60 protein-coding genes and 1 other annotated feature (2 of these 61 cut by a window edge) are annotated in these 54,387 nt (G+C 57.8%); of the genes, 26 read left to right on the plus strand and 34 right to left on the minus strand.

The features are described from left to right. The 8 genes from ppsR to ACMWKK_RS12915 form a co-directional block, all read left to right on the plus strand. Positions 1–24, plus strand: the end of a protein-coding gene (gene ppsR / locus ACMWKK_RS12880) for a posphoenolpyruvate synthetase regulatory kinase/phosphorylase PpsR (RefSeq protein WP_112780725.1). 810 nt of this gene lie to the left of the window's left edge; only the last 24 of its 834 coding nucleotides appear in the window; its start codon lies off the left edge, out of view; its stop codon occupies positions 22–24. A 151-nt stretch (positions 25–175) separates the two neighbouring features. After that, positions 176–1,222, plus strand: coding sequence for a 3-deoxy-7-phosphoheptulonate synthase AroH (gene aroH, locus ACMWKK_RS12885; RefSeq protein WP_112780726.1), 1,047 nt, complete (start codon positions 176–178; stop codon positions 1,220–1,222). A 195-nt stretch (positions 1,223–1,417) separates the two neighbouring features. Then, positions 1,418–1,600, plus strand: a complete 183-nt coding sequence (hemP, locus tag ACMWKK_RS12890) for a hemin uptake protein HemP (RefSeq protein WP_045327066.1) — start codon at positions 1,418–1,420, stop codon at positions 1,598–1,600. A gap of 72 nt (positions 1,601–1,672) precedes the next feature. Further along, positions 1,673–3,655 (plus strand): TonB-dependent hemoglobin/transferrin/lactoferrin family receptor, encoded by a 1,983-nt coding sequence (locus tag ACMWKK_RS12895; protein WP_112780727.1) that lies wholly within the window; start codon positions 1,673–1,675, stop codon positions 3,653–3,655. Between the two features lie 34 nt (positions 3,656–3,689). Continuing rightward, on the plus strand, positions 3,690–4,718 hold the full coding sequence (locus ACMWKK_RS12900) for a hemin-degrading factor (protein ID WP_112780728.1): 1,029 nt from the start codon (positions 3,690–3,692) through the stop codon (positions 4,716–4,718). Further along, positions 4,715–5,536 carry a heme/hemin ABC transporter substrate-binding protein gene (locus tag ACMWKK_RS12905; RefSeq protein WP_112780729.1) on the plus strand — a complete coding sequence of 274 codons (822 nt, stop codon included), beginning with the start codon at positions 4,715–4,717 and terminating at the stop codon, positions 5,534–5,536. The genes ACMWKK_RS12900 and ACMWKK_RS12905 overlap by 4 nt, the downstream gene beginning before the upstream one ends. Then, the gene (locus tag ACMWKK_RS12910) at positions 5,536–6,528 is read left to right on the plus strand and encodes a FecCD family ABC transporter permease (RefSeq protein WP_112780730.1); all 993 of its coding nucleotides are present in this window, start codon (positions 5,536–5,538) and stop codon (positions 6,526–6,528) included. The genes ACMWKK_RS12905 and ACMWKK_RS12910 overlap by 1 nt, the downstream gene beginning before the upstream one ends. Then, the gene (locus tag ACMWKK_RS12915; RefSeq protein WP_112780731.1) at positions 6,521–7,300 is read left to right on the plus strand and encodes a heme ABC transporter ATP-binding protein; all 780 of its coding nucleotides are present in this window, start codon (positions 6,521–6,523) and stop codon (positions 7,298–7,300) included. Before ACMWKK_RS12910 ends, ACMWKK_RS12915 begins: the two co-directional genes overlap by 8 nt. Here the strand turns inward: ACMWKK_RS12915 and selO are convergent. From selO to thrS, 14 genes are all read right to left on the minus strand, one after another. Then, positions 7,297–8,739 (minus strand): protein adenylyltransferase SelO, encoded by a 1,443-nt coding sequence (selO, locus tag ACMWKK_RS12920; protein ID WP_112780732.1) that lies wholly within the window; start codon positions 8,737–8,739, stop codon positions 7,297–7,299. The two genes, ACMWKK_RS12915 and selO, sit on opposite strands and share 4 nt — an antisense overlap. A gap of 61 nt (positions 8,740–8,800) precedes the next feature. Then, positions 8,801–9,517 (minus strand): EAL domain-containing protein, encoded by a 717-nt coding sequence (locus ACMWKK_RS12925; RefSeq protein WP_112780733.1) that lies wholly within the window; start codon positions 9,515–9,517, stop codon positions 8,801–8,803. 292 nt (positions 9,518–9,809) lie between these two features. Beyond that, positions 9,810–10,274, minus strand: coding sequence for an NlpC/P60 family protein (locus ACMWKK_RS12930; protein ID WP_028017229.1), 465 nt, complete (start codon positions 10,272–10,274; stop codon positions 9,810–9,812). Positions 10,275–10,348: 74 nt separating this feature from the next. Beyond that, complete coding sequence (btuD, locus tag ACMWKK_RS12935) at positions 10,349–11,104, minus strand: vitamin B12 ABC transporter ATP-binding protein BtuD (protein ID WP_112780734.1); 756 nt, start codon at positions 11,102–11,104, stop codon at positions 10,349–10,351. Further along, positions 11,104–11,655 (minus strand): glutathione peroxidase, encoded by a 552-nt coding sequence (locus ACMWKK_RS12940; protein WP_112780735.1) that lies wholly within the window; start codon positions 11,653–11,655, stop codon positions 11,104–11,106. The genes btuD and ACMWKK_RS12940 overlap by 1 nt, the downstream gene beginning before the upstream one ends. A 33-nt stretch (positions 11,656–11,688) precedes the next feature. Then, positions 11,689–12,669: a vitamin B12 ABC transporter permease BtuC gene (gene btuC / locus ACMWKK_RS12945; RefSeq protein WP_112780736.1), complete on the minus strand. Its 981-nt coding sequence runs from the start codon at positions 12,667–12,669 to the stop codon at positions 11,689–11,691. 103 nt (positions 12,670–12,772) lie between these two features. Continuing rightward, the gene (gene ihfA, locus ACMWKK_RS12950; RefSeq protein WP_003857805.1) at positions 12,773–13,072 is read right to left on the minus strand and encodes an integration host factor subunit alpha; all 300 of its coding nucleotides are present in this window, start codon (positions 13,070–13,072) and stop codon (positions 12,773–12,775) included. A 4-nt stretch (positions 13,073–13,076) separates the two neighbouring features. After that, positions 13,077–15,464, minus strand: a complete 2,388-nt coding sequence (gene pheT / locus ACMWKK_RS12955) for a phenylalanine--tRNA ligase subunit beta (protein ID WP_112780737.1) — start codon at positions 15,462–15,464, stop codon at positions 13,077–13,079. A 15-nt stretch (positions 15,465–15,479) separates the two neighbouring features. Further along, complete coding sequence (pheS, locus tag ACMWKK_RS12960) at positions 15,480–16,463, minus strand: phenylalanine--tRNA ligase subunit alpha (RefSeq protein ID WP_010426091.1); 984 nt, start codon at positions 16,461–16,463, stop codon at positions 15,480–15,482. Between the two features lie 62 nt (positions 16,464–16,525). Beyond that, positions 16,526–16,650: a sequence feature (Phe leader region), on the minus strand. Then, positions 16,601–16,645, minus strand: a complete 45-nt coding sequence (gene pheM, locus ACMWKK_RS12965; protein ID WP_001386830.1) for a pheST operon leader peptide PheM — start codon at positions 16,643–16,645, stop codon at positions 16,601–16,603. (Overlaps the previous feature by 45 nt.) Positions 16,651–16,767: 117 nt before the next feature. Continuing rightward, complete coding sequence (rplT, locus tag ACMWKK_RS12970) at positions 16,768–17,124, minus strand: 50S ribosomal protein L20 (RefSeq protein ID WP_000124850.1); 357 nt, start codon at positions 17,122–17,124, stop codon at positions 16,768–16,770. A 50-nt stretch (positions 17,125–17,174) separates the two neighbouring features. Further along, a complete protein-coding gene (gene rpmI / locus ACMWKK_RS12975) occupies positions 17,175–17,372 on the minus strand; it encodes a 50S ribosomal protein L35 (protein ID WP_003030583.1) in 198 nt (65 codons plus the stop codon). 97 nt (positions 17,373–17,469) lie between these two features. Beyond that, positions 17,470–18,012: a translation initiation factor IF-3 gene (gene infC, locus ACMWKK_RS12980; protein ID WP_014069901.1), complete on the minus strand. Its 543-nt coding sequence runs from the start codon at positions 18,010–18,012 to the stop codon at positions 17,470–17,472. A 3-nt stretch (positions 18,013–18,015) separates the two neighbouring features. Then, positions 18,016–19,944, minus strand: coding sequence for a threonine--tRNA ligase (thrS, locus tag ACMWKK_RS12985; protein WP_112780738.1), 1,929 nt, complete (start codon positions 19,942–19,944; stop codon positions 18,016–18,018). Between the two features lie 324 nt (positions 19,945–20,268). On the opposite strand from thrS, the gene yncL reads away from it, so the two are divergent. Both yncL and yniD read left to right on the plus strand, forming a co-directional pair. After that, a complete protein-coding gene (gene yncL / locus ACMWKK_RS12990) occupies positions 20,269–20,361 on the plus strand; it encodes a stress response membrane protein YncL (RefSeq protein WP_071886547.1) in 93 nt (30 codons plus the stop codon). Positions 20,362–20,459: 98 nt separating this feature from the next. Further along, positions 20,460–20,567, plus strand: a complete 108-nt coding sequence (gene yniD, locus ACMWKK_RS12995; RefSeq protein WP_008500658.1) for a small membrane protein YniD — start codon at positions 20,460–20,462, stop codon at positions 20,565–20,567. Between the two features lie 80 nt (positions 20,568–20,647). On the opposite strand, the gene ACMWKK_RS13000 is transcribed toward yniD, so the two are convergent. After that, positions 20,648–21,406 carry a YdiY family protein gene (locus tag ACMWKK_RS13000; protein ID WP_032639869.1) on the minus strand — a complete coding sequence of 253 codons (759 nt, stop codon included), beginning with the start codon at positions 21,404–21,406 and terminating at the stop codon, positions 20,648–20,650. Positions 21,407–21,701: 295 nt separating this feature from the next. Between ACMWKK_RS13000 and pfkB the strand changes: the two genes are divergently transcribed. From pfkB to ACMWKK_RS13015, 3 genes are all read left to right on the plus strand, one after another. Next, complete coding sequence (pfkB, locus tag ACMWKK_RS13005; RefSeq protein WP_045327049.1) at positions 21,702–22,634, plus strand: 6-phosphofructokinase II; 933 nt, start codon at positions 21,702–21,704, stop codon at positions 22,632–22,634. A 106-nt stretch (positions 22,635–22,740) separates the two neighbouring features. After that, positions 22,741–23,031: a type V toxin-antitoxin system endoribonuclease antitoxin GhoS gene (gene ghoS, locus ACMWKK_RS13010; protein WP_112780739.1), complete on the plus strand. Its 291-nt coding sequence runs from the start codon at positions 22,741–22,743 to the stop codon at positions 23,029–23,031. Between the two features lie 105 nt (positions 23,032–23,136). Beyond that, the gene (locus ACMWKK_RS13015) at positions 23,137–23,997 is read left to right on the plus strand and encodes a fructosamine kinase family protein (protein ID WP_112780740.1); all 861 of its coding nucleotides are present in this window, start codon (positions 23,137–23,139) and stop codon (positions 23,995–23,997) included. Between the two features lie 36 nt (positions 23,998–24,033). Here the strand turns inward: ACMWKK_RS13015 and ACMWKK_RS13020 are convergent, their stop codons facing one another. Beyond that, positions 24,034–24,570, minus strand: a complete 537-nt coding sequence (locus ACMWKK_RS13020) for a YniB family protein (protein WP_112780741.1) — start codon at positions 24,568–24,570, stop codon at positions 24,034–24,036. A 148-nt stretch (positions 24,571–24,718) separates the two neighbouring features. Here ACMWKK_RS13020 and hxpB point away from each other — a divergent pair, with 148 nt between their 5' ends. From hxpB to ACMWKK_RS13035, 3 genes are all read left to right on the plus strand, one after another. Then, entirely contained in the window at positions 24,719–25,390 is a 672-nt protein-coding gene (gene hxpB / locus ACMWKK_RS13025) for a hexitol phosphatase HxpB (RefSeq protein WP_045327046.1), read from the plus strand. A gap of 101 nt (positions 25,391–25,491) precedes the next feature. Then, the gene (locus tag ACMWKK_RS13030; RefSeq protein ID WP_112780742.1) at positions 25,492–26,082 is read left to right on the plus strand and encodes a metal-dependent hydrolase; all 591 of its coding nucleotides are present in this window, start codon (positions 25,492–25,494) and stop codon (positions 26,080–26,082) included. Positions 26,083–26,209: 127 nt separating this feature from the next. Continuing rightward, positions 26,210–27,601: an L-cystine transporter gene (locus tag ACMWKK_RS13035; RefSeq protein ID WP_045327045.1), complete on the plus strand. Its 1,392-nt coding sequence runs from the start codon at positions 26,210–26,212 to the stop codon at positions 27,599–27,601. 51 nt (positions 27,602–27,652) lie between these two features. Here ACMWKK_RS13035 and cedA read toward each other — a convergent pair whose 3' ends face one another. Next, the gene (cedA, locus tag ACMWKK_RS13040; RefSeq protein ID WP_112780743.1) at positions 27,653–27,907 is read right to left on the minus strand and encodes a cell division activator CedA; all 255 of its coding nucleotides are present in this window, start codon (positions 27,905–27,907) and stop codon (positions 27,653–27,655) included. 188 nt (positions 27,908–28,095) lie between these two features. Here cedA and katE point away from each other — a divergent pair, with 188 nt between their 5' ends. Continuing rightward, the gene (gene katE, locus ACMWKK_RS13045) at positions 28,096–30,345 is read left to right on the plus strand and encodes a catalase HPII (protein ID WP_112780744.1); all 2,250 of its coding nucleotides are present in this window, start codon (positions 28,096–28,098) and stop codon (positions 30,343–30,345) included. 88 nt (positions 30,346–30,433) lie between these two features. On the opposite strand, the gene chbG is transcribed toward katE, so the two are convergent. The 7 genes from chbG to osmE all read right to left on the minus strand — a co-directional run bounded on the left by chbG (position 30,434) and on the right by osmE (position 36,284). Continuing rightward, entirely contained in the window at positions 30,434–31,183 is a 750-nt protein-coding gene (chbG, locus tag ACMWKK_RS13050; protein WP_112780745.1) for a chitin disaccharide deacetylase, read from the minus strand. A gap of 11 nt (positions 31,184–31,194) precedes the next feature. After that, the gene (locus ACMWKK_RS13055; RefSeq protein WP_112780746.1) at positions 31,195–32,550 is read right to left on the minus strand and encodes a 6-phospho-beta-glucosidase; all 1,356 of its coding nucleotides are present in this window, start codon (positions 32,548–32,550) and stop codon (positions 31,195–31,197) included. A gap of 109 nt (positions 32,551–32,659) precedes the next feature. Beyond that, positions 32,660–33,478, minus strand: coding sequence for a transcriptional regulator ChbR (gene chbR / locus ACMWKK_RS13060; protein WP_045327041.1), 819 nt, complete (start codon positions 33,476–33,478; stop codon positions 32,660–32,662). Positions 33,479–33,507: 29 nt separating this feature from the next. Beyond that, a complete protein-coding gene (gene chbA, locus ACMWKK_RS13065) occupies positions 33,508–33,855 on the minus strand; it encodes a PTS N,N'-diacetylchitobiose transporter subunit IIA (RefSeq protein ID WP_023335359.1) in 348 nt (115 codons plus the stop codon). Between the two features lie 47 nt (positions 33,856–33,902). Then, on the minus strand, positions 33,903–35,261 hold the full coding sequence (chbC, locus tag ACMWKK_RS13070) for a PTS N,N'-diacetylchitobiose transporter subunit IIC (RefSeq protein ID WP_008500675.1): 1,359 nt from the start codon (positions 35,259–35,261) through the stop codon (positions 33,903–33,905). A 79-nt stretch (positions 35,262–35,340) separates the two neighbouring features. Then, positions 35,341–35,658 (minus strand): PTS N,N'-diacetylchitobiose transporter subunit IIB, encoded by a 318-nt coding sequence (gene chbB, locus ACMWKK_RS13075; RefSeq protein ID WP_112780747.1) that lies wholly within the window; start codon positions 35,656–35,658, stop codon positions 35,341–35,343. Positions 35,659–35,939: 281 nt separating this feature from the next. Next, the gene (osmE, locus tag ACMWKK_RS13080; protein WP_032639844.1) at positions 35,940–36,284 is read right to left on the minus strand and encodes an osmotically-inducible lipoprotein OsmE; all 345 of its coding nucleotides are present in this window, start codon (positions 36,282–36,284) and stop codon (positions 35,940–35,942) included. A 232-nt stretch (positions 36,285–36,516) separates the two neighbouring features. Between osmE and nadE the strand changes: the two genes are divergently transcribed. Both nadE and cho read left to right on the plus strand, forming a co-directional pair. Next, positions 36,517–37,341 carry an ammonia-dependent NAD(+) synthetase gene (nadE, locus tag ACMWKK_RS13085; protein ID WP_047716216.1) on the plus strand — a complete coding sequence of 275 codons (825 nt, stop codon included), beginning with the start codon at positions 36,517–36,519 and terminating at the stop codon, positions 37,339–37,341. Positions 37,342–37,521: 180 nt separating this feature from the next. Then, positions 37,522–38,400, plus strand: coding sequence for an excinuclease Cho (gene cho / locus ACMWKK_RS13090; RefSeq protein WP_045327039.1), 879 nt, complete (start codon positions 37,522–37,524; stop codon positions 38,398–38,400). Here cho and ves read toward each other — a convergent pair. The 7 genes from ves to ACMWKK_RS13125 all read right to left on the minus strand — a co-directional run bounded on the left by ves (position 38,378) and on the right by ACMWKK_RS13125 (position 46,085). After that, entirely contained in the window at positions 38,378–38,935 is a 558-nt protein-coding gene (gene ves / locus ACMWKK_RS13095; RefSeq protein ID WP_045327038.1) for an environmental stress-induced protein Ves, read from the minus strand. The genes cho and ves overlap by 23 nt on opposite strands. A 297-nt stretch (positions 38,936–39,232) precedes the next feature. Beyond that, positions 39,233–39,724: an ATP-independent periplasmic protein-refolding chaperone Spy gene (spy, locus tag ACMWKK_RS13100; RefSeq protein ID WP_045327037.1), complete on the minus strand. Its 492-nt coding sequence runs from the start codon at positions 39,722–39,724 to the stop codon at positions 39,233–39,235. 337 nt (positions 39,725–40,061) lie between these two features. Continuing rightward, on the minus strand, positions 40,062–41,027 hold the full coding sequence (gene astE, locus ACMWKK_RS13105) for a succinylglutamate desuccinylase (protein WP_112780748.1): 966 nt from the start codon (positions 41,025–41,027) through the stop codon (positions 40,062–40,064). A 10-nt stretch (positions 41,028–41,037) separates the two neighbouring features. Beyond that, positions 41,038–42,363: an N-succinylarginine dihydrolase gene (gene astB, locus ACMWKK_RS13110; protein ID WP_112780749.1), complete on the minus strand. Its 1,326-nt coding sequence runs from the start codon at positions 42,361–42,363 to the stop codon at positions 41,038–41,040. Continuing rightward, positions 42,350–43,837, minus strand: a complete 1,488-nt coding sequence (gene astD / locus ACMWKK_RS13115) for a succinylglutamate-semialdehyde dehydrogenase (RefSeq protein WP_112780750.1) — start codon at positions 43,835–43,837, stop codon at positions 42,350–42,352. The genes astB and astD overlap by 14 nt, the downstream gene beginning before the upstream one ends. Then, positions 43,834–44,868, minus strand: coding sequence for an arginine N-succinyltransferase (gene astA, locus ACMWKK_RS13120; RefSeq protein WP_023311275.1), 1,035 nt, complete (start codon positions 44,866–44,868; stop codon positions 43,834–43,836). Before astA ends, astD begins: the two co-directional genes overlap by 4 nt. Then, positions 44,865–46,085, minus strand: a complete 1,221-nt coding sequence (locus ACMWKK_RS13125) for an aspartate aminotransferase family protein (RefSeq protein ID WP_112780751.1) — start codon at positions 46,083–46,085, stop codon at positions 44,865–44,867. Before ACMWKK_RS13125 ends, astA begins: the two co-directional genes overlap by 4 nt. Positions 46,086–46,518: 433 nt before the next feature. Here ACMWKK_RS13125 and xthA point away from each other — a divergent pair, with 433 nt between their 5' ends. The 6 genes from xthA (at position 46,519) to ACMWKK_RS13155 (ending at position 52,694) form a co-directional block, all read left to right on the plus strand. Then, positions 46,519–47,325, plus strand: coding sequence for an exodeoxyribonuclease III (gene xthA, locus ACMWKK_RS13130; protein WP_045327032.1), 807 nt, complete (start codon positions 46,519–46,521; stop codon positions 47,323–47,325). Positions 47,326–47,331: 6 nt separating this feature from the next. Next, on the plus strand, positions 47,332–48,015 hold the full coding sequence (locus tag ACMWKK_RS13135; RefSeq protein ID WP_112780752.1) for a TVP38/TMEM64 family protein: 684 nt from the start codon (positions 47,332–47,334) through the stop codon (positions 48,013–48,015). Positions 48,016–48,030: 15 nt separating this feature from the next. Beyond that, entirely contained in the window at positions 48,031–49,191 is a 1,161-nt protein-coding gene (locus ACMWKK_RS13140; protein WP_404851914.1) for an ABC transporter substrate-binding protein, read from the plus strand. Further along, on the plus strand, positions 49,164–50,693 hold the full coding sequence (locus ACMWKK_RS13145; RefSeq protein WP_112780754.1) for a thiamine ABC transporter permease: 1,530 nt from the start codon (positions 49,164–49,166) through the stop codon (positions 50,691–50,693). The genes ACMWKK_RS13140 and ACMWKK_RS13145 overlap by 28 nt, the downstream gene beginning before the upstream one ends. Continuing rightward, positions 50,693–51,313: an ATP-binding cassette domain-containing protein gene (locus ACMWKK_RS13150; RefSeq protein ID WP_112780755.1), complete on the plus strand. Its 621-nt coding sequence runs from the start codon at positions 50,693–50,695 to the stop codon at positions 51,311–51,313. The genes ACMWKK_RS13145 and ACMWKK_RS13150 overlap by 1 nt, the downstream gene beginning before the upstream one ends. 73 nt (positions 51,314–51,386) lie before the next feature. Beyond that, a complete protein-coding gene (locus ACMWKK_RS13155) occupies positions 51,387–52,694 on the plus strand; it encodes a sulfurtransferase (protein WP_112780756.1) in 1,308 nt (435 codons plus the stop codon). Here the strand turns inward: ACMWKK_RS13155 and ACMWKK_RS13160 are convergent. Then, positions 52,691–53,308, minus strand: a complete 618-nt coding sequence (locus ACMWKK_RS13160; RefSeq protein ID WP_045327028.1) for a CDP-alcohol phosphatidyltransferase family protein — start codon at positions 53,306–53,308, stop codon at positions 52,691–52,693. The two genes, ACMWKK_RS13155 and ACMWKK_RS13160, sit on opposite strands and share 4 nt — an antisense overlap. Continuing rightward, positions 53,301–53,870: a carboxymuconolactone decarboxylase family protein gene (locus ACMWKK_RS13165; RefSeq protein WP_112780757.1), complete on the minus strand. Its 570-nt coding sequence runs from the start codon at positions 53,868–53,870 to the stop codon at positions 53,301–53,303. The genes ACMWKK_RS13160 and ACMWKK_RS13165 overlap by 8 nt, the downstream gene beginning before the upstream one ends. Positions 53,871–53,945: 75 nt before the next feature. Here ACMWKK_RS13165 and ACMWKK_RS13170 point away from each other — a divergent pair, with 75 nt between their 5' ends. Further along, on the plus strand, positions 53,946–54,362 hold the full coding sequence (locus ACMWKK_RS13170; RefSeq protein WP_112780758.1) for a pyrimidine (deoxy)nucleoside triphosphate diphosphatase: 417 nt from the start codon (positions 53,946–53,948) through the stop codon (positions 54,360–54,362). Here ACMWKK_RS13170 and ACMWKK_RS13175 read toward each other — a convergent pair. Beyond that, a protein-coding gene (locus tag ACMWKK_RS13175) for a DUF1496 domain-containing protein (protein WP_112780759.1) crosses the window boundary here: on the minus strand, positions 54,322–54,387 show its 3' portion. It continues 213 nt past the right edge of the window; 66 of the gene's 279 nt are visible here — the last part of the coding sequence; the start codon falls outside the window, past its right edge; it ends in the stop codon at positions 54,322–54,324. The two genes, ACMWKK_RS13170 and ACMWKK_RS13175, sit on opposite strands and share 41 nt — an antisense overlap.

Raw genomic sequence — 54,387 nt, forward strand, 5'->3', positions numbered from 1 at the left:
GGGCTTAATCGCCGCATGTACTAATATGCTAGTACATTAACTCAGATTCAGGTATCATCATCGGCAACCACGGGGCGGTGTCGCCCAGACTTGAAATCAGCAGGGATTGGTTTAAGGTGATGCCCATCACTTCCCGGTAGTCTGCCGATGAAGCAAAAATTTTCTGAGACATTCCATGAATAAAACCGATGAACTCCGCACTGCGCGCATTGACAGCCTGGTCACGCCGGCTGAACTGGCCCAGCGGCATCCTGTTTCCGCCGCCGTCGCGGAACACGTGACGGCTTCCCGCCGCCGCATTGAAAAAATCCTCAATGGCGAAGACAAGCGTCTTCTGGTGGTGATTGGTCCCTGCTCCATCCACGATCTGGATGCCGCGATGGATTATGCCAAACGGCTTCAGGGCCTGCGGGATAAGTACCAGCATCGCCTTGAGATTGTGATGCGCACCTACTTTGAAAAACCGCGTACCGTGGTGGGCTGGAAGGGACTGATTTCCGACCCTGACCTGAACGGCAGCTACCGCGTGAACCACGGTATCGAGCTGGCGCGTAAGCTGCTTTTGCAGGTCAACGAGCTGGGCGTACCGACGGCGACCGAGTTTCTCGATATGGTGACCGGGCAGTTTATCGCCGATCTCATCAGCTGGGGCGCGATTGGCGCGCGCACCACCGAAAGCCAGATCCACCGCGAAATGGCCTCCGCCCTCTCCTGTCCGGTCGGCTTTAAAAACGGCACCGACGGCAATACCCGCATCGCGGTGGATGCCATCCGCGCGGCACGCGCCAGCCACATGTTCCTGTCGCCGGATAAAAGCGGCCAGATGACCATCTACCAGACCAGCGGTAACCCGTACGGGCACATCATTATGCGCGGCGGCAAGAAACCCAATTACCATGCGCAAGATATTGCGGCGGCCTGTGAAACGCTGGCCGAGTTCGACCTGCCGGAACATCTGGTGGTGGACTTCAGCCACGGCAACTGCCAGAAGCAGCATCGCCGCCAGCTGGACGTCTGCGATGAGATCTGCCAGCAGATCCGCAGCGGCTCCACCGCAGTTGCCGGGATTATGGCGGAAAGCTTTATCAGAGAAGGCACGCAAAAAATCGTTGCCGGACAGCAGATGGTGTACGGCCAGTCGATCACCGACCCGTGCCTGAGCTGGGAGGACAGCGAGCTGCTGATGGATAAGCTGGCGTCTGCGGTAGATACGCGCTTCTAACCCCCGCCGGGTGGCGCTGCGCTTACCCGGCCTACGATTCGTGCCGTTGTAGGCCCGGTAAGGCGAAGCCGCCACCGGGCTTTTTACTACGCAATATTGATCCCGTCACACAATTTTCACAAAAACGCTTGCCGTGAATTTGCAGTTTATTGATAATGATTATCATTGTTACATTGATTGTTATTTATAAACATTATGTCACGTACAAATAACAGTGCGGCAACGCCAGCAAAAACACACACAGCTCCTCCCTCCACCGATCGTCGCATCGACAGCAAAAGCCTGCTGGGTGATGAGGGCCGGGTAATTATCGAGCATGACGGCCAGCACTACCTGCTGCGCCAGACGAATGCCGGAAAATTGATCCTCACAAAATAAACCAACACATTCGCCAGCCACCCAGGTCATCCCCAGGCAGCCAGCGCTTTCGATTCTTTATGGAGAGTTGCTATGCCACACCTGCCTTCCGCGTCTTTACGCCCGTCACTTCTGGCGCTGGCGATCGTCAGCGCCCTGCCGACCGCGGCAGCTGCCGCCACGGACGATATTACCGTCACCGCCACGGGCAACGCCCGCAGCGCCTTTGAAGCTCCCATGATGGTGAACGTGATTGACGCCAGCGCGCCGGAGAAACAGACCGCCAGCTCGGCGGCCGACCTGCTGCGTAACGTCCCCGGCCTGACGCTGGACGGCACCGGACGCACCAACGGGCAGGACGTTAACCTGCGCGGCTATGACCGTCGCGGCGTGCTGGTGCTGGTTGACGGCGTGCGTCAGGGAACCGATACCGGCCACCTGAACAGCACCTTCCTCGACCCTATGCTAATCAAACGTATCGAAGTGGTGCGCGGTCCCTCCGCGCTTCTCTACGGCAGCGGCGCGCTGGGAGGCGTGATTTCCTATGACACCGTTGACGCCAAGGACCTGCTGGAACCGGGTAAACACAGCGGTTACCGCGTGTTTGGTACGGGTGCGACAGGCGACAGCAGCCTCGGGATGGGCGCCAGCGCCTACGGGCGCACCGAAACGCTGGACGGTCTGGTCTCCTGGTCCAGCCGCGATCGCGGTGATATCCGCCAGAGCGACGGTGCAACCGCGCCGAACGACGAATCCATCAATAACATGCTGGCGAAAGGCAGCTGGAAAATCGACCCGGCCCAGACCCTGAGCGGCTCCCTGCGCTACTACAACAACGCCGCACAGGAACCGAAAAACCCGCAAACTACCGGGGCGGACAGCAGTAACCCGATGACCGACCGCTCCACCATTCAGCGCGATGCGCAGCTGGGTTACCGCATCGCCCCGGCAGGGAACGACTGGCTCAACGCCGACGCGAAGGTCTACTGGTCCGAAGCGCGCATTAATGCCCAGAATATCGACGGGAGCGGTGAGTTCCGCAAGCAGACAACTAAAGGCGGCAAGGTGGAAAACCGCACCCGCCTGTTCAGCGACACCTTTGCAGCACACCTGCTGACCTACGGCGGGGAATACTACCGTCAGGAACAACGCCCTGGCGGTGCGACCACCGGCTTCCCGGAGGCGAAAATCGACTTCAGCTCCGGCTGGCTGCAGGATGAAATCACCCTTCGCGATCTGCCCGTTACCCTGCTGGGCGGCACGCGGTATGACAACTACCGCGGCAGCAGCAATGGCTACGACGACGTGGATGCCGATAAGTGGTCATCCCGCGCCGGGTTAACCGTCAGCCCAACCGACTGGCTGATGCTGTTTGGCTCTTACGCACAGGCCTTCCGCGCGCCGACCATGGGCGAGATGTATAACGACGCCAAACACTTCTCCATTGGCCGGTTCTATACCAACTACTGGGTGCCGAACCCGAACCTGCGTCCGGAAACCAACGAAACGCAGGAGTTTGGTTTTGGCCTGCGCTTTGACGATCTGATGCTTGCCAACGATGCGCTGGAGCTTAAAGCCAGCTACTTCGATACTAAAGCCAAAGACTATATCTCCACCACCGTCGATTTTGCCGCCGCGACCACCATGTCCTATAACGTCCCGAACGCCAAAATCTGGGGCTGGGACATGATGGCAAAATACTCTGCCGACCTCTTCAACCTCGACCTGGCCTATAACCGCACGCGCGGGAAAGATACCGATACGGGCGAGTACATCTCCAGCATTAACCCGGACACCGTCACCAGCAGGCTGGACATTCCGGTGGCGCAGAGCGGTTTTTCCGTCGGCTGGATTGGCACCTTTGTCGATCGCTCAACGCATATCAGCAGCAGCTACAGCAAGCAGCCGGGCTATGCGGTCAACGATTTCTACGTGAGCTACAAAGGGCAGGAGAAGCTGAAAGGCGTGACCACCACGCTGGTACTCGGCAACGCCTTTGACAAAGAATACTGGTCACCTCAGGGCATTCCGCAGGACGGTCGTAACGGCAAGATTTTCGTAAGCTATCAGTGGTAATGCCCGTCGGGCAACTATGCAGAAGGATAAGATAATGAATCACTACACTCGCTGGCTTGAGCTAAAAGAAGCCAATCCCGGTAAGTACGCGCGCGACGTCGCAGGGTTAATGAACATCAGTGAAGCAGAGCTGACCTTTGCCCGCGTGGGCCACGACGCCTGGCGACTGCGCGGTGAGATCCGCGAGATTTTAGGCGCGCTGGAAGCCATGGGCGAAACCAAATGCATCTGCCGCAACGACTACGCCGTGCACGAGCAGGTTGGGCACTTCACCAACCAGCACCTGAACGGCCACGCCGGGCTGGTGCTGAACCCGCGCGCGCTGGATCTGCGCCTGTTCCTCAACCAGTGGGCGAGCGCGTTTCACATCAGTGAAGCCACCGCCCGCGGCGAGCGCCAGAGCATTCAGTTCTTCGACCACCAGGGCGATGCCCTGCTGAAGATCTACGCCACGGACAACACCGACGTTTCCGCCTGGGGCGACGTGCTGACCCGCTTCATCATTGCCGATAATCCACCGCTGGCGCTGAAGGCAGCCGATCTCCCGGCCCACGCAGAAAACGCGCAAGCCGCGCTCGTGGACGCAGAGTGGCGCGCCATGACCGACGTCCACCAGTTCTTCGGCCTGCTGAAGCGTCATAACCTCAGCCGTCAGCAGGCGTTTCGCCTGGTGGGTGACGATCTGGCCTGCCGGGTAGAAAACGCCGCGCTGGCGCAGCTGCTGGAAGCGGCCCACCGTGACGAAAACGAAATCATGATCTTTGTCGGCAACCGCGGCTGCGTGCAGATCTTCACCGGCGTAGTGGAAACGCTGACGCCGATGAAAGGCTGGCTGAACATCTTTAACCCGACCTTTACCCTGCATTTGCTTGAAGGTTCCATTGCGGAAAGCTGGGTCACGCGCAAGCCGACGGCTGACGGGCACGTGACCAGCCTGGAGCTATTTGCTGCCGACGGAACGCAAATCGCCCAGCTGTACGGCCAGCGTACCGAAGGCGAACCGGAGCAGAGCCAGTGGCGCAGCCAGGTTGACGCCTTAACCGCGAAAGGGCTGGCCGCATGACGCGCTGGTTCGCCCTGCTCAGCGCCCTGCCCCTGCTGGCGTTTGCTGCGCCGCAGGAGAGAATCGTGACCCTCGGCGGCGACGTCACCGAGATTGTCTATGCGCTCGGCGCGGCCTCTTCGCTGGTGGCGCGCGACAGCACCAGCCAGTGGCCGCAGGCGGCGACCGCGCTGCCGGACGTGGGCTACCTGCGCCAGCTCAACGCGGAAGGGATCTTATCCATGCGCCCAACGCTGGTGCTGGCAAGCGCTCAGGCGCAGCCCTCTCTGGCGCTTAAGCAGGTTGCGCAAAGCCACGTCAGGGTTATCACGGTGCCTGCCCGTAACGACCTGAGCGTGATTGACGAAAAGGTGCGGATCGTCGCTGAAGCGACGCACCGCGAGGCCGAGGGGGAAGCGCTGCGCAGCGCGCTGCGTCAGTCGCTCTCGGGGCTGCCCGCGTCACCGCTCAATAAACGGGTGCTGTTTATTCTCAACCACGGCGGGATGACCGCCATGGCGGCCGGACAACAGACCGGTGCGGATGCGGCCATTCGTGCGGCGGGGCTGCAGAACGCGATGCAGGGATTCACCCGCTATCAGCCGCTGTCTCAGGAAGGCACGATCGCCAGCCGTCCCGATCTGGTGGTGATTTCTCAGGACGGCCTCAACGCCCTGGGCGGTGAAGCGAATCTGTGGACGCTGCCCGGCCTGGCGCAAACCCCGGCGGGACGGAATAAGCAGGTGCTGGCGATTGACGATATGGCGCTTCTGGGCTTCAGCGTGCGAACGCCGGAAGCCATCCAGCAGCTGCGAACCAACGCGGAGCAGCTGCCCTGATGTCCCGGCGAGCCGCATTGTCACTGTGGATGCTGGCCGCGCTGCTGGTCGTCATGACGCTGACGGCCAGCGGTATTGGTGCACTGCGTCTGCCGGTGAGCCTGCTGTGGAACGGTACCGACGAGGCGCTGCGGCAGATATGGCTGACGATCCGTCTGCCTCGCGTGCTGCTGGCGCTGGCGATTGGCGGTTCGCTGGCGCTGGCGGGCTGCGTGATGCAGGGCCTGTTTCGCAACCCGCTGGCGGATCCGGGCCTGCTCGGCATCAGCAGCGGCGCGGCGCTTGCGGTTGCGCTGTGGGTGGTGCTCCCGCTCTCGCTGCCTGCGCTGGTGATGCTGTATGCCCCGATGCTGGCGGCGTTTCTCGGCGCGCTGGCCGCCACCTTCGTGATTTTTCTGCTCAGCCGGCAGCGTGACGCTTCCCTCTCGCGCCTGCTGCTGGTGGGCATTGCCATCAACGCGCTGTGCGGCGCGGCCGTCGGCGTGCTGTCATGGCTCAGCAATGATGCCCAGCTTCGCCAGCTTTCGCTTTGGGGAATGGGCAGCCTCGGCCAGGCGCAGTGGTCGACGCTGCTGGCCGTCGCGTCGCTGATGGTCCCCACCGCGCTGGTTATCTGGCGTCTGGCAGGTGCGCTCAACCTGCTGCAGCTGGGCGACGAAGAGGCGCACTACCTCGGCGTAGAGGTTGCCGCCGTGCAGCGGATCCTGCTGCTGTGCAGCGCCCTGCTGGTGGCCGCCGCCGTTGCGGTCAGTGGCGTGATAGGCTTTGTCGGCCTGGTGGTACCGCACCTGATGCGCATGTGGCTGGGCGCCGATCACCGGGCGGTGCTACCCGGTTCGGTGCTGGCCGGCGCGCTGCTTCTGCTGGTGGCCAATACGCTGGCGCGCAGCCTGGTCGCCCCGGCGGAAATGCCGGTCGGCTTATTGACCAGCCTTCTCGGCGCGCCGTGGTTCCTGTGGCTTATCTTTCGTCGCGGAGGCGCGCATGGCTGAACGCTATTGTGCAGAAAATCTTGTTTTTCGCGCCGGGCAACGCACGCTGATTAACGACGTGTCGCTGACCTTATCTCAGGGCGAACTGGTGGCGCTGATTGGCCCTAACGGCGCCGGAAAATCAACGCTAATGCGGCTGCTTACCGGCTATCTTAACCCTGCGGGCGGACGGTGCAGCCTGGCGAGCACGCCGCTTGCAGACTGGCAGCCGAACAGACTCGCACGCTACCGGGCGGTGATGCGCCAGAATACGCAGCTCGGATTTGACTGGCCGGTTGAGGCGGTCGTCGGTATGGGGCGCGCGCCCTGGACCCACACGCCTGAAGCGTCGGTGATTGAGGAGGTCATGGCCATCACCGGCTGTTTACCGCTGGCGGGCAGGCAGTTTGCCGCACTCTCCGGCGGCGAGCAGCAGCGTATCCAGCTCGCCCGCGCGCTGGCCCAGCTCTGGTGTGAGGGCGCCCCGCGCGGCTGGCTGTTCCTTGATGAACCCACGTCCGCGCTGGATCTCTACCATCAGCAGCATCTGCTGCGCCTGCTGAAATCCCTGACCCGCCGGGGACATCTGCACGTTTGCGCGGTGCTGCACGACCTGAATCTGGCGGCGCTGTGGGCGGACCGCATCCTGCTGCTGCATGGCGGCAGCATCGTGTCCCAGGGAGAACCGGAAACCGTTTTGCAGGCCGATGAGCTGGCCCGCTGGTACGGCGCGCAGGTCTTCGTCGGCAGGCATCCGGCTCGCGCCGCGCCGCAGGTGTTTCTCGCGCCCTAGCTTGAGCAACTCACCTCCAGCCGCTTGCCCCAGTCGGGCGGGCGGCTGACGTAGTCATCATCCCGATCGGCAAACGGCGTGCGCAACGCCACGTGCAGACGGTGCAGCTCGTCGTACTCGCCCTGTTCTGCCTGCTCAATCGCCCGCTGCGCCAGCCAGTTGCGCAACACCATCGCAGGGTTCGTTGCATTCATCTGCGCCTGGCGGGTGGCGTCATCCACCCGCTCCTGCTGCAGACGCGCGCGGTACTGTGCAAACCAGTCGTCAAACGCCTGCCGGTCAATAAACTCATCGCGCAGCGGCGAGGCGGCGCTGTGCTGTTCCGTCTGGCCCAGCATCCGGAAGGTGCGCGTGTAATCGCTGCCTTCGCGCGCCATCAGGGCAAACAGGCCATTGAGAATGTCGTTATCACCCTTCTCCTGCGTCACCAACCCCAGCTTGTTGCGCATCAGCGTGCCATATTCCCGCAGCAAGATGTCCTGATAGCTGTCGAGCGCATCGTTGAGCGCATCAACGTCGATAAACGGCGACAGGGTTTGCGCAAGCCGCTGCAGATTCCACAGGCCCACCGCGGGCTGATTGTCAAAGCTATACCGTCCCTGATAGTCAGAGTGGTTGCAGATATAGCCAGGCTGATAATCGTCCAGGAAACCAAACGGACCGTAATCGAAGGTCAGCCCGAGAAGCGACATGTTGTCCGTATTCATAACGCCATGGGCAAAGCCGACCGTTTGCCAGCGGGCAAGCAGGGTTGCGGTACGGGCCACCACATCCCTGAACCAGAGAACGTATTTATCCGCCTCGTCCTGCCAGCGCGCCCAGTGGTGACGAATGGCAAAGTCCGCCAGCTGGCGCACCTTTTCCGGCTCGCGGCGGTAGTAAAAGTGTTCGAAATGACCGAAGCGCAGGTGGCTTTGCGCGATACGCATCAGCATTGCGCCCTTTTCCACGGTTTCGCGCGCGACCGGCGTCTCGCTGGTGACGATGGACAGCGCCCGGGTGGTGGGAATACCCAGCGCATGCATCGCTTCACAGCCCAGACACTCGCGAATCGTTGACCGCAGTACCGCACGCCCGTCTCCCATTCGCGAATAGGGCGTCAGGCCCGCCCCCTTCAGGTGCCAGTCAACCGTCTCCCCGTTGGGAAGCTGTTGCTCACCGAGCAGGATCCCCCGGCCGTCGCCCAGCTGTCCCGCCCAGACGCCAAACTGGTGTCCGCTATAGACCTGAGCCAGAGGTTGCATACCGGCGAGAAGCATTTCGCCTCCCCAGACGCCAGCGCTGTCTGAACGCTGAAACAGCTCGGGCGGAATGGCGAGCTCTTCTGCCAGCCGATCGTTATGCCAGATAAGGCGTGAATGGTGTAACGGTGTGGGTTTGAGTGCGGTGTAAAATCCCGGCAACTCGTCGTGCCAGTGAGCAGTAAAAGACAGGGTCATAAGTCCTCCTGCTTTTAGTGTAGAGGGTTTGCCCGAACTTAAACACGGGCGAAAGACAGGGTTATCGCTGCTGAACCAGCGTGGTGACGTGCTCCGCGGCGACCGCTGGCCAAAGCGCGCCCTGCATCGCACCAAAATTGAAGGACAAAACGCGTTGCAGCAGTGCGTGGTCATCAATGCCGGAGACGATCACAGACTGGCAGTGAGGCGTGATTTGCCAGAGGATGGCGCGCATAAAAGGCTCAAAAGAGAGCTCCGGGGCGCGCTGCTGAATGAATCCTTTATCGAGAATGACCCGTTTAAATAATCCATCATACACCGCTTTGAGCGATGCGGCGCCTGCGCCAAAGTTTGCCAGGACCAGCGGAAAATGGATCGCCATTCTCGCCAGCTGCAGATCGTCCTTTCCGTTATTTAAACCTGGATAATTCTCATTAACAGTAAACTCAAGAAACGGATAACGCTCAAGGATTGAAACAGCGTTTCCATTAGTTAATAAAAATTCACCAATTACAGGTGTAATATTGATCCATGCAATTAACTGATGCTGAATAAAAAACAGTTTACAGGTATCAAGCAATTGCAGCTTTTCGTTAAACAGCGCTAACTCTTCAGCCGCTGAAAGCCGAGGGATAACAAGCTCAGTAGGGATCCGCACATCGCTGCCGACGCCAGTAAAGTTAACCAGAATTTCTAAACCTTTCAGCTCACCTGCGCTATTACGGGCGGGCAGGAGCAGCAGTTCAGACTGGTAAGCATTATCTAGCGTAATAATCATTGCACTCGCCCCGCATTAAAGATGAGAGAGGACATCCTGGAGCAATTGCCGACACAATTCCACTGTCTTGATTTTAATAAGATTAATTTCATTAGTTCCGTATTAATTTTCAGATTTATCCCTGAATCTAAAATAATTTTATCCTGGTTGTAGAATAATAGCCAGTTTTAGATAAAACAGACACATACAGGATGCGCTAATTTTGGTAAATTTAACTTTAAGCATCTTATTTGAGAAAAACGGCATGATTTATTACTTACCATGCCGTCATAAGAGAAGTATCCGACAAAGACTAAATACGCCGTGCCTGCCAGAAATTTTTACGCCAGTAAACATTATCAAGAGAAGAGCGCATCACGCCGCGACTGGTCGAGGCATGAATGAACTGATTGTCTGTATCATATATGCCCACGTGGAGACCGCTTTCACCCGAGCCGGTTTTGAAGAAAACCAGGTCTCCGGGCAGCAACTCGTCTTTATCAATTTCAGTGCCAATTTCCGCCTGCTTGCGCGTTTCGCGCGGAAGCTGTAAATCAAACTTATCGCGAAAGGTCATCAGGACGAAGCCGGAGCAGTCCACGCCGCCGCGGCTCATGCCGCCGTAGCGGTACGGCGTGCCGCGCCAGTTGCTCAGCTGATCGTTCAGGCTGGCAATGACGGTGATCGAATCTGAAAGCCGTGGGTTAGGCGGCGGCGCACGATGGCTACTGCATCCCGCAAGAAAAAGTGCTGCCATCAGGAGAAACCAGAATCGCATTTTCAGACGAATCCTCTGCTTTTTTTGTTCTTTTCGTAATTTAGCGTGCAAATGTGCCTACAGGCAAGAAACGGTTACGCCTGCCCGGTAGAAATCAGCATCTTATGTCCCTCTATATCCAGCCTGCGGAACGACATGTTGTACGCGCGGGCAAGATTGGGCGGGGTAAGCACCTGCTCCCGCGGACCGCTGGCGATCATTTTTCCCTGCGTCAGCAGCCACACCCGGTGGGCATGGCGCAGGGTGTGGTTGAGGTCATGACCGCTCATCACCACGGCGATGCCTTTTCGGCTGAGGGCGCTTAGCAGGGTATCCAGCGCCGCCTGCTGCGCCACGTCCAGACCGCTCATAGGTTCATCGAGAAGCAGCATCCGCCCGTGAGGATTACCTGCCGGGTGGATCTGAACGATAGCCGCCGCCAGGCGCACCCGCTGCCACTCTCCGCCGGAAAGCTGGCTGGCATGCCGGGCGAGTTTATCTTCCAGCCCGAGGGCCGCCGCCACGTCCGTCAGCAGCGCCGTCTGCTGTTTGTCGTGCAGATGCAGCATCAGATAGTGCCAGACCGGCATCGCAAAGGGCGGCACCTGCTGTTGTACGAGGTAGCTGCGCCGATGCGCCAGCGAGGCCGGTGACCAGTCGGCAAGCGAATGCTCCAGCAGCGTTATCTGCCCTTCTCCGTCGGTCATGCCTGCCATCCGCGCCAGCAGCGTGCTCTTCCCTGCACCGTTTGGCCCGACAAGATGCAGGATTTCTCCCGCATTGACGGTACCGGTTATTGGCTCCAGACGTCCCCTCTCGGCAACGTCCGTGAGCTGCATCAGCAACGACATTATTTCGCCAGCGCCAGCTTGATCGACTCCATGACGATCGGATCTTCAGGCGTCATATCCGGCGAAAAACGCTGAACGACCTGGCCGTCGCGACCGATCAGGAATTTCTCGAAATTCCACAGGATATCGTCCGGGTAAAGCGGCGCGCGCCCTTTGCTGGCCATACGCTCATAAAATCCGCTGCCTTCCGGCGCAACGGCCTTAGGAGCGGCAGCGATCAGCTTCGCATACAGCGGATGGCGGTCCTCACCGTTGACGTCAATTTTGCTGAACATCGGGAACGTCACGCCATAGGTGGTGCTGCAGAAGGTTTTAATCTCCTCTTCGCTGCCCGGCTCCTGTCCCAGGAACTGGTTGCAGGGGAAGCCCAGCACGGTGAAACCGTCTTTCTCCCAGGCCTTCTGAATATTTTCCAGCTGCTCGTACTGCGGCGTCAGGCCGCATTTGGATGCTACGTTGACGATAAGCAACACGTTGCCTCTGTAGCCTTCCAGCGTGGTTTTCTCGCCGTCAATGGTCGTCACTTCTGTATTCAGGATATCTGACTGCATAGCATTCCCTCAGGTTGTTTTACAGGTCGTTTTTTAACGTCCGGATTTTAATAGTAGCCAGATAAAGACCGGCGCGCCCAGCGTGGCGGTGACCACGCCAATCGGCAGCTCTGCGGCCGTCAGGGCAAGGCGGGCGATGATATCGGCCACCAGCAGCGTGACGGCCCCGGCCACCGCAGAGGCCGGAAGCAGGGTTCGATGGTCCGTGAGGCCACACAGGCGCAGCATGTGCGGTATAACCAGCCCGATAAAACCGATAGCCCCCGCCAGCGCCACGCTGACGCCGACCAGCCAGCCAATGACGATCACCAGCACGTTACGCCAGAACCCAATCGGCATGCCGAGCTGGCGGGCAGAGGTTTCACCCAGCGCGAGCATATTCAGCGGCTGCGCCTGCAGGGCCGCCCACAGGATGACCGGTACCAGCAGCGCCATCAGCCAGCCCTGGTGCCAGTCAACGCCGCCAAAGCCGCCCATCATCCAGTACATCAGCTGACGCAGGTCAAAGGAGGTCGAGAAGTAGACCGCCCAGGTCATCAGCGCGCTGCAGATGATCCCCAGCGCCACGCCGGCAAGCAGCAGGCGGCTGGTCGACAGGTGCCGTCTGGCGAAGCGAAGAAGGATTGCGGTGATCAGCAGTGCGCCAAGTATGGCGCAGAGGCTAATGCTCCATCCTGACAGCTCTCCCCCGCCCAGCATCACCGCCGCAATCAGCCCCACGCCTGCACCGTTCGACACCCCGAGCAGGCCGGGCTCCGCCAGAGGGTTTTCAAACAACGCCTGCATAATGGTGCCGCACAGCGCCAGCGCGGCGCCCACCAGCATCACCGCAACGGTGCGCGGAAGACGAATTTGCCAGACGAAGAGCTGCCCGTCAGGCCCCCACCAGCTTTCGGGCCCAATCCATCTGTCGCCGGCGCACAGGCTCACGCCCGCGGCGGCAATGAGCAACAGCACCAGCCAAAGCAGGCGACGCCGATCGGAACGGAACTGTAGATGGGCAAAATCAAGCATGTGTAAGGTTATAGTAGCGTGAGATATCATTGATTTTACGGCGGGTTTGCCGGAGAGCGCAAAGAAAAAAGGCCGCGTGGGCGGCCTTTTTGGTTAGTTCATATTACTCTGCTTTGGGCGTTGCGTTTTCGACGCGGCTTTTTAACTTCTGGCCGGGTCTGAAGGTCACCACGCGGCGGGCTGTAATGGGAATATCTTCCCCCGTCTTCGGGTTGCGGCCCGGACGTTGGTTTTTGTCTCGCAAATCAAAATTGCCAAAACCGGAGAGTTTTACCTGCTCACCATTTTCCAGAGCACGACGGATCTCTTCGAAAAACAGCTCTACCAGCTCTTTGGCATCCCGTTTGCTAAGCCCAAGCTTATCAAACAGATATTCTGACATTTCAGCTTTTGTAAGCGCCATAGGTTCAATCCCTCAATGATGCCTGGAATCGCTCTTTTAATGCCTCTACACATTTGGCGACGGTAGCGGCAATCTCCTCTTCTTCGAGTGTACGGCTGGTATCCTGAAGGATAAGGCTAATAGCGAGGCTCTTGAAACCTTCTGCTACGCCCTTGCCGCGGTACACGTCAAATAAGTTTACGCCAACTACCTGATTTACGCCAACTTTCTTACATTCGGCCAAAATATCTGCTGCGGGCACATTTTCCGCGACCACAACCGCGATATCACGGCGGTTTGCCGGGAAGCGGGAGACGTCCTGCGCCTGAGGAATCACGCGGTCTGCTACCGGGCTCCATTCCAGCTCGAACACGATGGTGCGGCCGTTCAGGTCCAGCTTACGCTCCAGCTCAGGGTGAACAACCCCAATAAAACCAACGCGTTTGCCGTCTAAGTAGATGGCTGCGCTCTGGCCCGGATGCAGGGCCGGAATGGCTTCTGCGCGGAATTCAATTTCGGATAATTTACCGGTCAGATCCAGAATCGCTTCCAGGTCGCCCTTCATATCGTAGAAATCAACCGTGCCTTTTGCCAGGTCCCAGTGCTCTTCATAGCGGTTTCCGCTGATGGCGCCAGCCAGCATGAGATCCTGACGGATGCCTAAATTTGCCTGATTATCCGGTACAAAGCGCAAACCGCTTTCGAAAATTCGCACGCGGTTTTGCTGACGATTCTGGTTGTAAACGACGGTGCCCAGCAGCCCGGTCCACAGGGACAGACGCATCGCGGACATTTCGCTGGAGATTGGGCTAGGCAGGATCAGCGCCTCCTGGCCCGGGTGGATCAGCTGCTGAAGCTTAGGATCAACAAAGCTGTAGGTGATCACCTCCTGGTAGCCTTTGTCGTTCAGCATGGTTTTCACACGCTTCAGGGACAGGTCGGCTTCACGGTGTTTGCCCATCACCAGACCGGCCTGGACAGGCTCGTCTGGGATGTTGTTGTAGCCGTACACGCGGGCCACTTCTTCCACCAGGTCTTCTTCAATTTCCATGTCGAAACGCCATGATGGCGCAACGGCTTTCCACTCGTCCTGGCCTTCGGTCACTTCGCAGCCCAGACGCGTCAGGATGTCGGTCACCTGGGCATCGGCAACGTGATGGCCAATCAGGCGATCCAGCTTGCTGCGGCGCAGGGTAATGGTCGCACGCTTCGGCAGGGTCGCTTCGTGGGTAACGTCAATAACCGGGCCCGCTTCGCCGCCGCAGATGTCGATCAGCAGGCGAGTTGCACGCTCCATCGCTTTGTACTGCAGCGCCGGGTCAACGCCGCGCTCGTAGCGGTGAGACGCATCGGTGTGCAGGCCGTGACGGCGCGCGCGACCGGTGATGGAGAGCGGGCTGAAGAACGCGCACTCCAGCAGGACGTTTTGCGTCTCGTCGTTAACGCCTGAATGTTCGCCCCCGAAGATACCGCCCATTGCCAGCGCTTTGCTGTGGTCAGCAATCACCAGGGTATCGGCGTTCAGCTTCGCTTCGCTGCCGTCCAGCAGAACCAGGGTTTCGCCCTCTTTCGCCATGCGCACAACGATGCCACCGTCGATACGATCTTTATCGAACGCGTGCATTGGCTGGCCCAGCTCCATCAGTACGTAGTTGGTCACGTCAACCACGGCGTCGATAGAGCGGATGCCGCAGCGGCGCAGCTTCTCTTTCATCCACAGCGGGGTTGGGGCTTTCACGTTGATGCCTTTCACCACGCGGCCGAGGTAGCGCGGGCACGCATCCGGAGCGTCAACCTGAACAGGCAGCACGTCACTGATGGTTGCTTCAACCGGCGCAATGTCCGGCGCGTTCAGCTCGGTCTGGTTCAGCACGGCCACGTCACGCGCCACGCCGATGATGCCTAAGCAGTCAGCACGGTTTGGCGTGACGCTGATTTCGATGGTGTTGTCGTCAAGCTTCAGGTATTCACGGATATCGGTGCCAACGGGCGCATCCAGCGGCAGCTCAATGATGCCGTTGTGATCGTCGGAAATACCCAACTCGGAGAAGGAGCACAGCATGCCTTCAGATGGCTCACCGCGCAGCTTAGCCGCTTTAATTTTGAAATCGCCCGGCAGCACTGCACCGACGGTCGCCACGGCCACCTTGAGGCCCTGACGGCAGTTTGGGGCACCGCAGACGATATCCAGCAGGCGGTCACCGCCCACGTTCACTTTTGTCACGCGCAGTTTGTCAGCGTTAGGATGCTGACCGCACTCAACCACTTCGCCGACGACGACGCCGTTGAAGGCGCCGGAAACCGGCTCAACGCCGTCCACTTCCAGGCCCGCCATGGTGATCTGGTTAGACAGCGCGTCGCTGTCCAGCGTGGTGTTAACCCACTCGCGTAACCACAGTTCACTGAATTTCATTGTTCTGTCCTGCCCTTATTTAAACTGTTTGAGGAAACGCAGATCGTTTTCGAAGAATGCACGTAAGTCGGTCACGCCATAGCGCAGCATGGTCAGACGCTCCATGCCCATGCCGAAGGCAAAGCCGGAGTAGACTTCCGGATCGATACCCACGTTGCGCAGCACGTTTGGATGCACCATGCCGCAGCCCAGCACTTCCAGCCATTTGCCGTTTTTGCCCATCACGTCAACTTCCGCAGACGGTTCGGTGAATGGGAAGTAGGAAGGACGGAAACGAACCTGCAGATCTTCCTCAAAGAAGTTGTTCAGGAAATCGTGCAGCGTGCCCTTCAGGTTGGTGAAGCTGATGTTTTTATCAACAATCAGACCTTCCATCTGGTGGAACATTGGGGTGTGGGTCTGATCGTAGTCGTTACGATAGACGCGGCCCGGCGCGATAATGCGGATAGGTGGCTCCTGATCCTTCATGGTACGGATCTGAACGCCGGAGGTCTGAGTACGCAGCAGACGCGTTGCGTCGAACCAGAAAGTGTCGTGGTCAGCGCGTGCCGGATGATGGCCAGGAATGTTCAGGGCGTCGAAGTTATGGTAATCATCTTCGATTTCCGGGCCAGTCGCCACGGTAAAGCCGAGCTCACCGAAGAAACTTTCAATGCGGTCGATGGTGCGGGTAACCGGATGCAGACCGCCGTTTTCAATACGGCGACCCGGCAGAGAAACGTCGATCGTTTCTGCGGCCAGACGCGCATTCAGCACCGCGCTTTCCAGCTCGGCTTTGCGCGCGTTCAGCGCCTGCTGAACCTGCTCCTTGGCTTCGTTAATCACCGCACCCGCTGCCGGACGCTCTTCTGGCGGCAGCTCACGCAGGGTTGTCATCTGAAGGGTCAGGTGCCCTTTCTTCCCAAGATATTCGACGCGGACATTGTCTAACGCGGCAACATCTGAGGCCTGATTAATGGCGGCTGTTGCACTGGCAACCAGCTCTGCGAGATGTGACATGATTTTCCTCATTATGTCGGTGCAGACACCGATTTGGTGGAGTTATTCTCTCAAATTCAGGCACAAAAAAAGCCTCCATCGGGAGGCTTATCTGGCGCTGTTTTTCGTTTCATCTTTCACGCGCTAGCCTCCTGAAATCAGGTGCTAAAGTAAAAGAAGAAGCGGAAAATAGCAGCATTCATGCTTGCGTTACCTTGTCTGGTAAAAACCGTAAAGACCTTATTGAAAAGCCTGGACGGATAAATGTCAATCTTCTGATGGTGTTAAATGAAAAGAGGGAGCAAGGCTCCCTCTCTCAACTGGCTTATGCCAGTGCTGCTTTCGCTTTTTCGACCAGAGCGGTGAACGCTACTTTGTCGAATACTGCGATGTCAGCCAGGATCTTACGGTCGATTTCAACAGAGGCTTTTTTCAGGCCGTTGATGAATTTGCTGTAAGAAATACCGTTCTGACGTGCTGCTGCGTTGATACGCGCAATCCACAGTTGACGGAACTGACGCTTACGCTGACGACGGTCACGGTAAGCGTACTGACCTGCTTTGATAACAGCCTGGAAGGCAACGCGGTAAACGCGTGAACGCGCACCGTAGTAGCCTTTAGCTTGTTTCAAAATTTTCTTGTGACGTGCACGTGCAATTACACCACGTTTTACGCGAGCCATATGTGCTCTCCTGTATCTATATTCTTAGTAAAAAATTAAACGTTAACGGCTTATGCGTACGGCAGGCACGCGATAACCAGACCCAGATCGCCTTTAGAAACAAGGCCTTTTGGACGCAGGTGACGTTTACGCTTAGTAGATTTTTTGGTCAGAATATGACGCAGGTTTGCGTGCTTACGCTTAAATCCACCACCACCGGTTTTTTTGAAGCGCTTAGCAGCACCGCGTACGGTCTTAATTTTTGGCATCTTAATAACTTCCACTTCGCATTGTTAAATAAACGAAACATAGGCGAACAAAACCTATGAAACCCGAAGGCTCCACAGATTTTGCTGCTTGAAGGCCTTACTGTTTCTTCTTAGGAGCGAGCACCATGATCATCTGGCGGCCTTCGATCTTCGTAGGGAAGGATTCGACTACTGCCAGTTCACTCAGATCGTCACGGACGCGGTTAAGCACTTCCATACCAATCTGTTGGTGGGCCATCTCACGACCGCGGAAACGCAGTGTGATCTTGGCCTTATCGCCATCTTCCAGAAAGCGAATCAGGCTGCGGAGTTTTACCTGATAATCGCCATCGTCGGTACCAGGACGGAATTTGATTTCCTTAACCTGGATAACTTTTTGCTTCTTCTTCTGTTCCTTAGAAGACTTACTCTTTTCATAAAGGAACTTGCCGTAGTCCATGATACGACAAACTGGCGGTTCGGCGTTAGGGCTGATTTCAACTAAATCTACTCCAGCTTCTTCAGCCTTTTCGATTGCTTCTCTCAGACTCACAATCCCCAGTGGTTCACCTTCAAGATCTGTTAAGCGAACTTCCTGGGCGCGAATCTCGCCATTGATACGATTCGGACGTGCCGTTTGAACTCGTTTTCCGCCTTTAATACCTTATTCCTCCAGTTGTTGAAGACTGCGGCTGCGAATCTCTTGTTGCAGCTTCTCAATCACTTCACTTACGTCCAGGCTGCCCAGGTCTTTACCACGGCGGGTGCGAACGGCAACTTTGCCTGCTTCCACCTCTTTATCACCACAGACCAACATATACGGGACACGACGTAAAGTGTGCTCGCGGATTTTAAAGCCAATCTTCTCATTTCTCAAGTCTGCTTTTACGCGAATGCCCGCATTTTGTAGTTTCTGCGTCAATTCTTTAACGTAATCTGCCTGAGAATCGGTAATGTTCATCACCACCACCTGCACTGGCGCAAGCCAGGTTGGGAAGAAGCCGGCGAACTCTTCAGTCAGGATGCCGATGAAGCGCTCCAGGGAACCGAGAATCGCACGGTGAATCATAACCGGGACCTGACGCTCGTTGTCTTCGCCAACATAAGAGGCGCTAAGACGCTGAGGCAGGGAGAAGTCCAGCTGTACAGTGCCGCACTGCCATGCGCGATCGAGGCAGTCATACAGGGTAAATTCAATTTTCGGACCGTAGAATGCGCCCTCGCCCAGCTGGTATTCGAACGGAATGCCGTTCTCTTCCAGCGCTACGGCGAGATCCGCTTCCGCGCGATCCCATGTCTCATCGCTACCGATACGTTTTTCCGGACGCGTTGAGAGTTTGACCACGATCTTCTCGAAGCCAAAGGTGCTGTACATATCGTAGACCATACGAATACAGGCGTTAACTTCGTCACGAACCTGGTCTTCCGTACAGAAGATATGCGCATCATCCTGCGTAAAGCCACGAACGCGCATCAGACCGTGCAGCGCACCTGATGGCTCGTTACGGTGGCAGCTACCGAACTCCGCCATACGCAGCGGCAGGTCGCGGTAGGATTTCAGACCCTGGTTGAAGATCTGAACGTGGCCCGGGCAGTTCATTGGCTTGATGCAGTATTCACGGTTCTCAGATGAGGTGGTGAACATCGCATCTTTGTAGTTGTCCCAGTGGCCGGTTTTTTCCCACAGCACACGGTCCATCATGAACGGACCTTTCACTTCCTGATACTGGTACTCTTTCAGCTTGGAGCGTACGAAAGTTTCCAGTTCACGGAAGATGGTCCAGCCGTCGTTATGCCAGAACACCATACCCGGCGCTTCTTCCTGCATGTGATACAGGTCAAGCTGCTTACCGATTTTACGGTGGTCACGCTTCGCCGCCTCTTCCAGACGCAGCAGGTAGGCGTTCAGGGCTTTTTTATCGGCCCACGCGGTACCATAGATACGCTGCAACATTTTGTTGTTGCTGTCGCCACGCCAGTAGGCGCCTGCGATCTTCATCAGCTTAAAGTGATGACAGAAACGCATGTTCGGCACGTGCGGTCCACGGCACATGTCGACGTATTCTTCGTGATGGTACAAGCCAGGCTTGTCATCATGCGAAATGTTTTCGTCAAGAATGGTGACCTTGTAGCTCTCGCCGCGCTTCACGAAGGTTTCACGCGCTTCGTGCCAGCTGACTTTCTTCTTGATGACGTCATAGTTCGTCTCGGCGAGCTCGTGCATGCGTTTTTCGAGCGCGTCGATATCTTCCTGAGTCAGGGTGTGGTCAAGGTCAACGTCGTAGTAGAAACCATTGTCGATAACCGGACCGATCGCCATTTTGGTGTTTGGCCACAGCTGCTTGATGGCATGGCCCAACAGGTGCGCGCAGGAGTGACGAATGATCTCCAGACCTTCTTCGTCTTTCGCGGTGATGATAGCGAGCGTCGCATCGTTTTCGATCAGATCGGAGGCATCCACCAGCTCACCGTTAACACGGCCAGCGATAGTCGCTTTCGCGAGACCCGGACCAATGTCCAGGGCAACATCCATTGGGCTAACAGGACGGTCGAAATGGCGTTGACTGCCGTCAGGAAGAGTAATTACAGGCATTTTATATCCTTATTTGCAGTGATGCCCCACACATAAGAGCATATACAAAGAAAATAATCGTGATTTGACAATAGATTACGACACCATCTGACCAACAATCGTCAAATTGGTTCGTCATCATTCACCTGCCGAAAAATCAGACAACGTCGAATTTACGGTAAGCCTTGCAATGTTAACACTAACGGAAAGGAGATTGCACCCTCTACCGCCAGATTGACAGGCTGGCACGTTCGCACGAATTTGCAGGTTGCTTCTCCCCTGCGCTCGCATTTCGGAGATGCTGGGCTACTCTTGAACAGGTCTTTAAACCCAAAGGTGCATACCATGAACGTATCCAGTAGAACGGTTGTGATATTGAACGTCCTTTCCGCCACAGGTTTATTGTTGATTCTCGCCGAACGATTCCACTGGTTCTGAGCTGAACCCTGCGCTGGCATAACCCAATCGTTCCTGAGAAGGGGCATATTTCGGCCCTGTTTGGTAGACTGAGGATATCAACGAACAAGGATTAGGTTATGCCAACAAAACGATTTGCCGTTAAACACTGGAAAATGGTGCTGGTGCTGATTGCCATCTGCGGCGCAATGCTGCTGCTGCGTTGGGCGGCAATGATTTGGGGCTAGGAGCGAATGCGGGTCATCAGAAGGGACGCCACAAGACCACAGACACTAAACGGGCCGACATTATCGTCGGCCCGCTTTCATTACATTCTATAACCCAGTGAAACCGTGGTTCTGCGGTCGGTATGATCCGGCGCAGATTCAGGTGGTGAAGAGTTCCAGGTCACGTTGTAGGCCACTTTCAGACCAAAGTGTTCGTTGATAGCCACGTTCAGCGCCGTTTCAGAGTTCAGCGTCGTGTCGTCGGCACCAAATACAGAAACACCCTGGGTAAATTTGGTGTTGTCAGTCATCTGCCAGGCGTAGGTCCCGGAAGCGTAACCGAGCGGTTGGGTTTTGGTATCACCGTTGGTGTACTCGTCATAACGTACGCCCGGACCGAATTCAAAACGCAGGCTGTGCACCGGACCGTTCAGGAACTGGCGACCGTAACCGGCGGTGAACACATCGCGCTGACGATAACCGTTGTAACGGTCGGTTAACCAGCTCGCCTGCCCAAACAGGTAGTCATAGTCGGTCATGTTGTAACGGCTACGTCCGCCTACCGCATATTTCTCGGAAGAACGTTCGTCATTAGCGGAAGTGTTGCTGGCATTACCCCACAGCGACCAGGCGGTAGTATTACCGTACCAGGTGAGCGTGCTGTCCGCCGTCAGAGAAGAGCTTTTCGTGTTACCGGATTGTGCCAGATACCCGGCGTTCAGGTTACCTTCAAACGGTTTTTTCGCGGAGGAAGGATCGTCCATGACAGTAAAAACGGAATCATCAGCGGTCGCGTTCATAGCCGCAAACACGCCACCCGCCAGCATCAGTGCAGCGGGCACTGTCTTTAAAAGCTTCATTTTATTAAGGAGTCCGTACAACAAAAAAAGAGACCACACGGTCCCGGAATCTTTCTTGAGGATCAATGACAAGGCGTCCAGAGAAAGGTAACAAATTATAAAAAGCCGCAAATAACATAGCAATGATTTCTTATTTCATTTTTTGAATAAGAACGATCCCAAAAAGCGTTTTATTTTATATATCTCCGACCTTAATTTTATTCAGTATTCATATTTAAAATCATACTGTTATTTACATTGCCTTCCTGATAAATGGTGCCAGACTAAAAAGAACCCATGCTAAAAGGAGGTAATGATGGTTTCTATCTACACCCTGACGCTCTCCCCTTCCCTGGATTCCGCCACCCTGACGCCGCAGATTTACCCGGAAGGTAAATTGCGCTGCAGCGCCCCGGTCTTTGAGCCCGGCGGCGGCGGGATCAACGTGGCGCGCGCCATTACACACCTCGGGGGCAAAGCCACGGCCATTTTTCCCACGGGCGGTGCCACCGGTGAGCACCTGGTCTCGCTGCTGGCAGATGAACAGGTGGCCGTTGAGACCGTCGAGGCCAAAGACTGGACGCGGCAAAATCTGCATGTCCACGTCGAATCAAGCGGCGAGCAGTACCGTTTTGTCATGCCGGGCGCGAAACTGAGCGATGACGAATTTCGTCAGCTTGAGGAGAAAGTGCTGAAGATTGAGAGCGGCGCACTGCTGGTGGTCAGCGGCAGCCTGCCGCCCGGGGTCAGCACGGAAAAATTAACGGCGCTGATTCGGGCCGCGCAGCAGCGCGGTATCCGCTGCATTGTCGACAGCAGCGGCGAGGCCCTGCAGGCGGCGCTGGTGCCGGGTAATCTGGAACTGGTCAAACCTAACCAGAAAGAGCTAAGCGCGCTGGTCAACCGTGAGCTGACGCAGCCTGATGACGTTCGCTCCGCCGCGCAGGAGCTGGTGCGCAGCGGCAAAGCGCGCCGCGTCGTCGTCTCCCTCGGCCCTCAGGGGGCGCTGGCCGTCGACGAAACCTCTTCCGTGCAGGTTGTCCCACCGCCGATGAAGAGCCAGAGCACGGTTGGCGCTGGCGACAGCATGGTGGGTGCGATGACGCTAAAACTGGCGCAGGGCGCGTCTCTTCTGGAAATGACGCGCTACGGCGTAGCCGCGGGTAGTGCCGCGACCATCAACCAGGGCACGCGTCTCTGCTCGCTGGCCGATACGCAAAAAATCGTCGATTACCTGTCCCGAAATTAGCGCCGGTTCCCCTTCGTGTTGACGAAGGGGAAAGCCCTCACCGAGTCGCCAAACCCAAACTATCGACTATGCTAAGAAAACTTCCATGATAACAATGAGGTGAATTATGAGCAGTGGTGACATCACTCGTTACGTCGTGACGATCAACCTTCATGAAGCATCCCTGACCGAGCTCAATGAGCTTAACAATGCCTTCACCCGGGCTAATTTTCTCCTCACGCTGACGGATGACGAGGGCAATATTCATGATTTAGGCACGCTGGCATTTGGTCTCATCAGCGCCCTGAGCCAGGAAGAGGTTCATGCGCTGGCCGCCAGCCTGGTGGAAAGCGCGACCGACAAGCCTGCCGACATTGACGTAGCTACCTGGGAAAGCTGGCGGAAAAAAGAACAATAAGTGCGCTGCATGACTTTAAACCACTCAGGTGTGCGTTAGTTCGTATTTTTTTACCGCAGTTATGCGCTAACGTTATGATCTGGCAGACAACATGGGAGAGACAACATGTGGCAGGCTATCAGTCATCTTTTACGTGAGCAGCTGGGCGAAGGTGAAATTGAACTGCGTAACGAACTGCCAGGCGGTGAGATCCACGCCGCGTGGCATTTACGCTACGCAGGACGCGATCTCTTCGTTAAATGCGACGAACGTGAACTGCTTGCGATATTTACCGCCGAAGCCGACCAGCTTGAGCTGTTGTCGCGCAGTAAAACGGTGACGGTCCCGCAGGTTCTGGCCGTTGGGAGCGACCGCGACTACAGTTTCCTGGTCATGGAATATCTCCCCGCCCGACCGCTGGATGCCCATAATGCGTTTATCCTCGGGCAACAGCTCGCGCGCCTGCATCAATGGAGTGACCAGCCGCAGTTTGGTCTCGATTTTGACAACGACCTCTCCACCACGCCACAGCCCAACGCCTGGCAGCGCCGCTGGTCGACATTTTTTGCCGAGCAGCGCATCGGCTGGCAGCTTGAGCTGGCCGCCGAGAAAGGGCTGGAATTTGGCAATATTGATGCGATCGTCGAGCACGTTCAGCAGCGCCTGGCATCCCACCAGCCGCAGGCGTCTCTGCTTCACGGCGATTTGTGGTCCGATAACTGCGCGCTGGGCCCTAACGGCCCCTACATCTTCGACCCCGCCTGCTACTGGGGTGACAGAGAATGCGATCTTGCCATGCTGCCGCTGCATCGTGAGCAACCGCCGCAAATTTACGACGGATATCAGTCTGTCTCCCCCCTGCCGCCCGGCTTCCTCGACCGCCAGCCGGTCTATCAGCTTTATACGCTGATGAACCGTGCCATACTCTTTGGCGGAGAACACCTGGTTAACGCCCAGCGGGCGCTTGAACGCATGCTCGCCGCCTGAGACGCGAACGGGTGGCCTTGCTGCCACCCTTATCCCTCACAGAAAACCGAGCAGTGAGAAGAAGAAGTATCCCGCCACAATGATAATCACGGGAAGGACATACAGCGGGAAAATCTGCAGGAAAATGGTGTGGCGCGGCACAACAATGCGGGATTCAATCTGCTCCCGGCTCAAGCCTTCCTGGCCTTTGGCCTGCTCCAGAATCAACTGATCCTCAACCCCCTCGCGTAAAAAGCGCGTCTGGCGGCTCATTCTCGCGCCAGAGGCCTGCAAGGCCAGCGCGACAAAGATCAGGGCGTATATCACCCAAAAGCCGATATTCAGCTGCTGATGAAAATCCGGGGTGGGTGAGTTAAACCAGAAGACATTTAAAAATGGCGTATTAAAACGCATCATCTCAATCATGACATGCGCGAAATCAAGCATCACCGCATTGATACCCGGCTGTTTTTCGCTGTGATCGTACATAAATTTGAGCACGGAAATCAGCGTAGAAATGACGGCAGGAATAAAAATCACCCAGCCAGCAATACGTTTTAAGACCGCAATGCGTCCAGCTTGTTGATACGTCATCAGTTCCTCTTCATAAAGACGCGTTATTTGTGCCTAAGTCTACCTGCTGACCATCAATTTCGCCCGCTCTTTAAAGGCAATATGCTAAATTGCAGAGTGTGCTTAGCACGTATCGTCTGTCGAACACCCTGGATAAGGAGACGTTGTGATGTCGACACCGCGCAAAATTCTTGCCGCAATTTTTGACATGGATGGATTACTGATCGATTCCGAACCGCTGTGGGATCGCGCCGAACTGGACGTTATGGCCAGCCTGGGCGTGGATATCAGCCGCCGTAATGAACTCCCCGATACGCTGGGCCTGCGCATCGATATGGTGGTTGACCTGTGGTTTGCCCAACAGCCGTGGGTGGGTCCCGATCGCGATGAGGTGACCGCGCGCATTATCAGCCGCGCCATCTCTTTAGTTGAAGAGAGCAGACCACTGCTGCCCGGCGTTCGCGAGGCTGTCGCGCTGTGCAAGGCACAGGGGCTGAAGGTGGGACTGGCCTCGGCGTCGCCGCTGCATATGCTGGAAAAAGTGCTCACGATGTTTGAACTGCGCGACAGTTTCGACGCCCTCGCGTCCGCGGAGAAACTGCCTTACAGCAAGCCCCATCCGCAGGTCTACCTGGACTGTGCCGCAAAGCTGGGACTCGATCCCCTCAGCTGCGTTGCGCTGGAGGATTCTGTTAACGGCATGGTGGCCTCTAAAGCCGCGCGGATGCGCTCCATTGTGGTGCCTGCGGAAGAAGGCCGTCACGATCCCCGTTTTGCGCTTGCCGATGTGAAGCTGAATTCACTGGCAGAACTGACGGCGAAACACCTGCAGGGCGGTTAACGCCTTTCTCCGGCTTGTGACAAACAGTTACACCGTCACCTCTTCCGCCTACTGTATAAAAACCCTATACTGTATGAATTGACAGTTTTGTGGGTTTTATCATGACGGCGGAAGGCCACCTGCTTTTTTCTATCGCGTGCGCAGTATTTGCCAAAAACGCTGAACTTACCCCTGTGCTCGCACAGGGGGACTGGTGGCATGTTGTCCCTTCCGCCGTTTTGACCTGTCTGCTGCCCGACATTGACCATCCTAAATCCTTCCTCGGTCAGCGCCTGAAGTGGGTGTCAAAACCCATCGCCCGCGCGTTCGGCCACCGTGGATTTACGCACAGCCTGCTGGCCGTGTTTGGCCTGCTGACGCTTTTCTATTTAAAAGTGCCCGAAAGCTGGATCGTCCCCGCCGACGCCATTCAGGGGATGGTGCTGGGCTATTTAAGCCATATTCTGGCCGATATGCTAACGCCTGCGGGCGTACCGCTGCTGTGGCCCTGCCGCTGGCGCTTTCGTTTTCCCATCCTGGCCCCGCAGAAAGGGAACCAGCTTGAGCGCGTCCTGTGCATGGCGCTGTTTGCTTACGCCGTCTGGATGCCGCAAAACCTGCCCGAAAACAGTGCAGTCCGCTGGTCTTCCCAGATGATTAATTCGCTGCAATTTCAGTTCAATCGCTTTATTCATCACCAGATTGAACAGTAAACCGACAAAATTATCCCATTTGTCATAAACCATTCCATTTGGATATAAGCGCGACATCACACTTCTGCTAACCTTCCGCCAACAGGATCGGTAAAAACCGACCCAATAATAAATCAGGAGAACGGGGATGAATTTTCCACTCATCGCGAACGTCGTTGTGTTCGCTGTACTGCTATTGCTTCTCGCGCAGGCGCGCCACAAACAGTGGAGCCTGGCGAAAAAGGTGCTGGTTGGTCTGGCCATGGGTGTCGTATTTGGTCTGGCATTACAGGCAATTTATGGCTCCGATAATCCAGTTCTGAAAGATTCCATCCAGTGGTTCAACATTGTCGGTAACGGCTATGTGCAACTGCTGCAGATGATCGTTATGCCGCTGGTGTTCGCCTCGATTCTGAGCGCCGTTGCCCGCCTGCACAACGCGACCCAACTGGGTAAAATCAGCTTCCTGACCATTGGTACGCTGCTGTTCACCACGCTGATTGCCGCGCTGGTGGGTGTGCTGGTGACCAACCTGTTTGGCCTGACCGCAGAAGGTCTGGTGCAGGGGACGGCTGAAACGGCGCGTCTGACCGCGATTCAGACCAACTATGTGGGTAAAGTGGCCGATCTGACCGTGCCGCAGATGGTGCTCTCCTTCATTCCGAAGAACCCGTTTGCTGACCTGACCGGTGCGAGCCCAACCTCCATCATCAGCGTGGTGATTTTCGCCGCGTTCCTGGGCGTAGCGGCGCTGAAGCTGCTGAAAGACGACGCGCCAAAGGGCGAGCGCGTGCTGGTTGCTATTGACACCCTGCAAAGCTGGGTGATGAAGCTGGTGCGTCTGGTCATGCAGCTCACCCCTTACGGCGTTCTGGCGCTGATGACCAAAGTGGTTGCCGGATCTAACCTGCAGGACATCATTAAGCTGGGCAGCTTCGTTGTCGCCTCTTATCTGGGTTTGGGCATTATGTTCGTGGTGCACGGCATCCTGCTGGGCGTAAACGGCGTCAGCCCGCTGAAATACTTCCGTAAAGTCTGGCCGGTACTGACCTTTGCCTTCACCAGCCGTTCCAGCGCCGCGTCTATTCCGCTGAACGTAGAAGCGCAAACTCGTCGTCTGGGCGTGCCGGAATCTATCGCCAGCTTCTCTGCATCCTTCGGTGCCACCATTGGCCAGAACGGCTGTGCGGGTCTCTACCCGGCGATGCTGGCGGTGATGGTTGCCCCGACGGTGGGTATTAACCCGCTGGATCCGGTCTGGATCGCGACCCTGGTTGGGATTGTGACCGTAAGCTCCGCAGGCGTTGCGGGTGTTGGCGGTGGCGCAACCTTCGCCGCGCTGATTGTGCTGCCTGCGCTGGGTCTGCCGGTTACGCTGGTCGCGCTACTGATCTCCGTTGAGCCGCTGATCGACATGGGCCGCACCGCGCTGAACGTGAGCGGCTCCATGACCGCCGGTACGCTGACCAGCCAGTGGCTGAAGCAGACCGACAAAGCGATTCTGGAAAGTGAAGACGACGCCGAGCTGGCGCACCGTTAATCACCGTAGAAGTAAAAAAAACCGCCTGAACCGGCGGTTTTTTTATGGCTGTTATTCTTCAACCTCTTCATCCTGGCGGATTTGCATCGCCCACCGCTGTGCGGACTCCGGTACCGTAAAGGCAGGAGAGCGACGGAAATGCTCGCCGATCAGCACAAAGGCCACGTATTTCCCCCGCAACTGCCACACATCGCGAAAACCCTCCACTTTCAGGGCATGGTCTGGCGGCGCGGGCTCAACGCGGGGCACATAGCTAATAACCTGGCGGTTTTGTTGACGAAGAGGTTTCATAAGCGACTGGTTCACTAAAACAAATTCTTGAAGCAGGAAAACTCTATGATAGCCGATCCTGCCGCCTTACGTCGCGCCCCGAGTACGTGAGAAAGCGTCTTTTGCCAATAACGTTATGTGAAAACTCTTAGTTCGCGAACCTTCTCGCGACATTGTTCTATCCTTAATAGGGTTTTTAGCAATGGATAAAGGAGAAGCGTGCAATGTCGAACAAAGATAAAACCGATCGATCGCCCATTCATGGCACTGAAGAATCGCAACCGGGAATGGACTCACTCGCGCCTGCTGACGGCTCTCATCAACCTTCACCCGGCCCTTCCGCACCCGGTGAACAGCCTACCGCACCGGGGAGCTTTAAATCACCCGATGTGAAGAACGATAAACTGAAATCCCTTGACCCTCATCGTAAAGGAGGGGAAGGTCATGCGCTGACCACCAATCAGGGCGTGCGCATCGCCGACGATCAGAACTCCCTGCGCGCCGGGAGCCGTGGCCCCACCCTGCTGGAAGACTTTATCCTGCGGGAAAAAATTACCCACTTCGACCACGAGCGGATCCCTGAACGCATCGTCCACGCGCGCGGCTCGGCTGCGCATGGCTACTTCCAGCCCTACAAGAGCCTGAAAGCGATCACTAAAGCGGATTTCCTCTCCGACCCGAAAAAAATCACCCCGGTGTTTGTGCGCTTCTCTACCGTTCAGGGCGGCGCGGGTTCGGCGGATACCGTACGAGATATCCGCGGCTTTGCCACCAAGTTTTATACCGAAGAAGGGATTTTCGATCTGGTGGGCAATAACACCCCGGTGTTCTTCATTCAGGATGCGCATAAATTTCCTGACTTTGTCCATGCGGTAAAACCGGAGCCCCACTGGGCGATACCGCAGGGACAAAGTGCGCACGACACCTTCTGGGACTACGTCTCCCTGCAGCCTGAAACCTTACACAACGTGATGTGGGCGATGTCTGACCGCGGCATTCCGCGCAGCTACCGCACCATGGAAGGGTTTGGTATTCATACCTTCCGCTTGATCAACGCCGAGGGGAAAGCCACGTTTGTCCGCTTCCACTGGAAGCCGGTGGCGGGTAAAGCCTCGCTGGTATGGGATGAAGCGCAGAAGCTGACCGGCCGCGATCCGGACTTCCACCGCCGCGAACTGTGGGAGTCCATTGAAGCGGGCGACTTCCCGGAATACGAACTGGGCCTGCAGCTCATTCCGGAAGAGGACGAATTTAAGTTCGATTTCGATCTGCTTGACCCGACGAAGCTGATCCCGGAAGAGCTGGTGCCGGTTCAGCTGGTGGGCAAAATGGTGCTTAACCGCAACCCGGATAATTTCTTTACCGAAAACGAACAGGTTGCGTTCCACCCGGGGCATATCGTGCCGGGCCTGGATTTCACCAACGATCCGCTCTTGCAGGGACGTTTGTTCTCGTATACCGATACGCAGATCAGCCGTCTTGGCGGACCGAACTTCCACGAAATTCCGATCAACCGCCCCACCTGCCCGTACCACAATTTCCAGCGCGACGGCATGCACCGTCAGGATATTGACACCAACCCGGCGAACTATGAGCCGAACTCCATCAACGATAACTGGCCGCGCGAAACGCCTCCCGCACCAAAACGCGGTGGATTCGAATCCTATCAGGAGCGCGTCGATGGCAATAAAATTCGCGAGCGCAGCCCCTCGTTCGGCGAGTATTACGCCCAGCCTCGCCTGTTCTGGAACAGCCAGACGCCGATTGAGCAACAGCACATCATCGGTGGCTTCAGCTTTGAGCTGAGTAAAGTGGTGCGCACCTACATCCGCGAGCGCGTGGTCGATCAGCTGGCGCATATTGACATCCAGCTTGCCCAGAGCGTCGCGGATAATCTGGGCATTACGCTAACCGACGAGCAGCGTAACCTTGCTCCGCCGAAAGAGGTTAACGGCGTGAAGAAAGATCCGTCGCTGAGCCTGTATGCGGTGCCGGGCGGCTCGATCAAAGGCCGCGTGGTCGCCATTCTGCTGAACGACAGCACCCGCGCCAGCGACGTGCTGGGGATTATGAAGGCGCTGAAAACTCAGGGCGTGCATGCCAATCTGCTCTATTCCCGCATGGGGGAAGTGACCGCCGATGACGGTTCCGTGCTGCCGGTGGCCGCGACGTTTGCCGGTGCGCCATCGCTGACCGTCGATGCGGTGATTGTGCCGTGCGGGGATATTGCCAGCCTGCTGAGCAACGGCGACGCCGTTTATTATCTGCTGGAAGCTTATAAGCACCTGAAACCCATCGCGCTGTCCGGCGACGCGCGCCAGTTTAAGGCGCAGCTGAAGGTGGCCGATAAGGGTGAGGACGGCATTGTCGAGGGCGACAGCGTTGACGATGCCTTCATGACGAAGCTGTTTGAGTTGCTCGCCGCGCACCGCGTCTGGTCGCGCAGCAGCAAGATCGATCAGATCCCGGCGTAAAAAAAAGCCGGGTGGCGCTTGCGCTTACCCGGCCTACTTTCGATTGGTTTTGTAGGCCGGGTAAGGCGTAGCCGCCACCCGGCACTTCTTACAGATCCCCGAACGTCCCCAACCGATACCCACGCTCGGCAATCGCGTATTTCAGCGATGGCGACGTCAGCACGTCCAGCTCCGCCAGTCGCGGCCAGCAGTAGGCGCTTTTACGCACGATGTTGTCGACAAACGCTGGGTGCGCCATCACCTCCAGCGAGGGTTCCCCTCGCGCGGCGGAATCATCCAGCACCTTCAGGAATAGCGCTTCGTCGATCGCCTCGCCGTAAAACGCGCTGCTGAACCCCGCTGTGGTTGTGACGTCGCAGTCCGGCAACCCTTGCACCTCACGATCCACGCGCATCGCCACCCCTTTGCGCCGGGCAAACTCGGCCACCAGCGGGAAAATCGCCGGGATCATGTGCACGTGGTGATGGCTGTCGATATGCGTCGGCGACTTACCAAACAGATCGACGAAGCGGTTGAACTGACAGTCCAGTTCGCGGGCAATCTCTTCGAGCGGCAGAGCGCCCTGCTCCGCCAGTTCCCAAATCCATTTACCCAGCTGGCCGTCGCGCGTCAGGCCCGGCATGGACGAAAGCGGCATCCCGAGCGTCAGCACAAAGTGCATGCCGACGCCAAGCTCCGGCACCTCGCGGCTCAGCTGCGCCGCGTGTTCAACCGCCTCACCATTTACCAGCGCCGTGGTAGAGGTCACAACCCCCCGGCGACAGGCTTCCACAATGCCGTAGTTCTGACCTTTCGACAGGCCAAAATCATCAGCATTAACGATCAGCAGGTGTTCCATTGTGCGTCCTCTTAGTGCTGTTTAAACTTCAGCTTCTCGATCGTGGCGGCAAAATTCGGCAACCATTTTTCATGCGCCAGGATCATCTCGCTGGCCAGCTGCTCCGCATCGCGGTCGGAATGCACCAGCGGGCTAAGGTTCAGCGCCAGCAGTACGTCATTGAGTTCACCGCTTAGCGCCGCGTTGCTTGCCGCCACTTCAAAGCCTTTGATGGTGTGGATCAGCCCCATGACCTTGTCATCGAAGTGGGTGATACGCGGGTGCGGCTTAGCGCCATCGCGTCCCAGGATGCAGGTCATCTCGACGGCCCAGTCAGCCGGGATATTGTCGATATGGCCGTGGTGCGGCACGTTAACATAGTGCTCCGCCTGCTTGTCGTTGTAGATGGCGTTGATCACCTCGCACGCCGCATCGGAGTAGTAGGCCCCGCCGCGCTGCTCCAGCTCTTTCGGTTTGACGTTCAGGTTCGGATCTTTATACAGCTCGAACAGCTGCTTTTCGACCTTCTGCACGATCTGCGCGCGCGCGCCGCCCTTATAGTACTCGCCCATTTCGATGGCCAGCATCTCTTTCTGCTTGAAGTAGTAAAGCAGGTACGAGCAAGGCAGCAGATTCAGCGAGCGGATCAGCCCTTCGCTGAACGGCAGGTCAAAGATGTTTTTCACCGATGCCGCCGTCAGGCGACCGGAGGCCACGCCGTCGAGAAGTTCGGCAAAGCGCGATTTTCCGTTCACGATGACATCTTTAATAAACACCATGTGGTTCAGGCCGAACAGATCGATGGACAGATCGTCGCTGTCGGTCAGCGCCAGCACGTCGCGGATAAACATCTTCATACCGATCGGAATATTACAGACGCCGATAAAACGCTTGAAGCCGGTATGACGATAGACCGCTTCAGTGACCATTCCGGCCGGGTTGGTGAAGTTAATCACCCACGCGTTCGGGCAGATCTCCTGCACGTCTTTAACGATGTCGAAAATCACCGGAATGGTGCGCAGCCCTTTGAACAGGCCGCCCGCGCCGTTGGTCTCCTGACCCAAATAGCCGTGGCTAAGCGGAATACGCTCGTCCAGCTCGCGCGCCTTCAGCTGGCCGACGCGCAGCTGGGTGGTGACGAAATCTGCATCTTTTAGCGCCAGACGACGATCGAGGGTTTTGTGCACGGTCAGCGGCACGCCCGCTTTTTCCACCATGCGCTGGCACAGGTCGAAAATAATATTCAGCTTCTCCTGACCTTCCTCAACGTCCACCAGCCATAATTCGCTGACCGGTAATTCATGATAACGTTTCAGAAAGCCTTCAAGTAATTCCGGGGTATAGCTGCTGCCGCCACCAATGGTTACGACTTTCAATTTCTTTTGCATAATATCTCCCTTAGCGTATCAGGTTAATCGCCTGCAAGGTATAGCGTACTCTTCCCGCTATTTGGGCAAGCCATTAAAGCAATATTCGTGGCGGGTAATCCGCCGAAAGTTAATTAATTACCGTTAAATTTTTCCGGTAACTGTTCGGTGTAAATGACGTTAATTTCTTAAAGGTTTTAATAAACAGGCTGGGGCTGCTGTATCCTGACTCGTAAGCAATATCGGTGACAGAATAGTTAGTAATTTCCAGCTGTTTTTTTGCAAAATTAATGCGGATTTCATTAATAATTTGCACGGGCGTTTTACGATAATAACGCTGCGTCGCTCGGGTCAGATATTCCTGGGACTTGCCCGACAGGGAGACCATATTTTCCAGCGCATTTTCGCTGAACCGGCCTTTATCGTGCATCAGCTCAACGGTGCTGCGCAGCCACTGCGGGATATCATCCGTCACCTGCTGCTCTTCGCGATGATGGCGCAGCCGGTTCATCACGTAGAAGGTCACCGTTTCAATAAACTCATCAAATTCATTGTCGCGGAAGTTAAGCGAGGCGATCACCGTTTCAATCCAGGTCATAAACTCGTTTTTGACTCGATAGACCTGGGAGGCCACAAAGCAGAACGGCACCAGCGGCAGATAGTGCTTCTCGAAGAAGCGTCTGCTGACGCCCACATTCAGAATACGGGTGGCACCAAATTCGTAAAAGCTCTGGTGATAAGATCCCATCGGCAGGAAGACAAAATCCCCCCGCTCCAGCAGGACGCGCTTACCGTTAATCTCCTGGTAGTAGCGACCGGTCAGAACAATCGTGAACTCGTAGTAGTCATGCTGGTGCAGACCGCTGGCGCTCTCCGTCTTGTTGTAGATGACCACGTGAAAATTTTTGCCGTTAAACAGCTGCTGTTCAAGTGCGGTTTTGATTTCCATCGTGCTGACCTCCTGCTACCCAGTCTGACTTACTGCATTTTCTCGTGAAGCTCAATGAGCTCCGCCACCAGCTCGCGCGCCAGCATCGAGGTCATCAGGTGGTCCTGCGCGTGAACCAGCACCAGGCTGACCTTCATCTTGCCTTCGCCCTGATCGCTCTCAATCAGCTTTGTCTGCACCAGGTGCGCTTCGTTCAGCGCCGTGCGGGACTGTTCCATCATGGTTTTCGCGGCGGCGAAATCCCCCTGCTTGGCCTGCTTGAGTGCCGCATAGGCCAGGCTGCGCGCCTGTCCGGAATTGATGATAAGCCCCATCACCACTTCTTCGAGATCGTTCTCAACGGCTTCGTCTGCGACAATACTATCCAAATCTAACATTTTTGAGCTCCTTGTGGCTGGCGCGGGCTTCCCCGCGCCGGTCAATCTTAGAATTTCAGTGAGAGGGCGATATCCTCTTCGCTCTCTTCTTCGTCAATAATGGTGGCGGCTTTGTTGGCAATCGCCACGAACGGCATGTACAGCAGGGTGGCAATCCCGAGGTTGAATATCGCCAGCAGGAAGGCCGCGACGCTGCCGTTGGTGTTGAAGAAGGCGCCCAGACCTGCCGGCATGGTCCACGGTGCAATGTTGGTGACCGGTGGAATGATGCCCATGTAATACGCCGTCAGGGTAATGGCGGCCAGCAGCGGCTGCACCAGGATGAACGGAATGAACATCACCGGGTTCATGATGATTGGCAGACCGAACAGAATCGGTTCGTTAATCTGGAAGATGCCAGACGGCAGCGCCAGCTTCGCAACCTGACGGTAGTCAGCACGACGAGAGACAATAAAGACCGCGATGATCAGACCCAAGGTCGCCCCGGTACCGCCCAGGAAGATATAGGAGTCAAGCATCGGCTTCGCCCACACATGGAAGGTTTTACCCGCCGCCAGCGCCGCGTCAACGGAGCCGTACTGCTGGTAAAGCGCGACGTTTTCCAGTGCCCAGGGGGTCATAATCCCGCTGTCCAGCGCGGCCAGTGCCAGTGAACCATGCACGCCAAAGAACCACAGCAGAGAGGTGAAAATCACATACGCCCAACCGACCACGCCACCCATCGACGCCAGCGGCGTAGAGATAGAGTCCATAATGATCTGGTGGAAGTTTGTGCCCCAGTGGGAGAGCGCCCAGGCGATAATCCCCATAATGGAGAGAATAATAAAGCCTGGAATCAACGCGGAAAATGAACGAGAAACGGAAGCCGGCACGCTATCCGGCAGGCGGATAACCCAGTTGCGACGGATAATAAAGGTAAACATCTCCGCGACCACCAGACCGATAACAATACCGGAGATGATGTTAGCGCCACCCAGCCAGTTGGCGCCGACGGCGTAGGCTTCCCCCACGCTGTAAGGCGTCACGGTCATGAAGGCGGCGACGGATAATAACCCGGCGGCCAGCGGATCCACCTTACGCTCTTCTGCCAGCGCCATCCCAATAAAGAAAGGCGCCATCAGCGACATTATCCCTAACGTACCGTTATAGACGTTGCCGCCGATGGCTTTAAAACCATTAAGGGTTTCAATTGTTGAAGCGTCTAACCGAATGCCTAATGAATAAAAGAAGGATCCTTCACCAAAGCTCAGAAAAACGTTGTTAATTAAAACGAACATGGCCCCGGCCAGCGTCAACGGCATTAATTTAATAAAGCCGTTTTTGATGGCGTTAACGTGAGGCTGCTTTCCTATTTTAACAGCAAAAGGAAGGAGTACCTTTTCAAGTGAAGCGATGACTTTACTCATAGGTAAATACCCTTAAATGCCGTAACGCATGTTACGGCGTATTGTGTGTGAAATAGCTCTTTGACGGGAAAAATAAAAATTAATTAGCAGCTTTTTTAATGGCTGCCACAGCAGCTTTAAGAACACCTAAACCATCAATCTTGCCGTACAGCCCGGAGTCAATCACTTCGACCGGTTTATTCGGTAACAGTCGCTGAATTTCTGGCAACATATAGGCAATTTGCGGCCCCAGTAAAACAACATCGGCGGTCTGGCCTTTTTCGCCCGCCAGCGTCTCTGGAAACGCTTCAATCACCACGGGGACTTCATACTTTTCAGCCTGTGCACGCATCCTGGACACCAGAAGCGACGTTGACATGCCCGCTGAGCAGAACAGGTAGATATGTTTCTTTTCCATCGTAATTTCCCTCTTGTCTGACTACCTGCCATCGCGCTATCACTCGACTCGCTGTCCCGGCAGACAGGTAGCTTGCGTACTGTTGTTTATCGTTGGAGTGAGTATACGCAATGGTACAGACGGGGGATAATTCTGAACAGACTGAAATTGTCTCTCATTGACCTGGCTTGTTGACTCCCTTCACATTTCGGGCAAATAATTCGCGCAAAGAAATAAGATTTTATGATGCATAAAAAAACCGGCCCAAAGGCCGGTTAGTTAACATCCTCAGGCAAGCAGGGTTACTGCGCCTTAGGTGCCTGCGGATCGGTGTCGTATTCAGCGCAGGTCTGGTAACCGGAGTTCATCACATGACCGGTATTATCCAGCGCGACAAAGTAGGTTTCTGCCTTACCATCACGTTGACCCAGGATATAGGTCTGGCAGGTCCCTTTCGCATGAATCATTGTTATTTCAGACGAAGGTTTACCGGCGATCGCAGCCACCTGCGAACGGGTCATCCCTTTTTTGACGTCTTTTACGACGGGTTGGGTAAACTGATCCTTGGTGCGATCGTAAGCCGTACACCCTGCCAGCATAGTCAGTACCGCCGCTGCGCTAAGAATTCCTGCTACGTTCTTGTTCATATTCCGTCCTCTTGTTTATCAGCGTGTTATCTAAGCATGGGATAAAAAATACTATTGTTCAACTTTGCGAGTTCCGCCAGACGAATTTCGGAAAATTCTAATAAAACAACGATAACCTGCTAAATCGGCGCAAATTAGCGCACTCGAAACTGTGATCCTTGTCGTTTCTCGCCCAAAGGGTTAGTTTTAACAGCTAACACATTCTGTTTATGTACTGCATATGGAGGGCGTGATGGCTCTGCAACAAGAGATTATTCAGGCGCTGGGCGCGAAGCCCACGGTAGATGCACACGAAGAGATCCGCCGCAGCGTGGATTTTTTAAAATCGTACTTAAAAAAGAACGCTTTCCTGAAATCCCTGGTGCTGGGCATCAGCGGCGGCCAGGACTCCACCCTGACCGGTAAACTCTGCCAGATGGCAATTTCAGAGCTTCGCGAAGAGACGGGCGACGAGACGCTGCAGTTTATCGCCGTACGTCTTCCTTACGGCGTACAGGCGGACGAGCAGGATTGCCAGGATGCGATTGCCTTCATTCAGCCTGACCGCGTGCTCACCGTTAATATTAAAGGCTCAGTGCTGGCCAGCGAGCAGGCGCTTCGCGAAGCGGGCATTGAACTGAGCGATTTTGTTCGCGGCAACGAGAAAGCCCGCGAGCGCATGAAAGCGCAGTACAGCATCGCCGGGATGACCAAAGGCGTTGTGGTCGGTACCGACCATGCGGCAGAAGCGATCACCGGTTTCTTCACCAAATATGGCGACGGCGGCACCGACATTAACCCGATCTTCCGCCTGAACAAGCGTCAGGGTAAGCAGCTGCTTGCCGCGCTGGGCTGCCCAGAGCATCTTTATAAGAAAGCGCCGACAGCGGACCTTGAGGACGATCGCCCTTCCCTGCCGGATGAAGCGGCCCTTGGCGTCACCTACGACAACATTGATGATTATCTGGAAGGCAAAAAGCTGGATGAAGGCACCGCGAAGATCATCGAAGGCTGGTATCTGAAAACCGAGCACAAGCGCCACACGCCGATCACGGTGTTTGATGATTTTTGGAAATAAACGCAAAACGGTAACCCAGGTTACCGTTTTTTGTGTTTGCGCCCTCTCCCGTGGGAGAGGGTTGGGGTGAGGGCAACAGACCATACGATCTGGCCGGGTAAGGCGTCGCCGCCACCCGGCTCTTTTTTAACCACCACACACCTGCTACACTGTATGCCTGAACAGTATACGGAGTGATATGTGAGCAGGCGTCAATCCGCCCCGCGTCTTGAGTTTGAAGCGGCGGCTATCTATGAATATCCCGAGCACCTTCGCCCCTGGCTTGAGGCGCTGCCTAAACAGCCGGGCGTGTACATCTTTCACGGCGAAAGCGACACCCTGCCGCTCTATATCGGCAAGAGCGTGAACATTCGCAGCAGGGTGCTATCCCATCTTCGCACGCCGGACGAGGCCGCCATGCTGCGCCAGTCGCGACGGATTACCTGGTTCCAGACGGCGGGAGAAATGGGCGCGCTGTTGCTGGAAGCGCGGCTGATAAAAGAACAACAGCCGCTGTTCAACAAGCGCCTGCGCCGCAATCGTCAGCTCTGCTCCCTGCAGATAAACGAGGGCAAGCCGCAGGTCGTCTACGCGCGCGAGGTCGATTTTTCTCATGCCCCAAATCTCTACGGGCTGTTCGCCAACAAACGTGCCGCGCTTCAGGCGCTGCAGACCCTGGCGGACGAGCTGCAGCTTTGCTATAGCCTTTTGGGTTTAGAGGGCACCACGCGCGGGCGCGCCTGTTTCCGCTCCGCCCTGAAGCGCTGCGCCGGTGCCTGCTGCGGAAAAGAGAGCGTTGAGGCGCACCACGCCCGGCTCCTTGACGGTCTGGCAGCCATCAGCGTGAACTGCTGGCCCTGGGAAGGTGCCGTTGCGCTAAAAGAAGTGGGTGAGACGATGACCCAGTATCACATCGTCAACAACTGGCTCTGGCTGGGCGCTGTCGATGACATCAACGACGCAGCAACCCTGCTGCGCACGCCCGCCGGATTTGACCACGATGGCTACAAAATTCTCTGTAAACCGGTATTAGCCGGCAAGTTTGAGATCGTTGTGCTTAATGACCCGGCAGCCACGTGATTTCGCTGAACAATAAGGTGCCCTGAGACTCGAGCAGACGCAGCGTGTGGGTCCCCTCCTGCCAGCTGGCGCCCTGATCGGCCGTCAGCAATTTATCGCCCAGCTGCCACGCCCCGCTTAACACGAACACCACGCCCCCGCGTGAGCCAAGGGTGGTAAAGGTTCGGTCAGCAACCCGCACCTTTGCCTGGCAGCAGTCGCGCCGGGTCATGATGTTAAAGTCCATCGCCATCCGCCCATCCGACAGCAGCGCTTTGACCGGTAAATCACCGGCAAAACTGTAGGGCTGATGGTGCTTCAGGGTATGAAAGAACGCCTGACCGGCATCCAGCGTCACCTCCCCGCCTTCAAGTAGCGTAATAACCCGATCGACGCCGGGAAAGGCGGAGAATTCGCCGTTGCTGGCGATAGTCGCGATACTGGCCCGCCAGTGAAAATCCCGCGTCGCGGGCGGGAAGCAGCAAATCTCACGCGTTTCACCCGCACCATTGCGCCAGAGGCTGACCGGCATCTTACGGATATCAAAGAACTCCATCACCACTCCTGAATGGCACAACCCGTGCCAGGGCAACGATATCGCTATCGTTGCTGTCTTGTTTGTTATCGTTAGGTAGCTACAGACACAGTATCGGCAGCAGAGCGGGCAGGCCTTAGCGGAACGTTAATAAAAATTCTAACGCCATGACTCTACACACATTCTCTGATGGGACTACAGGAGCATACCGCGCTGGCGGCGGCAGGCAAGAGGGTAGAAAAGAAAAACCGCCGGTCCTGTCCACAGCGTTTGCGCTTTTGTGGACAGGATCCCGGCGGTCTTAAGAGAGTGAACCGATTATTCGGTTGGTGCTGGCATTTTACCTTCCATCGCCGGACGTTCTGTCAGACGCTTCTCAAAATTCGCATTAAATTGTTTTTTCTGTTCCGGGGTCAGAACGTTGTAGATCTTGTTCTGGGTTTCCATGTGGGCCAGCATGCGGGCTTTATGCTGCTCGGCCATTTTGTCGATCTGCGCTTCGGCTTTCGCCTTGTCGAAGCTGTCGCTGGCGATGATGTCATGCATCGCACGACGCTCTTCCAGCGGCGGACGTTTCATCTGGTCGCGTTCGCCCTTACGGATGTCGCGGATCTGCTGTTTCTGCGCATCCGTCAGGTTGAGATCCTTAAACATCATCATCTCGTTGTGCATACCCGGGCCTTTATGATGCATCATCATTTTACCTTCAGCAGGCGCGGCAGTGGTGGTCGCAGTATCTGCGGCGAACGCCATGCTGGTAGCGCCCAGAGCCAGGGTAGAAGCAACAAACAGTGCAGTAAACTTACGCATAATTTATTTCCTTTCTTTCAGTTATTCTTCGGCGCTATGCCGTGTTGACGAGATTAACTTTACGGGGTTTATCGTCAATTAGTCAGAGCAACGGTAAAACAATGAAAGTGTAAAAAACAAATTTTCGCCAAATGTGGAGGAAATAAGGATAAAGCGTGGAGAGTTGCAACTAAAAATATTCAATGCGATGATTTTAAAGCGATTTAGCCGGAGTATAGCGAAGTGAAGGTGAATAATAAAGCAATTCACCAGGAATATTCTGCAAAACACGCGTAGGCGCTTAAATCGTTAAGAAAAATATTTAGCTTCCCCTCCCGGATGATGAGAGGGGAAAGGTTCAGGATATTTTTTCCAGCATCAGTCCGGCACGCAGGCCAAACGCCACGGAGGGGTTAGGGAATAAAACATACTCGGTGGTTTTCTGCACCTCGTACCGTTCATCACCATCCTCCGCCAGCAGCGCCCCTTTGCGAAACGGCGTGAAGTTCAGGGTATGGGCGGCCATGTGAAGCAGGAAGGCGTCGCTGCGCCGCGTAATCTGCTGTACAACCCGATACCGCTCAACGGGCTGATGCGCGTGCTCGGGAGCGGTTCCGCCCAGCAGCGCCCGCAGGGCAAGATGCGTTGGCGCAAAGCGGGTGAGCTCGTTTTGCCCAAACGGCAGCGCTTTTCCCAGCTCCAGCGTACAGGCCAGCGCGCCGAAGTTCTCGCAGGTAAAGTGGGTAAAGGTTCCGCCCGGCGACTGGTGGAACACCAGCGCCTCCAGCCCGGCGTCCCCCAGCCAGCTCAGGAAATCTTCCTCCCACGGCTGATTGCGCTGCGGCAGAACGCCGAAGCGGACATGGTAGGACGCGCGGATGGCCGTATGCAGATCCAGATGCCAGCGCGCGGGCCCCGCAGCGGCAAAAAACGCGGTTACCACATTCTCCAGCCACGCTGCCCGCGCCGTTTCGTCACTTTGCGGAAACTGCGCCCAGCGCCCGCCGAACATGCGGTTAAGGTCGCTGACCAGGTAGCGTTTGTTTTGCGCGAGCGCGGGCGGATTGCCGAGCACCACCAGCACGCGGCACGTCAGGGCAATCTCATTGCGGTACAGCGCGCGCAGCAGCAGATCGACAATCTCGACGGGTGCCGTTTCGTTCCCGTGGATGCCCGTTGAAAGCAGCAGCGAAAGATCGCTTTTTGCGCCCGGCGTCAGCTCAAGCACCCCGCGCCCCAGCCACCGCCAGCGAAAGGAGGGGCCCTCGCCCTCCTTCTGTTCCGGCGTCTCATCGGCCAGGGTCAGCGCCAGTAAGTTTTCCATATCCACTCCTTTAGCGCTGGAACGGATAAACCGATCCCAGCTGCAGGATTGTCGATAACGCGTCCAGCGCCTCGCGACCTTCACGCAGAAGCTGAGGGTCAACCAGATCGGCCTGCGTCAGGCGGTCGCGATAGTAGCGATCGACCCAGTCATTCAGCCGCGTAAAGAGCGTGTCGTTCATCATCACCGCCGGATTAACCGCCTGCATCTCGTTCTGAGTTAATACCACGCGCAGACGTAAGCAGGCGGGCCCTCCGCCGTTGGCCATGCTTTCGCGCAGATCAAACACGCGCAGTTCATCAATCGGGTTATCGGCCTTCACCAGCTCCGTCAGGTAGCGCCACACGCCCTGATGATCCCGGGACTCCTGCGGCAGGACCAGCATCATGCTGCCGTCGTCGCGGCTGAGCAGCTGGCTATTGAACAGATACGTTTCGACCGCGTCCTGCACGCTCACCGCCTCCGTTGGCACCTGAACAGGGGTAAAGCCGCGCACGCGCTCGTGCAGCGTGGCGAGCAGCTTGTCCTGGTGGGCAAACGCCTGCTCGTGGCAGAACAGCACCTGGCGGTTGGAGACGGCAATGACGTCGTTATGGAACACCCCCTGGTCGATCACATGCGGGTTCTGCTGGGCGAAAACCACCTGGGAAGGATTGACCTGGTTGAGGCGGGCAACCGCCTGGCTGGCCGCCCGCGTTTGACGTGCGGGATAGCGGGTTGGCGCGGCGTTCCCCCCCTCTTCTCGCCCGTAGATAAACAGCTGCAGCCCCGGCTCGCCATAATCGCCCCCCAGGCGGTTATGGTTGGCCGCGCCTTCGTCGCCAAACATCGCCACCTGCGGCAGGGCCTGATGCACCGCAAAATGGGCGTCATGGCTGAAAATGGCGCGCAGCACGCGCTCGGTGGTTTCCGCTTCGGTGGCGCGGTGGAATTTATTGTTCAGGTTCGCCACCGTCAGATGGACTTTGCCATCCAGCGTATCGGCTGACGGCGCAACGGTCGCGGCGTTTGCGACCCACATTGAGGAGGCCGAGCTTGCCGCCGAGAGCAGGTGCGGCGTCTGCGTACCCGCTTTTTCAACCACCTGCTCATCGGTGCCGCTAAAGCCGAGCTGACGCAGCACCGCCACGTTCGGGCGCTCCTGCGGCGGGATCACCGCCTGCGGAAAGCCGGCATCCGCCAGCGCCTTCATTTTCAATAGCCCCTGCTTCGCCGCCAGCTTCGGATTAGAGACCTGAAAGCGGTGCTTCGTCGAGGCTTCATTACCAAAAGAGAGACCGGCGTAGTGGTGGGTCAGCCCCACCAGCCCGTCAAAGTTGACTTCACGCGCTTTCATGACGATCCCCTCCGGTAAAGTCCAGCCCCGGATTAAGCGTCTCCGGCAGCGTCAGCGCCGGGGTTTCCAGGCTCGCCATCGGCCACGCACAGTAATCGGCGGCATACCACGCGCTGGCGCGATGGTTGCCCGACGCGCCCACGCCGCCGAACGGCGCGGTGCTCGCGGCCCCGGTCAGCGGCTTATTCCAGTTGACAATCCCGGCGCGCGCTTCCAGCAGCAGTTGATCAAACTTCTCGCGCTGCGGCGAAATCAGCCCGCTCGACAGGCCGTAGCGGGTGTTATTCGCCATCGCAATGGCCGCATCAAAATCGTCATAGCGCCAGACGCACAGCAGCGGGCCAAAGACCTCTTCATCCGGCACGCTGTTCGCACCGCTCATCTCGACGATGCCCGGCGTCAGCAGCGAGGTACCCGGCTGAACCGGCTTCGGCTCCAGCAGGGTTTTCGCGCCGCGCGCGACGTGGTCCTGCCAGGCCTTCAGCACGTTCTGCGCGGCCTGTTCGGAAATCAGCCCGCCGATAAACGGCTGCGGATCGGCATCCCACGCGGCCGGCACCAGGCGCGCGCTCACCTCGACCAGACGCTTCAGGAAGGCATCTCCCTGCGCGCCCCGTTTCACCAGCAGGCGACGGGCGCAGGTGCAGCGCTGTCCGGCGGTAATAAAGGCGGACTGAATCGTCAGGTGCACCGCGGCGTCAATATCATCCGGATCCTCCACAATCAGCGGGTTGTTGCCGCCCATCTCCAGCGCCAGAATTTTCTCCGGCTGCCCCGCCAGCTGGCGGTGCAGCTGATAGCCCGTTCCGGCGCTGCCGGTAAACAGCAGGCCGTCGATATCGCTCAGGGCGCTCAGCGCCTGGCCGGTTTCGCGCCCGCCCTGGACCAGGTTCAGCACGCCCGGCGGCAGGCCAGCCTGTTCCCACAGCTTCACCACCGCCTCGCCGGTTAATGGCGTGAGCTCGCTCGGTTTGAAGATGACGGTATTGCCCGCCAGCAGCGCGGGCACAATGTGGCCATTCGGCAGATGCCCCGGGAAGTTATACGGGCCAAATACCGCCAGCACGCCGTGCGGACGGTGGCGCAGCGTGGCCGCGCCGTCCGGCATCTCGGTGTGCTGTTCGCCGGTGCGGGTGTGGTACGCCTTCACCGAAATGGCGATTTTGTTGATCATCGCCGCCACTTCGGTTGTCGCTTCCCAGCGCGGTTTACTGGTTTCAGACGCGATGATGCGCGTCAGTTCGGCCTTGTTGGCCTCCAGCAGCCCGGCAAACTTTTCAACAATGGCCTGACGCGCGGCGAAAGGCTGTTTTGCCCACGCCGGAAACGCGCGGCGAGCGGCATGGCAGGCTTGTTCTACCTGCCCGGCGCCGGCGTCACGCCCCTTCCACAGAACCTCTTTTCCAACCGGATTGCTCTTTACGCGCTCTTCGCCTTCGCCCGTGACCCAGTCACCGTTAATCCATAATGTCATGCTGTTTTCTCCTCAGGGCAGAGACGCACCAGGCGAACCGTATCGCCGGCGTTACATTTCAGGGCATCCAGTTCTGCAGCCGTCAGGACCAGACGTTCACATTTCGGGTTAGTCCGCACCAGCATGGCGCGGAAGTTGGCGTAATTTTCGTTCGACACCAGACAGGCGGGCCAGTCGCCCGGCGCGGGCTGGCCTTCAGAGACCTCAACCAGACGGCTTTTACGGATGGCGCGAACGCGGTCGATATCGCACTCAAGCGTCGGCCCGCCGTCGAAGATGTCGACATAGTTGCGGTAGCGGAAGCCTTCTTTCTCCAGCACCGCGCGGGCAGGCGCGGTTTGCGGATGCACTTCGCCAATCACCGCCTGCGCTTCCGGGCTGAGGAAATGGGTATAGATAGGATGCTTCGGCATCAGTTCGGCGATAAAGGCTTTCTGGCCGGTGCCGCAGAGATAGTCCGCCCGGCTGAACTCCATCGAGAAGAAGCGCTCGCCCAGGCTCTCCCAGAACGGCGAGTAGCCGGTGTCGTCGATCACGCCGCGCATCTCGGCGACCACTTTCTCGTTAAAGCGATCGCGGAAGGCGGCCATAAACATAAAGCGCGATTTGGAGAGCAGATAGCCGTTGCCCTCTTTGCGCCACGCCGGGTCGAGGAACAGCGTGCACAGCTCGCTCGCCCCCGTGTGGTCATTACAGAGAAACAGCGTGGGCAGCGCGTTATAGACGTTCAGCTCTTTCGAGGCGTGAACCATGGTGCCGACGCGGTAGTTGTACCACGGGTCGTTAAGCCCGACGGCCACTTCGATGGCGCAGATCCCGGCCACGGTTCCCGTGTCGGTGTCTTCCAGCACGAACACATAGCCCTGTTCGCTTTTTGGCAACGTCCCCTGCCAGGTTTGCAGGGCGCGCTCAATGCGCGCCGACAGCGTTTTTTCATCGGCAGGAAGCGAGGTCAGCCCGCCTCCCGTCTTACCGGCAAGCTGCATGAGCCCGGCGAGATCGCCGCGCTCAACGGGACGGATGACCATCATGATGACACCCCGGACTTCACCTTTTCACACGCCAGCGCAAAACGGTCCAGACCGGTTTGCACCTCTTCCTCGCTGACGATCAGCGCGGGCGCAAAACGCACCACGTTGGCACCGGCAATCAGCACCATTACGCCCACTTTTGCCGCTTCCTGTGAAATCAGTTTCGCTTTTCCGGCAAACTCGGCGGTGAGCTCGCAGCCGATTAACAGCCCCAGGCCGCGAATCTCCTTGAACAGCCCGGTCTTGCCGTTGATGGCGTTCAGGCGCTCAACAAACCACTCGTGACGCTGCTTAACGCCCTTAAGCACCTCAGGCGTGTTGATGATGTCGAGCACCTGTCCGGCCACGGCGGTCGCCAGCGGGTTGCCGCCGTAGGTGGTGCCGTGGGTGCCCACGGTCATCACGCTGGCGAATTTATCGGTGGTCAGCGTGGCGCCAATCGGGAAGCCGCCGCCCAGCGCTTTAGCGGTGGAAAGCACGTCCGGCGTCACGCCGTAGTGCATATAGGCATACAGCTCGCCGGTGCGGCCCACGCCGGTCTGCACTTCGTCGAAAATCAGGACCGCGTTGTGACGATCGCACAGCTCGCGCAGCCCCTGCAGGAAGGCTTTTTGCGCCGGAAGCACGCCGCCCTCGCCCTGCATCGGCTCGACGATCACCGCGCAGGTGGTGTCGTTAATCAGCTCGCTGGCGGACTGCAGATCGTTATAAACGCCGTGGCGAATATCCGGCGGCAGCGGGGCGAAATCCTGCGAGTAGGAGGGCTGACCGCCCGCGCTGACGGTAAACAGCGTGCGGCCATGGAAGGCATTTTTAAACGCCACGATGCCGCTCTTGTGGGTTCCAAACTTATCGTGGGCATATTTGCGCGCCAGCTTCAGCGCCGCCTCGTTGGCTTCCGCCCCCGAGTTACAGAAAAAGACCTTCTCCGCAAACGTCGCGTCGATCAGTTTTTTCGCCAGGCGCAGCGCGGGCTCGTTGGTAAAGCCGTTGCCGGTATGCCAGAACTTCGCCGCCTGATCGTTCAGCGCCTGACGCAGCGCCGGGTGCGCATGGCCCAGCGCGTTAACCGCAATCCCACCGGCAAAGTCGATATACTCTTTACCCTGCTGATCCCACAGGCGCGAGCCTTCCCCACGAACCGGAATAAAAGCCGCCGGGGCGTAAACCGGCATCATCCATTCATCGAAATTTTCACGCGTAATTGACAGAGACATAGCGACCTCATCCGGTAAATAAAAAGTTATTTGAATGTTAAATAATTGAGTGTTTGCACTGTGAATGTAGATTGCAGACTTCGTGCCAGCCAGCGATAAAAATGCATAAACGGGTTGAGGTAACAGAATATCAACAAGTTACAACATGGAGTTATTCACTGTTAGTGCATAAAAAGTGAATATTTTTACGACAAGCGGCGCTTTGCCGCATGAAAATCAGAAAGAGTATGCAGAGGCCAAATATAATTCTGGAATTGTGATCGCTCGCGAAATTTATCGTCCATTTATGCTCCGTTGGGGGGCGAAGCGCGTCAGAATGGTGCAAATATTGCACCACCGGCATTATCTGTTGCAGTTATTGGCCATACCCGGTAACAGATGACGCAAATTCTGCTACCATCCTTGCACTATTCACCTTGCACTGGCAGCGACTATGAAATTTGTCTCTTTTAATATCAACGGCCTGCGTGCCCGCCCCCATCAGCTTGAAGCTATCGTTGAGCAACATCAGCCTGATGTGATCGGCCTGCAGGAGACAAAGGTTCACGACGACATGTTCCCCCTCGAAGAGGTGGCAAAACTCGGCTACAACGTCTTCTATCACGGACAAAAAGGTCACTATGGCGTCGCGCTGCTGACCAAAGAGACGCCGGTTTCCGTACGTCGCGGCTTCCCGGGCGACGGTGAAGAAGCGCAGCGCCGCATCATCATGGCGGAAGTGCCTTCCGCGCTTGGGAATATCACGGTGATTAACGGCTATTTCCCGCAGGGCGAGAGCCGTGACCACGAGACAAAATTCCCGGCCAAAGCGAAGTTTTATCAGGATCTGCAGAACTACCTGACCACCGAGCTCAAAAAAGAGAATCCGGTGCTGATCATGGGCGACATGAACATCAGCCCGACGGATCTCGATATCGGTATCGGCGAGGAGAACCGCAAGCGCTGGCTGCGCACCGGCAAATGCTCCTTCCTGCCGGAAGAGCGTGAGTGGATGGAGCGCCTGCTGGGCTGGGGCCTGGTGGATACGTTCCGCAATGCCAACCCGGAAACGCAGGACCGCTTCTCCTGGTTTGACTACCGCTCCAAAGGCTTTGACGACAACCGTGGCCTGCGTATCGACCTTCTGCTGGCCAGCTCGCCGCTGGCCGAGCGCTGCGTCGAAACCGGGATCGACTACGACATCCGCAGCATGGAAAAACCGTCTGACCACGCGCCGGTGTGGGCTAAATTCAAGCTGTAATGACGCGTGAACATTCGAAAAACACTCTTCCTGTGCGCCCTTCTGGGCGCATTTATTCTGACGTTTGTCATGCTTCCCCCGGACGCGCTCTCCCTGGAAGGGATTAAAGCGCACCAGCAGGCACTCCTCTCCCATGTTGACCACGCGCCACTGCAAAGCGCGCTGATCTTTTTTGCGGTCTATGCGGCGGTTTCCGCCCTGTCGATTCCCGGCGCGGCGGTCCTGACCCTGCTGGGCGGGGCATTGTTTAGCCTGTGGGAAGGCACCGTGCTGGTGTCGTTTGCCTCCACGCTTGGGGCCACGCTGGCGATGCTTGCCAGCCGCTACCTGCTGCGCGACGGTGTCCAGCGGCGGTTTGCCCAGCAGATGAAAACGGTCAATGCCGGTATGGCCCGTGACGGCGCGGGCTATCTTTTCGCCCTGCGCCTGATGCCGCTGTTCCCGTTTTTCCTGGTGAATTTACTGATGGGCCTCACCCGCATTAGCGTATACCGCTACTGGTGGGTCAGCCAGGTTGCCATGCTGCCCGCCACGGTTGTCTTTCTCAACGCCGGGCGCGAGCTGGGGAAGGTGTCATCGCTGCGCGATATTTTGTCGCCGGGCATGGTATTCGCCTTTACACTACTGGGGTTATTGCCGCTGGCTACGCGCTGGCTCTTTTCCCGTTACACCTCTTCGTTCAAAAAGTGAGGCATTATGCGCCGTGTGCGTTTCTGCGCGTTTCTGACCGGGCTGCTGCTGGCCGCCCCTCTGTATGCCGCCGACGGCTGGCAGGCCATTCAGCAACAGGCCAAAGGCCAGACCGTCTGGTTTAATGCCTGGGGCGGCGATCCGGCGGTCAACCGCTACCTGGCGTGGGTCAGCGGCGAGATGCAAACGCACTACGCCATTACGCTTAAAATCGTCCCGCTGGCGGACGCTGCCGATGCGGTAAAACGTATTCAGGCCGAAGCCGCCGCGGGGCGTAAGACCAACGGCTCGGTTGACCTGCTGTGGGTCAACGGCGAAAATTTCCGCACGCTGAAAGAGGCGAACCTTCTGCAAACCGGATGGGCGCAGACGTTGCCAAACTGGCGCTATGTCGATACCCGCAAACCCGTCACGGAGGATTTTGCGCTTCCCACAGACGGCGCGGAATCGCCGTGGGGCGGCGCGCAGCTGACCTTTATCGCCCGCAAAGCCAGCATGCCGACGCCGCCGGAAGATCCTCAGGCGCTGCTGGCTTACGCGCAGCAGCACCCGGGCAAGGTGAGCTACCCACGCCCGCCCGATTTTACCGGTACCGCGTTTCTGGAACAGCTGCTGATGACGCTCACCGCGCAGCCGCAGGCGCTGGAAAAAGCACCCGATGACACCTTTGCCGAGGTGACCGCGCCGCTCTGGGCCTACCTTGATAAGCTGCACCCGCTGCTGTGGCGTGAAGGAAAAGATTTCCCGCCTTCCCCTGCGCGCATGGACACCCTGCTTGCCAGCGGCAGCCTGAACCTGTCGCTGACCTTTAACCCGGCGCACGCCCTACAGAAGGTGGCGAGCGGCGAACTGCCCGCCGACAGCTACAGCTTTGGTTTCCAGAACGGAACGATCGGCAACGTCCATTTTGTGGCGATCCCGGCCAATGCCAGCGCGAGCGCGGGGGCAAAGGTGGTTGCCAATTTCCTGCTGTCGCCGCAGGCGCAGATCCGCAAGGCCGACCCGGCCATCTGGGGCGATCCGAGCGTGCTGGATGCCAGAACGCTGCCCGAAGATGAAGCGAAACGGCTGCTGGCCCACACGCCTCAGGGGCTGCCGGAGGTGCTTGCCGAGCCGCAGTCCGCCTGGGTGAACGCGCTGGAGCAGGAATGGCTGCGTCGCTACGGCACCCGCTAAGCTGGCTCGTCTGGCTGGCGATGGCGGTCATTTATCTGCCGCTCCTGCCCGCCAGCGCCATGCTGCTTGCCCCGGCGTTTTCGCTGACAAACTGGCAGCGGCTGCTAAACGACCCGCAGCTGCCCCAGGCGACCATTGCCACGCTGGTCTCAACGCTCGTCGCCACGCTGGGGGCGTTGCTGATCGCCCTTCTTCTCGTCAGCCTTCTGTGGCCTGGGCAACGCTGGCGACGTCTCACCACCCGCCTGCCGTGGCTGCTGGCGATCCCCCACGTGGCGTTCGCCACCGCCGCGCTGCTGCTGTTTGCCGAAGGCGGCCTGTTTTATCAGATCTGCACCGTCTGCTCGCCTCCGTTTGACCGCTATGGCGTCGGGCTGGGCTTGACGCTCGCGGTCAAAGAGAGCGCGTTTGTCCTGTGGGCCATTTACGCCGTGCTGCCGGAAAAGCGGCTCGCGCAGCAGAAGATCGTTCTGCAAACCTTCGGCTACGGGCGTTTTCAGGCGCTTAACTGGCTCCTCCTTCCGGCTATCGCGCCGGTTCTCGGCGCGGTGATGCTGGCGGTGCTGGCCTGGTCACTGTCGGTCGTGGACGTGGCGCTCGTTCTCGGTCCCGGCAACCCGCCGACCCTGGCCGTTCTGGCCTGGCAGTGGCTGAGCCAGGGCGACGCGCAGCAGCAGGCAAAAGGGACGCTGCTGTGCCTGCTTCTCCTTCTGCTGCTGGCCGCGCTTGCCGCAGCAGGCTATGGCCTGTGGAAGGGATGGCGTCGCACGTTTCTGGACCTTAGCGGAACGCGTCCCCGGACTCATCTCGTGCTGCCAGAGCGGGCACTGGGCGGGTTTCTGCCCGCGTGCGGCATCCTGTGCGCCGCGGTGCTGCTGATGCTGGCGCAGCGGGATGACGTTGGCCCGGTGGGGACCAGCCTTTCCTTCGGCCTGTTTTCAGGCCTGATTGCCCTGGCCGTCGGCTTACTCTGGCTGGAATGGGGCCCGCAGCGCGGCGCGCTCTGGGTGTGGGCACCGCTCGCCCTTCCGGCGCTGCCGCTCGTCACCGGCCAGTATGCCATTGCGCTGCGCGTGGGCTTCGACGGATACTATGTCGCCGTGCTCTGGAGCCACCTGCTGTGGGTATTCCCGTGGACGCTTCTGGTGCTGCGGCCCGCCTGGCAAAGGATCGATCCCCGGCTGATCCTTACCGCCAGAACGCTCGGCTGGCGACGGGCAAAAATATTCTTACTGCTGAAATGCCCCCTGCTGGCGCGTCCTGCGCTGCTGGCCTTTGCCGCCGGCTTTTCCGTCAGCATGGCGCAATACATGCCGACGCTGTGGCTTGGCGCGGGGCGTTTCGCCACGCTGACCACCGAAACCGTCGCGCTCAGCAGCGGGGGCAGTATCCCCATTCTCGCTAACCGGGCGCTGGGATTACTGCTGGTCACGGGCACGGTGTTTGGTGTTGCCGCCCTGCTATCCCGGCTCGTAGGCCGCTACCGACAAGGGTTACGTTAATGCTGAAGGTAAAAAATCTCACCATCGAACCGCTTTTCCGCGAGGTCAGTTTTTGCGTGCCCCGGGGGGAGATCGTCACTCTGATGGGGCCGTCCGGCAGCGGCAAATCGACACTTTTTGCCTGGATGGTCGGCGCCCTGTCGGACGATTTTCAGGCGCGCGGTGAACTGTGGCTCGACGCGCGCCGCTGCGACGGTCTCCCCGTGGAGTCCCGAGGGCTGGGCATTCTCTTTCAGGACGCGCTGCTGTTTGACGCTTTCAGCGTCGGGCAGAATTTGCTGCTGGCCTTGCCCGGGCACATCGCCGGACGCGCGCGGCGCGAAGCGGTCGAGCAGGCGCTGGATTCCGCCGGGCTGAGCGGTCACTTCGCCAGCGATCCGGCCACCCTTTCCGGCGGAGAGCGCGCCCGGGTCAGCCTGCTGCGCGCCCTGCTCGCCGAGCCGCAGGCGCTGCTGCTGGATGAACCGTTCAGCCGCCTCGATAAAGCGTTGCGCACGACGTTTCGGGCATGGGTATTTGACACCCTCCGCGCGCGCAATATCCCGGTGGTGCTGGTCACGCACGATGAGGACGATATTCCGCCCGGCGGCGAGCTGATTGAGATTTCTCGCTGGCAATAATGTGCTAACGCAATGTTTTCCGTTTCGGGAGAGACGACAATGCCCTCCTCTTTTACTGACGTCAGGTTATTCGATGAAACGTGTTTCTCAACTGACCGCGCTGGCCCTGCTCTGCGGCCTCGCCTCTTTTTCTTCTCTGGCGGCTGATATGCCCAACGCGATGACGCTGTCCCAGCTTCAGGCGCAGCACGGCACGCCCGTCGACACCCGCGCCAGCGCCTTCTATAACGGCTGGCCGCAGACGTTCAGCGGCCCCTCCGGGCATGAACCCGCCGCCCTTAACCTTGCGGCCAGCTGGCTTAGCGCAATGAGCGACGAACAGATTGCGCGCTGGGCAAAACAGCATCAGCTGACGCCTGCAGCGGCCATCGCGCTCTACGGCGACGAGACCGATAACCGGGCGGTGAAAGCCCGTCTGGAGAAAGTCGGTTTCAGCCACGTTTCGCTGCTCAGCGACGCTCTGCAGTCGCCCGACCGCCTTCAGCGCCTGCCCCATTTTGAACAGCTGGTTTACCCGCAGTGGATCCACCGCCTCCAGCAGGGTAAACCCGTGACCGCCGCGCCTGCGGGTGACTGGAAAGTGATTGAAGCCGCCTGGGGCGCACCGAAGCTTTACCTCCTGAGCCACATTCCCGGCGCGGGCTATATCGACACCAACGAGGTGGAAAGCGAGCCGCTGTGGAATAAAGTCTCCGACGACAGGCTGAAAGCGATGCTGGCTAAGCACGGGATACGCCACGACACCACCGTCATCTTGTATGGCCGCGACGTCTACGCCGCCGCGCGCGTGGCGCAGATTATGCTCTATGCGGGCGTAAAGGACGTGCGTATTCTCGACGGCGGCTGGAAGGCGTGGTCAGATGCCGGTCTGCCGGTTGAGCGCGGTACGCCTGCGAAAGTAACGCCAGCCCCCGATTTCGGCGCGCCGATCCCCGGCCAGCCGCAGCTGATGGTCGATATGGACCAGGCGCGCGGCATGCTGCACCGTCAGGACGCCTCCCTGGTCAGCATTCGTTCGTGGCCGGAGTTCATCGGCGAAACCAGCGGCTACAGCTACATCAAGCCAAAAGGTGAGATTGCCGGTGCCCGCTGGGGTCACGCGGGCAGCGATGCCACCCACATGGAGGATTTCCATAACCCGGACGGCACCATGCGCAGCGCTGACGACATCGCCGCCATGTGGAAAACGTGGCATATCCTGCCGGAACAGCAGGTCGCGTTTTACTGCGGCACCGGCTGGCGGGCGTCCGAAACCTTTATGTACGCCCGGGCGATGGGCTGGAAAAACGTCGCCGTCTATGACGGCGGCTGGTACGAATGGAGCAGTCACCCGCAAAACCCGGTGACCACCGGTGAACGCGGGCCAGAAAGCGCGCTCTAAGAATTGAGTGACCTCAGCGTCACGTAGCCGCTCCAGACGCGCGTTGTGGTGGTCAGCCAGCACAGCGCGCCGAATACCCACGCGAACAGCGTAAAATGCGCCGGAAACAGGCAGCACAGCACGAACAGCGCGATAGTCTCCGTTCCCTCCGTTAACCCGCCGATATAGTAAAACGACTTGTGCGCATAGCCGGGGTTGTCGATGTCGTGCTTCGCCGCCAGCGCCGCAAAGGCCAGAAAGCTGCTGCCAGTCCCGATAAACGCAAACAGCAGCCAGGCGGCCGCCAGCGCGTTCTCTGCGGGCGCGGCGAGCGCAAAGCCAAACGGCACCAGAGCGTAGAACAGAAAATCGAGCGCAATATCGAGAAACCCTCCCGCATCGGTCAGCCCTCTGCGGCGCGCCAGCGCCCCGTCCAGACCGTCCAGCAGGCGGTTCAGAACGATGGCGACCAGCGCCGCCGGATACCAGCCGAGGGCCAGAAACGGCAGCGCCAGCACGCCAACGGCAAACCCGGTCAGGGTTAAGCCGTCGGGGGTGATGCCCGGCTTATCCAGCACGGAAACCAGACGATGCAGAACGGGCTTAACCCGCGGGTGGAGGTGACGGTCAAGCATCAGGCTTCCCTTTAAGCGTGGCGCACAGCCCCTGCGCCGGAATATCCAGCGCGGCGTTAAAGCGGGCGGAGAGATTCTGAAACGCAATGAGCGCCGTCATTTCGGCGATGGCGTCATCCGTAAAGTGGCGCTTCAGCGCCGTTCTGATGGCCTCATCCGTCCGGGGCGGCGTGGCGGTGACCGCCTCGGCGTAGGCCAGCGCCGCGCGCTCCTGATCCGTAAACAAGGCGGAATTTCGCCAGTCGGCCACGGCCTGCACCTTATCCAGCGCGCCGCAGCGCTCGGCCAGCCGCAGGCTGTTGGCATCAATACAGAACGCGCAGTGGCAGAGCTGGGACACCCGCGTCATAAGCAGCGAACGAAGCGCGGGCGCCAGGCGCGCGCGACGACGCTCCAGAAAGCCGACAAACAGCGCCACCAGCCAGAACAGACACGGCATGCGCCCCCACCAGCGGGTGGGATTTAGCACCGCGCCAAAATGCTTTTTCTGCATGGCGGCAATCGGCTTAAGGCTGGCGGGAAGGGATTCGAGGGGGGCAACCCAGGCGTTCGTCTCTTTCACCTGATTCTCCTGATAGCTGGACTCTGAGAAAGGGCACGATAATATGTCTTTTTTTGCCATCAATTATTGACGACCATGCTGAAAACACTCGATGTCGTTGCCGCCATCATCGAAAAAGACGACAACATTTTACTGGCGCAGCGCCCTGCCCACGCCGACCAGCCCGGAATGTGGGAATTTGCCGGCGGCAAAGTCGAGGCGGGTGAAACCCAGCCCGAGGCGCTTGTCCGCGAGCTGCGTGAAGAGCTGGGCATTGACGCCCTGCCGGGACAATACGTGGCAAGCCACCAGCGGGAAGTCTCGCAGCGCTTAATCAACCTGCACGCCTGGCACGTCCCTGCTTTTCGCGGCGAGCTCACGGCGCACTACCACAGCGCGCTGGTGTGGTGTTCGCCGGAAGAGGCGTTTGGCTACCCCTTAGCCCCCGCGGATATTCCGCTGCTGGAAGCGTTTATTGCTTTACGCGACGCCAGACGAGAGGGTTCGTGCTGATAGCGCGCTCGTCGCGCTGGCACTG

Source organism: Enterobacter sp. 01-M-03-SI-ECC, assembly GCF_047530215.1.
In the GTDB taxonomy this organism is placed as follows: Bacteria; Pseudomonadota; Gammaproteobacteria; order Enterobacterales; family Enterobacteriaceae; genus Enterobacter; species Enterobacter chengduensis.

What these genes read in the sequence shown, in the direction of transcription:
- ACMWKK_RS13020 (WP_112780741.1), bottom strand. Translation starts at nt 24,570, where the DNA reads ATGACGTATCAACAAGCTGGACGCATTGCGGTCTTAAAACGTATTGCT.
- astB (WP_112780749.1), bottom strand. Translation starts at nt 42,363, where the DNA reads ATGAAAGCGCGTGAAGTCAACTTTGACGGGCTGGTGGGGCTGACCCAC.
- ACMWKK_RS13030 (WP_112780742.1), top strand. Translation starts at nt 25,492, where the DNA reads ATGACGGCGGAAGGCCACCTGCTTTTTTCTATCGCGTGCGCAGTATTT.
- ACMWKK_RS13035 (WP_045327045.1), top strand. Translation starts at nt 26,210, where the DNA reads ATGAATTTTCCACTCATCGCGAACGTCGTTGTGTTCGCTGTACTGCTA.
- yniD (WP_008500658.1), top strand. Translation starts at nt 20,460, where the DNA reads ATGCCAACAAAACGATTTGCCGTTAAACACTGGAAAATGGTGCTGGTG.
- pfkB (WP_045327049.1), top strand. Translation starts at nt 21,702, where the DNA reads ATGGTTTCTATCTACACCCTGACGCTCTCCCCTTCCCTGGATTCCGCC.
- ACMWKK_RS13150 (WP_112780755.1), top strand. Translation starts at nt 50,693, where the DNA reads ATGCTGAAGGTAAAAAATCTCACCATCGAACCGCTTTTCCGCGAGGTC.
- ACMWKK_RS13160 (WP_045327028.1), bottom strand. Translation starts at nt 53,308, where the DNA reads ATGCTTGACCGTCACCTCCACCCGCGGGTTAAGCCCGTTCTGCATCGT.
- ACMWKK_RS12895 (WP_112780727.1), top strand. Translation starts at nt 1,673, where the DNA reads ATGCCACACCTGCCTTCCGCGTCTTTACGCCCGTCACTTCTGGCGCTG.
- aroH (WP_112780726.1), top strand. Translation starts at nt 176, where the DNA reads ATGAATAAAACCGATGAACTCCGCACTGCGCGCATTGACAGCCTGGTC.
- nadE (WP_047716216.1), top strand. Translation starts at nt 36,517, where the DNA reads ATGGCTCTGCAACAAGAGATTATTCAGGCGCTGGGCGCGAAGCCCACG.
- rplT (WP_000124850.1), bottom strand. Translation starts at nt 17,124, where the DNA reads ATGGCTCGCGTAAAACGTGGTGTAATTGCACGTGCACGTCACAAGAAA.
- spy (WP_045327037.1), bottom strand. Translation starts at nt 39,724, where the DNA reads ATGCGTAAGTTTACTGCACTGTTTGTTGCTTCTACCCTGGCTCTGGGC.
- yncL (WP_071886547.1), top strand. Translation starts at nt 20,269, where the DNA reads ATGAACGTATCCAGTAGAACGGTTGTGATATTGAACGTCCTTTCCGCC.
- chbC (WP_008500675.1), bottom strand. Translation starts at nt 35,261, where the DNA reads ATGAGTAAAGTCATCGCTTCACTTGAAAAGGTACTCCTTCCTTTTGCT.
- katE (WP_112780744.1), top strand. Translation starts at nt 28,096, where the DNA reads ATGTCGAACAAAGATAAAACCGATCGATCGCCCATTCATGGCACTGAA.
- selO (WP_112780732.1), bottom strand. Translation starts at nt 8,739, where the DNA reads ATGACCCTGTCTTTTACTGCTCACTGGCACGACGAGTTGCCGGGATTT.
- ACMWKK_RS13170 (WP_112780758.1), top strand. Translation starts at nt 53,946, where the DNA reads ATGCTGAAAACACTCGATGTCGTTGCCGCCATCATCGAAAAAGACGAC.
- ACMWKK_RS13015 (WP_112780740.1), top strand. Translation starts at nt 23,137, where the DNA reads ATGTGGCAGGCTATCAGTCATCTTTTACGTGAGCAGCTGGGCGAAGGT.
- ves (WP_045327038.1), bottom strand. Translation starts at nt 38,935, where the DNA reads ATGGAGTTCTTTGATATCCGTAAGATGCCGGTCAGCCTCTGGCGCAAT.
- ACMWKK_RS12940 (WP_112780735.1), bottom strand. Translation starts at nt 11,655, where the DNA reads ATGCAGTCAGATATCCTGAATACAGAAGTGACGACCATTGACGGCGAG.
- ACMWKK_RS12915 (WP_112780731.1), top strand. Translation starts at nt 6,521, where the DNA reads ATGGCTGAACGCTATTGTGCAGAAAATCTTGTTTTTCGCGCCGGGCAA.
- chbB (WP_112780747.1), bottom strand. Translation starts at nt 35,658, where the DNA reads ATGGAAAAGAAACATATCTACCTGTTCTGCTCAGCGGGCATGTCAACG.
- ACMWKK_RS12930 (WP_028017229.1), bottom strand. Translation starts at nt 10,274, where the DNA reads ATGCGATTCTGGTTTCTCCTGATGGCAGCACTTTTTCTTGCGGGATGC.
- hxpB (WP_045327046.1), top strand. Translation starts at nt 24,719, where the DNA reads ATGTCGACACCGCGCAAAATTCTTGCCGCAATTTTTGACATGGATGGA.
- chbR (WP_045327041.1), bottom strand. Translation starts at nt 33,478, where the DNA reads ATGGAAATCAAAACCGCACTTGAACAGCAGCTGTTTAACGGCAAAAAT.
- ACMWKK_RS12910 (WP_112780730.1), top strand. Translation starts at nt 5,536, where the DNA reads ATGTCCCGGCGAGCCGCATTGTCACTGTGGATGCTGGCCGCGCTGCTG.
- ACMWKK_RS12900 (WP_112780728.1), top strand. Translation starts at nt 3,690, where the DNA reads ATGAATCACTACACTCGCTGGCTTGAGCTAAAAGAAGCCAATCCCGGT.
- astD (WP_112780750.1), bottom strand. Translation starts at nt 43,837, where the DNA reads ATGACATTATGGATTAACGGTGACTGGGTCACGGGCGAAGGCGAAGAG.
- xthA (WP_045327032.1), top strand. Translation starts at nt 46,519, where the DNA reads ATGAAATTTGTCTCTTTTAATATCAACGGCCTGCGTGCCCGCCCCCAT.
- ghoS (WP_112780739.1), top strand. Translation starts at nt 22,741, where the DNA reads ATGAGCAGTGGTGACATCACTCGTTACGTCGTGACGATCAACCTTCAT.
- chbA (WP_023335359.1), bottom strand. Translation starts at nt 33,855, where the DNA reads ATGTTAGATTTGGATAGTATTGTCGCAGACGAAGCCGTTGAGAACGAT.
- rpmI (WP_003030583.1), bottom strand. Translation starts at nt 17,372, where the DNA reads ATGCCAAAAATTAAGACCGTACGCGGTGCTGCTAAGCGCTTCAAAAAA.
- pheT (WP_112780737.1), bottom strand. Translation starts at nt 15,464, where the DNA reads ATGAAATTCAGTGAACTGTGGTTACGCGAGTGGGTTAACACCACGCTG.
- hemP (WP_045327066.1), top strand. Translation starts at nt 1,418, where the DNA reads ATGTCACGTACAAATAACAGTGCGGCAACGCCAGCAAAAACACACACA.
- ACMWKK_RS13155 (WP_112780756.1), top strand. Translation starts at nt 51,387, where the DNA reads ATGAAACGTGTTTCTCAACTGACCGCGCTGGCCCTGCTCTGCGGCCTC.
- ACMWKK_RS12925 (WP_112780733.1), bottom strand. Translation starts at nt 9,517, where the DNA reads ATGATTATTACGCTAGATAATGCTTACCAGTCTGAACTGCTGCTCCTG.
- thrS (WP_112780738.1), bottom strand. Translation starts at nt 19,944, where the DNA reads ATGCCTGTAATTACTCTTCCTGACGGCAGTCAACGCCATTTCGACCGT.
- chbG (WP_112780745.1), bottom strand. Translation starts at nt 31,183, where the DNA reads ATGGAACACCTGCTGATCGTTAATGCTGATGATTTTGGCCTGTCGAAA.
- ACMWKK_RS13055 (WP_112780746.1), bottom strand. Translation starts at nt 32,550, where the DNA reads ATGCAAAAGAAATTGAAAGTCGTAACCATTGGTGGCGGCAGCAGCTAT.
- ihfA (WP_003857805.1), bottom strand. Translation starts at nt 13,072, where the DNA reads ATGGCGCTTACAAAAGCTGAAATGTCAGAATATCTGTTTGATAAGCTT.
- pheS (WP_010426091.1), bottom strand. Translation starts at nt 16,463, where the DNA reads ATGTCACATCTCGCAGAGCTGGTTGCCAGTGCAACAGCCGCCATTAAT.
- astA (WP_023311275.1), bottom strand. Translation starts at nt 44,868, where the DNA reads ATGATGGTCATCCGTCCCGTTGAGCGCGGCGATCTCGCCGGGCTCATG.
- osmE (WP_032639844.1), bottom strand. Translation starts at nt 36,284, where the DNA reads ATGAACAAGAACGTAGCAGGAATTCTTAGCGCAGCGGCGGTACTGACT.
- ACMWKK_RS13125 (WP_112780751.1), bottom strand. Translation starts at nt 46,085, where the DNA reads ATGTCTCTGTCAATTACGCGTGAAAATTTCGATGAATGGATGATGCCG.
- ACMWKK_RS13145 (WP_112780754.1), top strand. Translation starts at nt 49,164, where the DNA reads ATGGCTGCGTCGCTACGGCACCCGCTAAGCTGGCTCGTCTGGCTGGCG.
- btuC (WP_112780736.1), bottom strand. Translation starts at nt 12,669, where the DNA reads ATGCTTGATTTTGCCCATCTACAGTTCCGTTCCGATCGGCGTCGCCTG.
- ACMWKK_RS13000 (WP_032639869.1), bottom strand. Translation starts at nt 21,406, where the DNA reads ATGAAGCTTTTAAAGACAGTGCCCGCTGCACTGATGCTGGCGGGTGGC.
- astE (WP_112780748.1), bottom strand. Translation starts at nt 41,027, where the DNA reads ATGGAAAACTTACTGGCGCTGACCCTGGCCGATGAGACGCCGGAACAG.
- btuD (WP_112780734.1), bottom strand. Translation starts at nt 11,104, where the DNA reads ATGTCGTTGCTGATGCAGCTCACGGACGTTGCCGAGAGGGGACGTCTG.
- ACMWKK_RS12905 (WP_112780729.1), top strand. Translation starts at nt 4,715, where the DNA reads ATGACGCGCTGGTTCGCCCTGCTCAGCGCCCTGCCCCTGCTGGCGTTT.